Source organism: Tepidiphilus thermophilus (assembly GCF_001418245.1).
Lineage (GTDB): Bacteria > Pseudomonadota > Gammaproteobacteria > Burkholderiales > Rhodocyclaceae > Tepidiphilus > Tepidiphilus succinatimandens.
Genome location: NZ_LIPU01000002.1, coordinates 113,220 through 169,353, shown reverse-complemented (window position 1 = coordinate 169,353; position 56,134 = coordinate 113,220). Strand labels below are relative to the sequence as shown.

The 56,134-nt window shown below is 67.5% G+C and carries 51 protein-coding genes (2 of these 51 only partly in view); 31 read left to right on the top strand and 20 right to left on the bottom strand.

The annotated features are described in order from the left end of the window. Positions 1-788 carry the 5' portion of a type IV pilus twitching motility protein PilT gene (locus tag ASC37_RS02510; protein WP_055422869.1) on the bottom strand. The gene continues 274 nt to the left of window position 1, outside the view, so the window shows 788 of its 1,062 coding nt (coding positions 1-788); its start codon is at positions 786-788; its stop codon lies beyond the left edge, outside the window. Positions 789-860: 72 nt separating this feature from the next. Here ASC37_RS02510 and ASC37_RS02505 point away from each other — a divergent pair, with 72 nt between their 5' ends. From ASC37_RS02505 to ASC37_RS02490, 4 genes are read left to right on the top strand one after another with little or no spacing between them, the layout of a single operon-like run. After that, on the top strand, positions 861-1,580 hold the full coding sequence (locus ASC37_RS02505; protein WP_055422868.1) for a YggS family pyridoxal phosphate-dependent enzyme: 720 nt from the start codon (positions 861-863) through the stop codon (positions 1,578-1,580). After that, positions 1,577-2,395 (top strand): pyrroline-5-carboxylate reductase, encoded by an 819-nt coding sequence (gene proC, locus ASC37_RS02500; RefSeq protein ID WP_055422867.1) that lies wholly within the window; start codon positions 1,577-1,579, stop codon positions 2,393-2,395. Before ASC37_RS02505 ends, proC begins: the two co-directional genes overlap by 4 nt. Beyond that, the gene (locus tag ASC37_RS02495; RefSeq protein WP_082438344.1) at positions 2,395-2,988 is read left to right on the top strand and encodes a YggT family protein; all 594 of its coding nucleotides are present in this window, start codon (positions 2,395-2,397) and stop codon (positions 2,986-2,988) included. The genes proC and ASC37_RS02495 overlap by 1 nt, the downstream gene beginning before the upstream one ends. Continuing rightward, entirely contained in the window at positions 2,985-3,287 is a 303-nt protein-coding gene (locus ASC37_RS02490) for a DUF167 domain-containing protein (protein ID WP_055422865.1), read from the top strand. Before ASC37_RS02495 ends, ASC37_RS02490 begins: the two co-directional genes overlap by 4 nt. Here the strand turns inward: ASC37_RS02490 and ASC37_RS02485 are convergent. Genes ASC37_RS02485 through ASC37_RS02460 form a run of 6 tightly spaced genes read right to left on the bottom strand, consistent with a single transcriptional unit; the run spans position 3,284 to position 9,456 of the window. Beyond that, complete coding sequence (locus ASC37_RS02485) at positions 3,284-4,558, bottom strand: dihydroorotase (RefSeq protein ID WP_055422864.1); 1,275 nt, start codon at positions 4,556-4,558, stop codon at positions 3,284-3,286. The two genes, ASC37_RS02490 and ASC37_RS02485, sit on opposite strands and share 4 nt — an antisense overlap. Then, positions 4,555-5,526 carry an aspartate carbamoyltransferase catalytic subunit gene (locus tag ASC37_RS02480; protein ID WP_055422863.1) on the bottom strand — a complete coding sequence of 324 codons (972 nt, stop codon included), beginning with the start codon at positions 5,524-5,526 and terminating at the stop codon, positions 4,555-4,557. Before ASC37_RS02480 ends, ASC37_RS02485 begins: the two co-directional genes overlap by 4 nt. Beyond that, positions 5,504-6,028, bottom strand: a complete 525-nt coding sequence (gene pyrR, locus ASC37_RS02475) for a bifunctional pyr operon transcriptional regulator/uracil phosphoribosyltransferase PyrR (protein ID WP_055422862.1) — start codon at positions 6,026-6,028, stop codon at positions 5,504-5,506. The genes ASC37_RS02480 and pyrR overlap by 23 nt, the downstream gene beginning before the upstream one ends. Then, positions 6,025-6,501, bottom strand: coding sequence for a Holliday junction resolvase RuvX (ruvX, locus tag ASC37_RS02470; protein WP_055422861.1), 477 nt, complete (start codon positions 6,499-6,501; stop codon positions 6,025-6,027). The genes pyrR and ruvX overlap by 4 nt, the downstream gene beginning before the upstream one ends. Continuing rightward, the gene (locus ASC37_RS02465) at positions 6,485-7,051 is read right to left on the bottom strand and encodes a YqgE/AlgH family protein (RefSeq protein ID WP_055422860.1); all 567 of its coding nucleotides are present in this window, start codon (positions 7,049-7,051) and stop codon (positions 6,485-6,487) included. Before ASC37_RS02465 ends, ruvX begins: the two co-directional genes overlap by 17 nt. A 14-nt stretch (positions 7,052-7,065) precedes the next feature. Next, on the bottom strand, positions 7,066-9,456 hold the full coding sequence (locus tag ASC37_RS02460; RefSeq protein WP_055422859.1) for a penicillin-binding protein 1A: 2,391 nt from the start codon (positions 9,454-9,456) through the stop codon (positions 7,066-7,068). Positions 9,457-9,576: 120 nt separating this feature from the next. Here ASC37_RS02460 and pilM point away from each other — a divergent pair, with 120 nt between their 5' ends. The 19 genes from pilM (at position 9,577) to rpoS (ending at position 31,236) form a co-directional block, all read left to right on the top strand. Beyond that, positions 9,577-10,647 (top strand): type IV pilus assembly protein PilM, encoded by a 1,071-nt coding sequence (pilM, locus tag ASC37_RS02455; RefSeq protein WP_028874316.1) that lies wholly within the window; start codon positions 9,577-9,579, stop codon positions 10,645-10,647. Then, the gene (locus ASC37_RS02450) at positions 10,644-11,234 is read left to right on the top strand and encodes a PilN domain-containing protein (protein WP_055422858.1); all 591 of its coding nucleotides are present in this window, start codon (positions 10,644-10,646) and stop codon (positions 11,232-11,234) included. The genes pilM and ASC37_RS02450 overlap by 4 nt, the downstream gene beginning before the upstream one ends. Continuing rightward, positions 11,231-11,899 (top strand): type IV pilus inner membrane component PilO, encoded by a 669-nt coding sequence (locus tag ASC37_RS02445; RefSeq protein ID WP_055422857.1) that lies wholly within the window; start codon positions 11,231-11,233, stop codon positions 11,897-11,899. Before ASC37_RS02450 ends, ASC37_RS02445 begins: the two co-directional genes overlap by 4 nt. Continuing rightward, positions 11,896-12,438, top strand: coding sequence for a pilus assembly protein PilP (locus ASC37_RS02440; RefSeq protein WP_055422856.1), 543 nt, complete (start codon positions 11,896-11,898; stop codon positions 12,436-12,438). The genes ASC37_RS02445 and ASC37_RS02440 overlap by 4 nt, the downstream gene beginning before the upstream one ends. Then, positions 12,435-14,597: a type IV pilus secretin family protein gene (pilQ, locus tag ASC37_RS02435; protein ID WP_055422855.1), complete on the top strand. Its 2,163-nt coding sequence runs from the start codon at positions 12,435-12,437 to the stop codon at positions 14,595-14,597. Before ASC37_RS02440 ends, pilQ begins: the two co-directional genes overlap by 4 nt. Before the next feature lie 118 nt (positions 14,598-14,715). After that, positions 14,716-15,276 carry a shikimate kinase gene (locus tag ASC37_RS02430; RefSeq protein WP_088178253.1) on the top strand — a complete coding sequence of 187 codons (561 nt, stop codon included), beginning with the start codon at positions 14,716-14,718 and terminating at the stop codon, positions 15,274-15,276. Then, positions 15,269-16,348 (top strand): 3-dehydroquinate synthase, encoded by a 1,080-nt coding sequence (gene aroB / locus ASC37_RS02425; RefSeq protein ID WP_055422854.1) that lies wholly within the window; start codon positions 15,269-15,271, stop codon positions 16,346-16,348. Before ASC37_RS02430 ends, aroB begins: the two co-directional genes overlap by 8 nt. Before the next feature lies 1 nt (position 16,349). Then, the gene (locus tag ASC37_RS02420; RefSeq protein WP_055422853.1) at positions 16,350-17,468 is read left to right on the top strand and encodes a deoxyguanosinetriphosphate triphosphohydrolase; all 1,119 of its coding nucleotides are present in this window, start codon (positions 16,350-16,352) and stop codon (positions 17,466-17,468) included. A gap of 219 nt (positions 17,469-17,687) precedes the next feature. Next, positions 17,688-22,367, top strand: coding sequence for a glutamate synthase-related protein (locus ASC37_RS02415; RefSeq protein WP_055422852.1), 4,680 nt, complete (start codon positions 17,688-17,690; stop codon positions 22,365-22,367). 23 nt (positions 22,368-22,390) lie between these two features. Then, positions 22,391-23,857 carry a glutamate synthase subunit beta gene (locus ASC37_RS02410; protein ID WP_055422851.1) on the top strand — a complete coding sequence of 489 codons (1,467 nt, stop codon included), beginning with the start codon at positions 22,391-22,393 and terminating at the stop codon, positions 23,855-23,857. Between the two features lie 75 nt (positions 23,858-23,932). After that, positions 23,933-25,132, top strand: a complete 1,200-nt coding sequence (locus tag ASC37_RS02405) for an MFS transporter (protein WP_055422850.1) — start codon at positions 23,933-23,935, stop codon at positions 25,130-25,132. 13 nt (positions 25,133-25,145) lie between these two features. Next, positions 25,146-25,622, top strand: a complete 477-nt coding sequence (gene ssb / locus ASC37_RS02400; RefSeq protein WP_055422849.1) for a single-stranded DNA-binding protein — start codon at positions 25,146-25,148, stop codon at positions 25,620-25,622. Positions 25,623-25,811: 189 nt separating this feature from the next. Continuing rightward, positions 25,812-26,771, top strand: a complete 960-nt coding sequence (locus ASC37_RS02395; RefSeq protein WP_055422848.1) for an MBL fold metallo-hydrolase — start codon at positions 25,812-25,814, stop codon at positions 26,769-26,771. Then, positions 26,768-27,520, top strand: a complete 753-nt coding sequence (locus ASC37_RS02390) for a tRNA threonylcarbamoyladenosine dehydratase (protein ID WP_055422847.1) — start codon at positions 26,768-26,770, stop codon at positions 27,518-27,520. The genes ASC37_RS02395 and ASC37_RS02390 overlap by 4 nt, the downstream gene beginning before the upstream one ends. Further along, positions 27,517-27,900: a sirohydrochlorin chelatase gene (locus tag ASC37_RS02385; protein ID WP_055422846.1), complete on the top strand. Its 384-nt coding sequence runs from the start codon at positions 27,517-27,519 to the stop codon at positions 27,898-27,900. Before ASC37_RS02390 ends, ASC37_RS02385 begins: the two co-directional genes overlap by 4 nt. 57 nt (positions 27,901-27,957) lie before the next feature. After that, the gene (gene surE, locus ASC37_RS02380) at positions 27,958-28,716 is read left to right on the top strand and encodes a 5'/3'-nucleotidase SurE (RefSeq protein ID WP_055422845.1); all 759 of its coding nucleotides are present in this window, start codon (positions 27,958-27,960) and stop codon (positions 28,714-28,716) included. Beyond that, on the top strand, positions 28,713-29,369 hold the full coding sequence (locus ASC37_RS02375) for a protein-L-isoaspartate(D-aspartate) O-methyltransferase (RefSeq protein WP_055422844.1): 657 nt from the start codon (positions 28,713-28,715) through the stop codon (positions 29,367-29,369). Before surE ends, ASC37_RS02375 begins: the two co-directional genes overlap by 4 nt. Positions 29,370-29,392: 23 nt before the next feature. After that, positions 29,393-30,253, top strand: a complete 861-nt coding sequence (locus ASC37_RS02370) for a M23 family metallopeptidase (protein ID WP_055422843.1) — start codon at positions 29,393-29,395, stop codon at positions 30,251-30,253. A 14-nt stretch (positions 30,254-30,267) separates the two neighbouring features. Further along, positions 30,268-31,236: an RNA polymerase sigma factor RpoS gene (gene rpoS, locus ASC37_RS02365; protein ID WP_082438343.1), complete on the top strand. Its 969-nt coding sequence runs from the start codon at positions 30,268-30,270 to the stop codon at positions 31,234-31,236. On the opposite strand, the gene ASC37_RS02360 is transcribed toward rpoS, so the two are convergent. From ASC37_RS02360 to ASC37_RS02350, 3 genes are read right to left on the bottom strand one after another with little or no spacing between them, the layout of a single operon-like run. After that, complete coding sequence (locus ASC37_RS02360; RefSeq protein WP_055422842.1) at positions 31,218-33,245, bottom strand: transglutaminase TgpA family protein; 2,028 nt, start codon at positions 33,243-33,245, stop codon at positions 31,218-31,220. The two genes, rpoS and ASC37_RS02360, sit on opposite strands and share 19 nt — an antisense overlap. Further along, positions 33,242-34,225: a DUF58 domain-containing protein gene (locus ASC37_RS02355; protein ID WP_055422841.1), complete on the bottom strand. Its 984-nt coding sequence runs from the start codon at positions 34,223-34,225 to the stop codon at positions 33,242-33,244. Before ASC37_RS02355 ends, ASC37_RS02360 begins: the two co-directional genes overlap by 4 nt. Then, on the bottom strand, positions 34,222-35,148 hold the full coding sequence (locus ASC37_RS02350; RefSeq protein WP_055422840.1) for an AAA family ATPase: 927 nt from the start codon (positions 35,146-35,148) through the stop codon (positions 34,222-34,224). Before ASC37_RS02350 ends, ASC37_RS02355 begins: the two co-directional genes overlap by 4 nt. Before the next feature lie 109 nt (positions 35,149-35,257). Here ASC37_RS02350 and ASC37_RS02345 point away from each other — a divergent pair, with 109 nt between their 5' ends. The 6 genes from ASC37_RS02345 to ASC37_RS02320 are packed head-to-tail and all read left to right on the top strand — an operon-like array spanning position 35,258 to position 40,869. Continuing rightward, a complete protein-coding gene (locus ASC37_RS02345) occupies positions 35,258-36,184 on the top strand; it encodes a histone deacetylase family protein (protein WP_055422839.1) in 927 nt (308 codons plus the stop codon). Positions 36,185-36,235: 51 nt separating this feature from the next. Then, the gene (dapA, locus tag ASC37_RS02340; RefSeq protein WP_055422838.1) at positions 36,236-37,126 is read left to right on the top strand and encodes a 4-hydroxy-tetrahydrodipicolinate synthase; all 891 of its coding nucleotides are present in this window, start codon (positions 36,236-36,238) and stop codon (positions 37,124-37,126) included. A gap of 18 nt (positions 37,127-37,144) precedes the next feature. Beyond that, positions 37,145-38,290, top strand: a complete 1,146-nt coding sequence (gene bamC, locus ASC37_RS02335) for an outer membrane protein assembly factor BamC (protein WP_055422837.1) — start codon at positions 37,145-37,147, stop codon at positions 38,288-38,290. A 4-nt stretch (positions 38,291-38,294) separates the two neighbouring features. Next, complete coding sequence (rlmD, locus tag ASC37_RS02330; protein ID WP_055422836.1) at positions 38,295-39,602, top strand: 23S rRNA (uracil(1939)-C(5))-methyltransferase RlmD; 1,308 nt, start codon at positions 38,295-38,297, stop codon at positions 39,600-39,602. A 9-nt stretch (positions 39,603-39,611) separates the two neighbouring features. Continuing rightward, the gene (locus ASC37_RS02325) at positions 39,612-40,001 is read left to right on the top strand and encodes a diacylglycerol kinase (protein ID WP_055422835.1); all 390 of its coding nucleotides are present in this window, start codon (positions 39,612-39,614) and stop codon (positions 39,999-40,001) included. Positions 40,002-40,032: 31 nt separating this feature from the next. Beyond that, the gene (locus tag ASC37_RS02320) at positions 40,033-40,869 is read left to right on the top strand and encodes an undecaprenyl-diphosphate phosphatase (protein WP_055422834.1); all 837 of its coding nucleotides are present in this window, start codon (positions 40,033-40,035) and stop codon (positions 40,867-40,869) included. Here ASC37_RS02320 and ASC37_RS02315 read toward each other — a convergent pair. The 5 genes from ASC37_RS02315 to ASC37_RS02295 all read right to left on the bottom strand — a co-directional run bounded on the left by ASC37_RS02315 (position 40,854) and on the right by ASC37_RS02295 (position 48,173). After that, positions 40,854-43,448 carry a [protein-PII] uridylyltransferase gene (locus ASC37_RS02315; protein ID WP_072247892.1) on the bottom strand — a complete coding sequence of 865 codons (2,595 nt, stop codon included), beginning with the start codon at positions 43,446-43,448 and terminating at the stop codon, positions 40,854-40,856. The genes ASC37_RS02320 and ASC37_RS02315 overlap by 16 nt on opposite strands. Further along, on the bottom strand, positions 43,432-44,259 hold the full coding sequence (gene map / locus ASC37_RS02310; RefSeq protein WP_055422833.1) for a type I methionyl aminopeptidase: 828 nt from the start codon (positions 44,257-44,259) through the stop codon (positions 43,432-43,434). Before map ends, ASC37_RS02315 begins: the two co-directional genes overlap by 17 nt. Before the next feature lie 17 nt (positions 44,260-44,276). After that, positions 44,277-45,381, bottom strand: a protein-coding gene (prfB, locus tag ASC37_RS02305; protein WP_141056223.1) for a peptide chain release factor 2 whose coding sequence is annotated in 2 segments (ribosomal slippage) — positions 44,277-45,299 and positions 45,301-45,381 — 1,104 coding nt in all. Because the reading frame shifts where the segments join, the coding sequence is not laid out codon by codon here. 39 nt (positions 45,382-45,420) lie between these two features. Further along, complete coding sequence (gene recJ, locus ASC37_RS02300) at positions 45,421-47,139, bottom strand: single-stranded-DNA-specific exonuclease RecJ (RefSeq protein WP_055422832.1); 1,719 nt, start codon at positions 47,137-47,139, stop codon at positions 45,421-45,423. Continuing rightward, positions 47,136-48,173 (bottom strand): hypothetical protein, encoded by a 1,038-nt coding sequence (locus tag ASC37_RS02295; RefSeq protein WP_055422831.1) that lies wholly within the window; start codon positions 48,171-48,173, stop codon positions 47,136-47,138. The genes recJ and ASC37_RS02295 overlap by 4 nt, the downstream gene beginning before the upstream one ends. A 51-nt stretch (positions 48,174-48,224) precedes the next feature. On the opposite strand from ASC37_RS02295, the gene ASC37_RS02290 reads away from it, so the two are divergent. Both ASC37_RS02290 and ASC37_RS02285 read left to right on the top strand, forming a co-directional pair. Beyond that, positions 48,225-49,475, top strand: a complete 1,251-nt coding sequence (locus tag ASC37_RS02290; protein ID WP_055422830.1) for a lipoprotein-releasing ABC transporter permease subunit — start codon at positions 48,225-48,227, stop codon at positions 49,473-49,475. Next, on the top strand, positions 49,468-50,172 hold the full coding sequence (locus ASC37_RS02285) for an ABC transporter ATP-binding protein (RefSeq protein ID WP_055422829.1): 705 nt from the start codon (positions 49,468-49,470) through the stop codon (positions 50,170-50,172). Before ASC37_RS02290 ends, ASC37_RS02285 begins: the two co-directional genes overlap by 8 nt. Positions 50,173-50,196: 24 nt before the next feature. Here ASC37_RS02285 and ASC37_RS02280 read toward each other — a convergent pair whose 3' ends face one another. The 5 genes in view from ASC37_RS02280 to ppsR are tightly spaced (at most 23 nt apart) and all read right to left on the bottom strand, a layout consistent with a single transcriptional unit that may run on beyond the window. Further along, entirely contained in the window at positions 50,197-50,766 is a 570-nt protein-coding gene (locus ASC37_RS02280) for a DUF2062 domain-containing protein (protein ID WP_055422828.1), read from the bottom strand. 7 nt (positions 50,767-50,773) lie between these two features. Continuing rightward, a complete protein-coding gene (locus tag ASC37_RS02275) occupies positions 50,774-51,742 on the bottom strand; it encodes an alpha/beta fold hydrolase (protein WP_055422827.1) in 969 nt (322 codons plus the stop codon). Continuing rightward, the gene (locus ASC37_RS02270) at positions 51,739-54,174 is read right to left on the bottom strand and encodes a DNA internalization-related competence protein ComEC/Rec2 (RefSeq protein WP_055422826.1); all 2,436 of its coding nucleotides are present in this window, start codon (positions 54,172-54,174) and stop codon (positions 51,739-51,741) included. Before ASC37_RS02270 ends, ASC37_RS02275 begins: the two co-directional genes overlap by 4 nt. A gap of 18 nt (positions 54,175-54,192) precedes the next feature. Further along, a complete protein-coding gene (locus ASC37_RS02265) occupies positions 54,193-55,392 on the bottom strand; it encodes a DUF2863 family protein (RefSeq protein ID WP_055422825.1) in 1,200 nt (399 codons plus the stop codon). Positions 55,393-55,415: 23 nt separating this feature from the next. Continuing rightward, positions 55,416-56,134, bottom strand: partial view of a posphoenolpyruvate synthetase regulatory kinase/phosphorylase PpsR gene (gene ppsR / locus ASC37_RS02260; protein WP_055422824.1) — the 3' portion only. The gene runs 121 nt beyond the window's last position; only the last 719 of its 840 coding nucleotides appear in the window; its start codon lies beyond the right edge, outside the window — the gene reads right to left on this strand; the stop codon is at positions 55,416-55,418.

The window sequence follows — 56,134 nt, the reverse complement described above, 5'->3', positions numbered from 1 at the left end:
ACGGCGCGCAGGGATTCGGAGAGCATGGAGCGCACCATTTCTTTCTCGGCGGCGGGAAAGACGTCGACGATGCGGTCGATCGTCTTGGCGGCCGAGGAAGTGTGCAGGGTGGCGAAGACGAGGTGGCCGGTCTCGGCCGCGGTGAGTGCGAGCCGGATGGTCTCGATGTCGCGCATCTCGCCCACCAGGATCACGTCCGGGTCTTCGCGCAGCGCCGAGCGTAGCGCATTCTCGAAGGAATGGGTGTCGCGGTGCACCTCGCGCTGGTTGATGAGCGCTTTCTTCGGCTCGTGGACGAACTCGATCGGGTCCTCGATGGTGAGGATATGGACCGGCTGATGCGTGTTGATGTGATCGAGCATCGCTGCCAGCGTGGTCGATTTCCCCGAACCGGTGGGGCCGGTGACGAGCACGATGCCGCGGGGCTGATCGCAGATGGTCTTGAACACGGGCGGCGCGGCGAGCTCTTCGAGCGTGAGCACCTTGCTCGGGATGGTACGGAAAGCCGCCCCCATGCCCCGGTCCTGCAGGAAGGCGTTGACCCGGAAGCGGGCGATGCCGGGTACTTCGAAGGAGAAGTCCGCCTCCAGATGTTCCTCGAAGTTCTTGCGCTGCGCATCGTTCATGATGTCATAGACGAGCGCCTTGACGTCGGCATCGGTGAGCACAGGCAGGTTGATGCGCCGGATGTCGCCGTTGATGCGCAGCATCGGTGGCAGGCCGGCCGACAGGTGCAGGTCGGAAGCCTTGTTCTTGACGGAGAAGGCGAGCAGTTCGGTGATGTCCATACGATCTCCTGGGAGGCGGACGGCGGCGATGCTATACTCGGTTCAATCTTAGACTTCGAGTATGGCTTCGGAATGACGATTGTAGCGGATTCGTCGCGCCGCGAGGAACTTTTGTGCCGCCGGCTCGAGGCGCTGCGCGCGCGCGTGGCCGAGACCGAGGTTCGTGCCGGGCGTCCTCCCGGTTCGGTGACGATCGTGGCGGTGTCGAAAACCCAGCCGCCGGAATCCGTGCGTACGGCCTTTGCCTGCGGGCAGCGGGTCTTCGGCGAGAACTACGTACAGGAAGGCGTGGCCAAGGTCGAGGCGCTCTCGGACCTGCCGCTCGAGTGGCATTTCATCGGTCCCATCCAGAGCAACAAGACGCGGGCCATCGCTGAACACTTCGCCTGGGTGCATTCCGTCGATCGCCTGAAAGTGGCCGAGCGGCTGGCGACGCAGCGCCCGGCCGCCTTGGGGCCGCTGCAGGTGCTGCTGCAGGTCAATGTGAGCGGCGAAGCGAGCAAGTCCGGCGTGGCGCCGGCCGAGGTGCCGGCGCTCGCGCAGGCGGTGGCGGCATTGCCTGGTCTGCGCCTGCGCGGTCTGATGTGCATTCCGGAGCCGACTTCCGACGAGGCTGTGCTGTGTGCGCGTTTCCGTATGCTGCGCCGTTGCCTGGAAGAGCTGCGCGCACAGGGGCTCGAGCTCGACGTGCTCTCGATGGGCATGTCGGGCGATTTCACCCTCGCCATCGAGGAGGGAGCGACGCACGTGCGCCTGGGGACGGCGATTTTCGGGGAGAGGAAGAAACCATGAGAATCAGTTTTCTTGGCGGCGGCCGCATGGCCGAGGCCCTGATCGGCGGTTTGTTGGCGCGCCAGGTGGCGAGTGCGCGCGCAGTCCAGGTGATGGATCCCGACGCGGTGCGCTGCCGGGCGCTGGAAGCGCGCTTCGGCGTGGCGGCGCAGACGGTGCTCGACGATGCCTGGTTCGAGACCGACGTGATCGTGCTGGCAGTCAAGCCCCAGCATTTGCGTGAGGCGGTGACTCCGCTCGCCGGCCGTCTGGGGCGGATCCTGGTGCTGAGCATCGCCGCGGGCTTGCCGCTTGGCGTGATCGGGCGCTGGCTCGGCGGGCACCGGCGGCTCGTGCGTGCCATGCCCAATACGCCTGCCCTGGTGGGGGCGGGGGTCACGGGGCTCTACGCCGACCCGAGCGTCGATGCGCTGGGGCGCGAGGAGGCCGAGCGCATCATGGCGGCGGTGGGCGAGGTGCTCTGGGTCGAGGAGGAAGGAAAAATCGACGCGATCACCGCCCTTTCCGGCAGCGGCCCGGCCTATGTCTTCGCCTTTCTCGAAGCCTTGCAGGCGGCAGGCGAAGCGCTGGGGTTCGACGCTGCCACTGCCCGCCGTTTGGCGCAGGCCACCGCCGCGGGCGCGGTGCGACTCGCCCAGGAGAGCGAGGAGCCGCTGTCGCGCCTGCGCGAGAACGTGACCTCCAAGGGAGGAACGACGGAGGCGGCGCTCGCGCGCCTCACCGAGCGGGGCTTTGCCGAGACTGTGCGCGAGGCGGTGTTCGCCGCCCATGCGCGCAGCCAGGAACTCGCGCGGCAGCTGGGCGAGGCGCCGTGATGATGGGCCAGCAGCTCTTCGATCTGGTGCTCGGCACCTTGGCGCAGGCCTTCACCGCCGTGCTCTGGCTGCGGGTGCTGATGCAGGCGCAGCGCATTTCCTTCTACACACCGCTGGGGCGTTTCGTGCTCGCGCTCACCGATTGGGCGGTGTTGCCGCTGCGCCGCATCTTGAAGCCACGCATGCGCTGGGACGCAGTGAGCCTGGGATTGGTCTGGGCGACGCAGTCGCTCTTCGTGCTGCTGAAGATGGCGCTCTTCGGCCAGCTCGCGCTCTTGCCGCTCGGCGGGCTCATCGGTCTGGTGGTACTGGGCGGGCTACTCGAGAGCTTCTACGTGCTGGGATATCTGCTCTTTTTCGCGGTGCTCTTCGCGGCGGTCCTGAGCTGGGTCAATCCGCGCGCTCCAGCCGCGGCGATCGCCGCGGCGATCGTGGCCCCCTGGCTCGAACCGATCCGGCGCGTCGTGCCCGTGATCGCTGGCATCGACCTGAGTCCTCTCGTCTTTCTGCTGCTGTTGCAGGTGCTGGCGATCGCCGGCGGGCAGTTGCGCTTTCTCTTGGTACGGCTGCTGCTGGGCGGCGGGCTGGGATGAATGAAGCGTCGCCCATCCGCCTCGAGCCCGAGGCGGTGGTGGTGAGGCTGCACGTGCAGCCGGGCGCCAAACGCAGCCAGTGGGCGGGACGCCATGGCGAGGCGATGAAACTGCGCGTGGCCGCTCCCGCCGTGGACGGGAAGGCGAACGAGGCGCTCGTGCGCTTTCTGGCCGAATTCTGCGGCGTGCCGCGTGCGGCCATCGCGATCGTACAGGGAGAGACGGGCCGTGCCAAGCGCGTGCGCATCGCCACCTCCGATCCGCAGGCGGTGGCGGCGCGGCTTGAGACCCTGCTTTAGCGGCTGAAGACCGGGCGGCCGGCCACCAGGGTGGCGACCACGCGCCCCTGCACCGTTTGCCCCAAGAGCGGCGTGTTCTTCCCCAGGCTTGCAAGCGACTCGGGTGTGACCTGCCAGCGGGCCTCGGGGTCGAAGAGGCAGAGGTCGGCCACCGCGCCTTCTCCCAGATGGCCAGCGTCTTCCTGGCCGAGGAGCCGGGCGGGGCGCTCGGTGATGGGAGCGAGCGCCGCGGCGAGGTCGAGCCCGCGCTCGCGCCCCCAGGCTAGCGTGAGCGGCAGGAGCAGCTCCAGCCCAGTCGCACCGGGTTCGCTCTCGGCAAAGGGGACGGCCTTGGCGTCGTCGTCGACCGGGGTGTGGTTCGAATCGATCACGTCGATCAGTCCTTCGGCCACGGCCTGGGCGAGCGCCGCGCGGTCGGCCTGGCTGCGCAACGGGGGGATCACGTGTGTGTGGGTGTCGAAGTGCCCGAGGTCGTGTTCGCTGCAGGCAAGGTGCAGCGCCGAGACGCTGGCGCTCACGGGCAGCCCCGAGGCTTTCGCCTGGGCGAGCAGCGGCAGCGAAGCGGCGCTCGAGAGATGCTGCACGTGCAGCCGCACGCCGGTAGCGCGGGCGAGTTCCAGAAGCCGCGCCAAGGCGATCGTCTCGGCGCAGGCGGGAATGCCCGGCAGGCCCAGGCGGGCAGCCACTTCCCCGTCGTGCGCGCAGCCGGCTGCCGCGAGCCAAGGGTCGGAGGCGGTGAGCCACACGGGGAGATCGAAGGTCGCGGCGTACTGGAAGGCACGAAAGAGCGACAGGCTGTCGGCGATGGGCACGTCGGCCTGACCCAGGGCGATGCAGCCGACTTCGGCAAGGAGCGCCATCTCCGAGAGGCGCTCGCCCTTGAGTCCCAATGTGAGAGCGCCTACCGGGTGCACGTGGGCGAGCCCCAGCGCTTCGGAGCGGAAACGCAGCATCTCGACGAGGCCGGCTTCGTCGAGCGGGGGGTCGGTGTCGGGCGGGGTGACGACGCGCGTGATGCCGCCGCGCACGGCGGCCTTGAGCTCGGAGGCGAGCGTGGCGCGATATTCGAAACCGGGTTCGCGCAGCCGGGCGAAGGTATCGATGAGGCCGGGGCAGACGACCAACCCTTCGGCCTCGATGGTGTGATCGGCGTGGAAATCCGGCGCCGGGCCGCGGCCGACGATGCGCCCGTCGGCGATCAGCAGGTCGGCGAGCTCTTCTTGGCGACGACGGGGATCGACGAGGCGGGCGCTGCGGATGCGCACTCTCATGCTTGGGCTCCTTGTCCGGCGAGCAGGCTCATCACCGCCATGCGCACGGCGATACCGAAGGTGACTTGCGGCAGGATCACCGACCGGGGGCCGTCGGCCACCGCCGAGTCGATCTCGATGCCGCGGTTGAGCGGCCCCGGGTGCATGACGATGGCGTCGGGCTTGGCGAGCGCGAGTTTCTCGGGCGTGAGCCCGAAGCGTTGGTGGTACTCTTCCTTCGAGGGCAGCAAGGCCCCTTTCATGCGCTCGTTCTGGAGCCGCAGCATCATGACGACGTCGACGTCGCGCAAGCCCTGGCGCAGGTCGTGGAAGACGCGGGCGCCGAACTGTTCGAGCCCTACGGGCAGCAGCGTCTTGGGGCCGATCACACGCAGCTCGCCCACGCCCAGAGTGGTGAGCGCGGCGATCTCGGAGCGGGCCACGCGCGAGTGGAGCACGTCGCCGACGATGGCCACCGTCAGCCGGGAGAAATCTTTCTTGTAGTGCCGGATGGTGTACATGTCGAGCAGCCCCTGCGTGGGGTGGGCGTAGCGTCCGTCGCCGGCATTGACCACGTGGATGTGCTCGAGGCCGCGCTCTCGCAGGTGACGGGCGATGAGGAAGGGCGCGCCGCTGCTCGCGTGGCGGACGACGAACATGTCGGCGTTCATCGCGCAGAGGTTGTCGATGGTGTCGAGCAGCGACTCACCCTTGGTGGTGGAGCTCGTGCTGACGTTGAGGTTGATGACGTCGGCCGATAGCCGCTTGGCGGCGATCTCGAAAGTGGTGCGCGTGCGGGTGGAATTCTCGAAGAAGAGGTTGAAGACGCTCTTGCCGCGCAGCAGTGGCACTTTCTTCACTTCGCGTTCGGTGACTTCGAGGAAAGGCTCGGCCATGTCGAGGATCTGCAGCAGCACCTCGCGCGGCAGCCCGTCGAGGCTCAGGAGATGCTGCAAGCGGCCATGTTCATCGAGTTGTGGGTGGCTCATCGCGCAGGGTCCGGAGGGTGAAGAGGCCCGCTTCATTGCGGGCGAGTTCGAGCCGCTCGCCGGCAGGCAGCGGCTGGGGCAGGGTATGGGCCACGTAACGCGCGCAAATCGGAAGTTCCCGTTCGCCGCGATCGACGAGTACGGCAAGCTCCACGCGCGCGGGGCGGCCGTAGTCGAAGAGCTCGTTGATCGCCGCGCGTACGGTGCGGCCGGTGTAGAGCACGTCATCGACGAGCAGGATCCGCGCATCCTGTACAGGGAAAGGGATGTGCGAGGCGCGCACGCGCGAGCGGCCCAGGCCGCGCTGCGCGAGGTCGTCGCGGTAAAATGAAATATCGATGCTGCCGAGCGCCTTGGCAGGGGCGAGCTCGCGCTGCAGCCGCTCGGCGAGCCAGGCGCCGCCGGAGTGGATGCCCACCAAGGCGTCGAAGCGGTCGATGTCGGGGATGAGCTGCTCGCGCAGCCGCGCATAGAGCGCTTCCGCATCAGGGAATGAGTTCATACGGGTTCCTTGGGAGCGACGGCGTCGCGCCAGGGCGCGCCGTCGAAGTAACTTTGCAGGATGGCGCATGCCGCGAGCGCATCTCGTACCGGCTTGCGATGCCGCCAGTCGCGGTGGCCGACTTCCACGAGTTGTCGTTCGGCCACACAGGAAGAGAAGGCTTCATCGACCAGCACCACGGGCAGCCGGTGGCGGCCGTGCAGGCGGCGGGCGAAGCGCTCGCAGCGCCGCCCATGCTCGTGGTCTTGTGCTTCGCCGGGGCGGCCGACGACGAGCAGCACCGGCCGCCACTCTTCGACGAGCGCGGCGATGGCGGCGAAGAAAGCGGGCTCGTCGCGCGAGGGAAGCGTGGTGAGCGGCACCGCCAGGCGCAATTCGAGATCCCCCTGGGCGAGACCGGTGCGGGTAAGGCCATAATCGAAGGCGAGCACCGTTCCGCGCCGCGGCAGGGCGGCTTCAACCGTGTCCGGCATGGATGACGAGGTGATGAAGCGCTACGCCCAGGAGCGCGAGCGCCGCTTCATAGCGTTGCTCCGGCGCCACGCCGAAGATGAGTTCGGGGTCGGCCGGGACGGTGAGCCAGGCGTTTTGCGCGAGTTCCTGTTCGAGCTGACCCGGGGCCCAGCCGGCGTGCCCCAGGACGACGAGGAAGTCGTGCGGATCCTTGCCTTCGCCGATCGCCTGCAGCACGTCGCGGGAACTGGTGAGCGCGAGACCATGCGGCAGCACCGTGGTGCCGTGCCAGCTTCCGCCCGGGCGGTGCAGCACGAACCCGCGCTCGGTAGCCACTGGGCCGCCGAAGAAGACCGGCCGGGCGGCAATTGCGGGAACGGGGGGCGACAAGTCAATGCGCTCGTAGAGGGTGCCGAGCGTGATCTCGGTGGGACGATTGATGATCACGCCCATCGCCCCTTCTTCGGAGTGCTCGGCGAGATACACCACCGTCTGGGCGAAATTGGGATCGGCCATGTCGGGCATGGCGATCAGGAAATGATGCTTGAGGCTTACGCGGGATCGGCTCATGGGCGAATTCTAGCTCAATTCAGAAAGGGACGATCGAGCACGGGGGCACGAGGAGCGGCGTCGGGCGTACCTTGCCGCCGCTGCTGGATCAAATCATAGAAAGGGTCTTCCGTCATGTCGTTTGGCGGAGGAGCTTCTTCGACGGGTTCAGATGAGGGTGGATACGGCGAGGGAGGCGGGTATTCGCTGTAATGATACTCGGTCTTGTCGTCGAGCTGCACCGTGGAGATCCCTTCTGGCATGGGGCGTTTGACCTCGGGTTGGCCTTGCAGTGCCGTCTCCATGTACTCGATCCAGATGGGCAACGCGGCGCGCCCCCCCGTCTCGGCCCGTCCGAGCGAGCGCGGCTGGCTGAAACCGAGCCAGCTCACGGCGACGATCTTGGGCTGATAGCCGGCAAACCAGGTGTCGACCTGGTTGTTGGTGGTGCCGGTCTTGCCGGCCAGGTCTGAGCGCTTGAGCCGGGCGCGCGCCGCCGCGGCCGTGCCGCGCTCGACCACGGTGCGCAGCAGCGAGTCCATCATCCAGGCGTTGCGCTCGGAGAGTACGCGGGGCGCGTCTTGCCCTGCGACCTTTGGCTGCACGCGCAGGAGCAGATTGCCTTGGGCGTCGCGGATCTCCTGGATGAAATAAGGCTCGACGAGGTAGCCGCCGTTGGCGAACACGGCATAGGCCCGCGCCATTTCCCAGGGGTTGGCGCTGCCGGCCCCAAGGGCCATCGTCAGGTAGGCGGGGTGTTTCGCCGGATCGAGCCCGAAACGGGTGATCCATTGTTGGGCGTAGGCCGGCGTGATGTCGTTGAGCACGCGGATCGCGACCACGTTCTTGGACTTGGCCACGGCGTCGCGCAGGCGCATCCAGCCTTCGTAGCGATCGTCGTAGTTTTTCGGCTCCCAGTCCTTGCTGCCGGTGAGCTCGGCGGAAAAGAAAAGGGGCGCATCTTCCACCCAACTGCCCGGACCCCAGCCTTTTTCCAGAGCAGCGGAATAGATGAAGGGTTTGAAGGAGGAGCCGGGCTGGCGCTGCCCTTGGGTGGCGTGGTTGAATTTCGTCAGGCCGAAATCGTAGCCGCCCACGAGGGCGCGCACCGCCCCGGTGTCGGCATCGAGCGAGACGAGCGCCGCCTGCGCTTCGGGTAGCTGGGTGAGTTCCCAGCGCTCATTGGGCAGAGGACGCAGACGCACGACGGCGCCGGGCCGCAGACGCTGTTCTTCGGGGGCCTTGGCGCCGAGGCTGCGGCGCACGAAGTCGAGCGCCTTGTCGGTGAATTCCACGGTCTTGCCATGGCGCCAGACGACGAGCCTGCGATCGCTCGCTTCCAGCACGACGGCGGCGAGCGCCTCGGGGAAATCGGGGTAGGACGACAGCTGGGCATCCAAGGTATCCCAATCGCGCTCGGCCACCGCTTTGGCGTCGAGCATGCCTTCGGGGCCGCGGTAGCCATGGCGCCGGTCGTAGGCCAGAAGCCCGTGGCGCACGGCGGCCTCGGCGGCGCGCTGGTCGGCCAGGCGGATCGTCGTGAAGATCTGGATGCCGGCGGTGTAGGCAGCGTCCCCGAAACGCTCCAGCGCGAAGAGGCGCGCCATCTCGGCCACGTACTGGCCGACGCCGTTGCCGTTGATCGCGGTCGGATCGTTGCGATAGCGGTCCTGGGCGAGCACGATCGGTTCGGCCGCCGCCGCGGCGTATTGCTCTTGCGTGATGAAACCTGCTTCCAGCATGCGCGAGAGCACGTACTCGCGGCGTTTCTTCGCCGCCTCGGGGTTGCGGATGGGATTGAGCTGCGAGGGCGCCTTGGGCAGCCCCGCGAGCAGCGCCGCCTCGGCCAGCGTGAGCGCCTGCACCGGCTTGCCGAAATAGGTCTGCGCTGCGGCGGCGAAGCCATAGGCGCGTTGCCCGAGGTAGATCTGGTTGAGGTAGAGCTCGAGGATCTGATCCTTGCTCAGTTCGCGCTCGATCTTGAGGGCGAGCAGGATCTCGTAGAACTTGCGGTTGAAGGTTTTTTCGCGCGAGAGGTAGAAATTGCGCGCCACCTGCATGGTGATGGTCGAGGCGCCCTGAGCCTTGCCGCCACGCACGAAATTGACGAAGGCGGCGCGAACGATGCCTTGCACGTCGATGCCGGGGTGCTCGTAGAAGCGCTCGTCCTCGGCGGCGAGGATGGCCTGCTTGAGGTGATCTGGTATGACATTGACGTTTAAGACGACACGCTTCTCTTCGCCGAACTCCGCCAGGGGTTCGCCTTCGGCGGAGTAGACGCGCAAGGGGATCTTCGGCTGATAGTCGATGAGCTGATCGAGCGTGGGCAGCTGCTGCCAGGCGAGGACGATGGTCGTTGCAAGAATGCCACAGGCGGCGATTCCCAAGGCGAATAGGGCGAGTATCGAGGTTTTGACCCGAGACATGAGGGTGTCCGTAGAAAGTTTTTTGATTATACCGAGTGAAAGGGCGTTGTCCTTGGATGGATATGCCGATTATAATTGCCGCGCGACCGTGAGGCATGATGCCGGACAGGGGGCCATCGGATGATCTGGGACAAGTTGCTGGGGTGGGGGAGCGGTAGCGGAAGTGGGCTGATCGGGGTCGACCTTTCGGCTTCCGCGGTCAAAACATTGGAATTGTCTGGCAGCATCGAAGTTCCGCTCATCGAACAAAGCGTCATCGTGCCACTTGCCGAAGGGGCAATGGTCGACAACGCGCTGGTCAACTTCGATGGGGTGGCGCAGGCCTTGCGCGCCGCGATTTCCCAGCACCACGGGGGGGCGAAGCGGCTCGCCTTCGCCTTGCCAGATGCCGTCGTGATGATGAAGACGGTGACGCTGGCCGCCCTGGAGAGCGAACGCGAATTCGAAGAGCTCGTCCTGATGGAGGCGGCGCGTTTCGTCCCCTTCCCGCTCGAAGAGGTCGCGCTCGACTGGGAGATCACGGGGCCGGGCCATCTCGAAGAAACCGTCGAGGTCTTCATCGTCGCGGCCCGGCGCGACCGCGTCGATGAGCTCGTGGCGCTCGCCGATGCGGTCGGTGTGGAACCCGCGGTGGTCGATGTCGCCTCGCTCGCGTGGCAACGGGCCCTGGTTCGGGGTAGCGAGGAAGAAAGGTCGAAACGCATCGAGGCGCATTGTAATCTCGGGGCGAACCTCTTGGAAGTGTTCGTCTTCCATCGCGGCAGGCGCGTTTTCGATCGCACCCAGCCCGTGGGAGGGCAGCAGCTCGCCCGCGAATTGATGCGCCGCAGCGGCAAAACGGCTCAGGAAGTAGAGCAGATGACCGAAGAACATCGCTGGCCGGTCGATCTCCTCGGCCAGGTGGTGGTTCCTTTTTGTGACACGCTCGCCCAGGAAATCGCCCGGGCGCTGCAATATTTTTTTGCAACCCAGTCTTCGGATCACGTCGATCGGGTCGTCCTGGGCGGGGGCCTGGCGGCTTTGCCGATGCTCCCCGACGCCGTCCGGCAACGGGTGGCGGCTCCCGTCGAAGTGGCCGACCCCTGGAAGGGTTTTCAGGTCCATCCGCGCCTGCGTGACCGCCTTCGCCCTAGTCTCGCGCCGCGCATGGTCATCGCCACCGGTCTCGCCCTGCGGAGGTTCGATCAGTGACCCGTATCAATCTCTTGCCCTGGCGCGAAGCGCTGCGAGAACGGCGCCGGCGCCTGTTCTACAGCGGGCTCGTCGCCGCTGCCTTGGCCGGGGTGCTCGTTGGCATCATCGGCTCTCTCTACCTCAATGGGCTCATCGAGCGACAGCAGGAGCGTAACCGCTTCCTCACCGAGCAGATCGGCCAGCTCGACAAGCAGCTTGCCGAGCTCAAAGAACTGCGTACCCTCATCGATGGCATCGTCGCCCGCAAGAACGTCATCGAGTCCCTGCGCGCACGTCGCGTCGAGCCGGTGCTGCTCTTCGACGAGCTGCCCCGGCGCCTTCCCGAAGCCACTTTTCTCGAGTCCTTGGAGCGGCGCGACGCCCTCGTGACCTTGCGCGGCGTTTCCCAGTCGAACGCGCGCGTCTCCGAGACCATGCGCTCCCTCGATGCCTCGCCTTATCTCACCGACGTGCGGCTCATCGAGACCTTGGGCCTCGATAGAAACGGGCAAAGGGTGGTTCGGTTCGCCTTGCAGTTGCGCATGGACCGTCCCGTGATCGAGGCGATGGGAGCGGAAAAACCGGCGGCGGAGGGCAAACCATGAAAGTCGATGTGCGCTTCGATCTGCGGCGCGATCCGTTGCGTTGGATCAGGCAGTTCCGCGATCTGGATCCTCAAGATCCCGGCAGATGGCCGCCGGCTCCGCAAATCACGGTCATGGTGCTGCTGTTTGCCCTCATCGTCGCCGGTGCCTGGTGGTTTTTCTGGACCTCACAGGCCGAGGAGCTCGAACGTGTCAAGGGGCAGGAGAAAGAGTTGCGCGACCAGTGGCTGGTGAAGAAACGGCAAGCGGTCAATCTGCCGGAATACCGGGCCCAGCTGCGTACGGCCGAAGCCCAGTTCGGCGCCTTGCTGAAGCAGCTCCCGAGCAAATCCGAGATGGATGCCCTGTTGCAGGACGTGCATCAATTCGGGCTGAAGCGGGGGTTGCGTTTCGAGTTGTTCCGGCCGGGAGACGAGGCGCGGCGAGACTTCTACGTCGAGATGCCCGTGGCGATCGCACTCGAAGGGGGATTCCACGAGATCGCCGGGTTTCTCAGCGACGTCTCTTCCATGCCGCGGGTGGTGACGTTCGGCGACATCAAGCTCGCGCCGCAGAAGGACGTGGGCCTGAAGTTCGAGGCGACGCTGCACACCTACCGTTATCTGGACGAGGAAGAGCTCAACGCGGCCGCACCCAAGCCGGCGGCAAAAGGAGGGAAAAAATGAGCTTCCCTTCACTGCCTGCGTTTGCGTCGGTTTTGGCCGCATTCCTGCTGACCGGGTGCGTCGAGGCCCCTCCTTCGGACGTGACCGACATCCAGCAATGGATGGAGGAATCTGCCCGGGGGCTGAAAGGGCGGGTCCCGCCGCTTCCCGAAGTCAAGCCGTTTCCTCCAGTGGCTTACAAGGCTCAGGATTTGACCGACCCCTTCGATCCCGGCCGCTTGGCCCCGCCGGCGCTCAAGTCGGCCAAGGGAGGGGGCTTGCCCGCGCCAGACATGAATCGGCCGCGCGAGCCGCTCGAGCGTTTCTCGCTCGAAGAGCTCAAGCTCAGAGGGGTATTGCGCCGGGGCAAAGAGATCCGGGCGCTGATCGAGGCCCCGGACGGCGTCTATCCCGTCTCGGTGGGCTCCTATCTCGGACAGAATTTCGGTCGGGTCGTGGCGATCGAGGATACCAAGCTCAAGATCGAAGAAATGGTGCAGGATGCCGAACAGCGTTGGGTCAAGCGGCCGGTGGAATTGAACTTGGAGGGAAAACAATGATTCGCGAAGCTGGAGAAGTCCTGGGTTTCGAGCCCAAGAGGAGTGTCGCCGCACGCTGGCTGGGAATCCTCGTCTTGGGAATGTGCCTCACGCTGCTTTTGGTCGGCGGGCGTTCGGCCATGGCCGAGGAGAAGACCGCCCTCCTCAAAGACGTCTCCCTCGTCGAATCGGGACAGGGAGGGATGCGGGTCGATTTCGTCTTCGAGGGGAGCGTCGCCAATCCCTCGCATTTCGCGCTCACCAGCCCTTCGCGCATCGTCATCGATTTTCCCAATGCGAAGAGCCAGTTGGGAGCACCCTCGCGGGAGATCAAGCGCAACGGCATTGAGCGAATCTACGCGGTCGAGGCGGCCGGGCGCTTGAGGGTCGTCCTTGCCCTGTCGCAGCCGATGACCTACCGCCTCGCCCAGATCGGCTCGGGCTGGGGTCTCGAGCTCGAAGCCGGTACCGCCGCTCAAATGGCCAGCAAGGCGCAGGAAGCCCTCGTTCCCTACCAGACGCAGGCGGTGGGGCAAGCCGCCTCGTCGGGGGGTGGGGCCGTCGTTCCTTCGATCCTCTCGGTCGACTTCCGGCGGGGAACGAACGGTGAGGGCAAGGTGATGGTGCATCTCTCCACCCCTGAGATCGCGCCCGACCTGCGCCGTGCCGGCGAGCGCATCGAGGTCGTCTTCCCCGAGACGGCGCTGCCGCAGGAGCTCTACCGCCGCAGCGACGTGACCGATTTCGCCACGCCGGTGCAGAGTTTCCGCTTCGAGCGGCGCGGGCGTGATACCGTGCTCGTGATCGAGCCCAAGGGCAACTGGCAGCACACCGCCTATCAGGCCGACGCGCTCTTCGTCGTCGACATCCAGCCGGTTCAGGAAGACCCCAACAAGGTGCTCGTGGGCAAGCCCCAGTACAAGGGCGAGCGACTCACGCTCAACTTCCAGAACATCGACGTGCGCGCCGTGCTGCAGGTGCTGGCCGACTTCAGCGGCTTCAACATCGTCGTCTCCGACACCGTGCAGGGCACCATCACCCTGCGCCTGGTCGACGTGCCCTGGGATCAGGCCCTCGACATCATCCTGCAGAACAAGAAACTCGACAAGCGTCAGCAGGGCAACGTCATCTGGGTGGCGCCGGCGCAGGAGATCGCCGAGCAGGAGAAGGTGCGTCTGGATGCGCTCAACCAGAGCATCGAGAAGGGGGTGCTGGTCACCGAGAGTTTTCAGGTCAATTACCACTCGGCGGCCGAGATCTACGCCATGATCTCGAATGACAATACCGGCGGCGGAGGAGGGGGCAGCAACACGAAAAAAATGCTCTCCGACCGCGGCATGGCCACCTTCGACATGCGCACCAACAAGCTCTTCATCACCGATGTCGAAGAGCGTCTACAGGCGGTGCGCGAGCTCCTGAAGCAGATCGACGTGCCGCCGCGCCAGGTGGTGATCGAGGCGCGCATCCTCGAAGTGTCGTCGAACTTCAACAAGGAGATCGGGGCCAAGCTCAATACGAACAATAGGCCAATCATTTCGGCCGATTATTTCAACATTGGACCGATCAACCGTCCCTTCTTCCAGCAGAATACCAACGTCGATGCCGGGCAATTCTCGACGTTCGCGCTGTCGATCTTCAACCGCTCGGCGACGCGCTTCCTCAACCTCGAGCTCAACCTGGCCGAGGTCACGGGCAAGAGCCGCATCGTCTCCAACCCGAAGATCATGACGGCGAACAACATCGAGGCGCGTATCGCCGTGGGACAGGAGATCCCCTACGTGACGACGGTGACGGCCAACAACATGACCACACCGAACGTGCAATTCAAGGAGGCGGTGCTCGAACTTCGGGTCACGCCGGTGCTTACGCCCGATGGCCGGATCCGCATGAAGGTGGTGGTGCATGACGACCAGCCGGATTATTCAAGAAGCATTCAGGGTAATCCGCCGATCCGCAAGCGTGAAGTGGTGAGCGACGTCCTGGTCGACAACGGGGGGACCGTCGTCCTCGGCGGCCTCTTCCAGGAGTCCGAGACCAACGGTGTCGATCAGGTGCCCTGGCTGGGCGATGTGCCGGTCTTCGGGAATCTCTTCCGCAACAAGTCGAATTCCGCGACGCGCACCGAGCTGATGGTGTTCCTCACGCCGCGCATCGTTGCCGAGGATCTGCGCCTGCGTTGAGTCTGCCGCGCCTCGTGCATGAAAGACCCGCCTGCTGCAGGGGCGGGTTTTTTTACGCCGTATGGCAGAGCTTTTTTTACGGTACACTAGCCTCGATCAACGAATGTGAGCGTATCGGGTGGAGCCCATCGTGTTCATCGGGATGATGGGGGCCGGCAAGACGACCTTGGGCCGCAGTTATGCGGCGCGGCACGGGCTGGCTTTCATCGACAGCGACCAGGAGTTGGAGGCGCGAACCGGCGTCTCCATCCCTACGATCTTCGCCGTCGAGGGCGAGGAGGGATTTCGCGAGCGTGAGGCGCGGATGCTTGCCGAGCTGCTCGGCCGCGAGGACCTCGTGCTCGCCACCGGCGGCGGGGTGGTATTGCGGCCGGAAAACCGGGCGCAGCTGCGCCGTCGCGGCATCGTGGTCTATCTGCACGTGCCACCGGAGGTGCTGTGGGAGCGACTGCGGCACGATCGCCATCGGCCGCTGCTGCAGGTGCCGCAGCCGAGGCAGCGCATTTTCGAACTCTACGCCCAGCGCGACCCGCTCTACCGCGAGGTGGCCGACGTCGTGGTCGATGGCGGTCGGCTGAAGCCTGCGGCCATGCTCGCGCGGGTGGAGGAGGCGGTGCGCGACTACCGGTCGGGCAAAGGGGAAGGGGCGGTGGTGGCGGAAGGAGAGCGGGATGCGTGAGCTGGCCGTCGATCTGGGTGAGCGGTCCTATCCTATTTTCATCGGTTCCGGCGTGCTTACGGCCCATGAGTTGCTGCTGCCGCACCTGGAGCAGCCGCGCGCGGTGCTCGTCACGAATGAGACGGTGGCGCCGCTCTATCTCGAGCGCGTAACGACTATGCTGGAGCGTCACGCCGTGCGCGTCGACTCGGTGGTGCTGCCCGACGGGGAGCAGTACAAGAACTGGCAGACCCTGGAGAAAATCTACGATACCTTGGTGGATACCCGTGCCGAGCGCACCACTCCCCTCATCGCCCTGGGAGGGGGAGTGATCGGCGACATGACCGGTTTCGCCGCCGCCACCTGGCAGCGCGGGGCTCCTTTCGTCCAGATGCCCACCACGCTCCTGGCGCAGGTCGATTCTTCCGTGGGCGGCAAGACGGCGATCAACCATCCGCGCGGCAAGAACATGATCGGAGCTTTCCATCAGCCTCGTGCCGTGCTCATCGACACCGATACGCTCGCGACCCTGCCGCTGCGCGAGCTGCGCGCGGGGCTCGCCGAAGTGATCAAGTACGGGCTCATCCGGGATGCTGCTTTCTTCGAGTGGCTCGAGGGGCACATGGAGGCGTTGCTCGCGCTGGAGCCGGGGGCCGTGGCCTTCGCCATCGAGCGTTCCTGTCGCAACAAGGCCGAGGTGGTGGCGGCCGACGAGACCGAGCGCGGCGAACGGGCGCTGCTGAACCTGGGACACACCTTCGGCCACGCGATCGAGACGGGGACAGGCTACGTCGGCTGGCTGCACGGTGAGGCGGTGGCCGTGGGGATGCTGATGGCGGCCGAGGTGTCGCTGCGCCTGGGCTGGCTCGACGAGAACGAGCTCGCCCGCATCGAGGGGCTCTTGATCCGCGCCGGCCTGCCGGTGCAGGGGCCGGGCTTGCCGGTGGATGAGATGCTGCACTGGATGGCCGGAGACAAGAAGGTGAGCGGCGGGCGCCTGCGGCTCGTGCTGCTGCAGGGCATCGGCCGCGCGGTGGTGACGGCAGAGGTTCCGCCGTCCGTGTTGCGCGCCGCGATCGAAGCGAGGAGCTGAGATGCTCGCGCCCTACGCCGTCCATGAAGCGGCGAGCCGCGGGCGACGGCACCCCGAGCCGAGCGCGGCGCCGCGCAGCGAGTTCCAGCGCGACCGTGACCGGATCGTCCATTCGAGCGCCTTTCGCCGGCTGGAATACAAGACCCAGGTCTTCGTCAATCACGTCGGGGATCACTTTCGCACGCGGCTCACCCATTCGCTGGAAGTAGCGCAGATCGGCCGCTCGATCGCCCAGATGCTCGAGGTGAACGACGTGCTGGTCGAGGCGATCACGCTGGCGCACGACCTGGGGCACACCCCTTTCGGGCACGCAGGACAGGAGGCGCTCGACGAGTGCATGAAAGAGGAGGGCGGGTTCGAGCACAACCTGCAGTCGCTGCGCATCGTCGACGAGCTCGAGGAGAAGTATGCCGAATTCGACGGGCTCAACCTCATGTTCGAGACGCGCGAGGGCATCCTGAAGCACTGCCGGCCGGAGCACTGGGCCCGGCTGGGGGACGTGGCCGAGCGGTTTCGCCGCGACTTGCGGCCCTCGCTGGAAGCGCAGATCGCCAATCTCGCCGACGAACTCGCCTATAACAACCACGACATCGACGACGGTCTGCGCTCCGGTCTCCTCACCTTGGATTCCCTCGAGTCGGTGCCGATTTTTGCGCGCACGCGCGCCGAGGTTCAGGCGCGCTACCCGGGGCTGGAGCGCAAGCGCCTCATCCACGAGACGATCCGCCGCATGATCTCGCTCATGGTGCTCGATCTCGTCGAGGAGAGCCGCAGGCGCATCGCCGAGGCCGATCCCGCCTGCGTCGAGGACGTGCGCCGCGCCCCGTCGCTCGTGCAGCATTCGAGCACGATGCGCGAGGAAGTGGCGCTGCTCAAGCGCTTTCTCTTCCTTCAGCTCTACCGTCATCCGCGGGTGGTCGACATGAACCGCCGGGCGCAGCGCATCATCCGCGAGCTCTTCGCCGCCTATGCCGCCGATCCTTCCTTGTTGCCCGAGGCGCACCGGCGCCGTTTCGCCGAAAAAGGCCGGCGCGCACTGGCCGATTACATCGCCGGAATGACTGACCGCTACGCCGTTCGCGAGCACCGTCGACTCTTCGGTCTGGAAGAGGCGTTCTGAGCCTGCCCGCCGCCTTTGACCATGCAAAGATCAGGGACAAATTTCTCGCTTGCCGATCTTGATCGGCGGGCACTTCGACGGTATAGTGTTTCGCCCGCTTTTTTCGGCGCCAAGCCTCGCCGTCCGTGCTCCATCCTCCGCGAGGCGCGGTTTTGCTGCGCCGGATCAGCGCACCCTTCTTTTCACACCCATTGGATCCGAGTCGAGGAAAGCCTGACCATGTCCGAATCGTCGCCATCTGCCGGTCTCTACCGTCCCGAGTTCGAACACGACGCCTGCGGCGTCGGTTTCGTCGCCCATCTGAAGGGCGTCAAGCGCCACGACATCGTCACCCAGGGGCTGGAGATCCTGAAGAATCTCGATCACCGCGGTGCAGTGGGGGCCGATCCCCTGCAAGGCGATGGGGCCGGTATCCTCATCCAGATTCCGGACCGGCTCTACCGCGAAGAGATGGCCAAGCAGGGGGTGACGCTGCCGCCGGCCGGCGACTACGGCGTGGGAATGGTCTTTCTGCCGCAGGAGACCGCCTCGCGCCTGGCCTGCGAAGAGGAGATCGAGCGGGCAGTGCGCGCCGAGGGACAGGTGGTGCTCGGCTGGCGCGACGTGCCCGTCGATCGCACCATGCCCATGTCCCCGGCGGTGAAGGCCAACGAACCGGTGATCCGGCAGATCTTCATCGGCCGCGGTCCTGAAGTCATGGTCACCGACGCGCTCGAGCGCAAGCTCTACGTGATCCGGCGCCGCTCGGCCAATGCCATCCGCGCCTTGAACCTCGAGCACGCCAAGGAATTCTACGTCCCCTCCATGTCGGCGCGCACCGTGGTCTATAAGGGGCTGCTGCTCGCCGACCAGGTCGGCCGCTACTACCAGGATCTCGCCGATCCGCGCACCGAATCCGCGCTCGCGCTGGTGCATCAGCGCTTCTCGACCAATACCTTTCCCAAGTGGAACCTCGCCCATCCGTTCCGCATGATCGCGCACAACGGCGAGATCAACACCCTGCGCGGCAACTACAACTGGATGCGGGCGCGCGAACGGGGCGTCTCCTCCACCCTGCTCGGCAAGGATCTGGAAAAACTCTGGCCCATCATCTATCCGGGACAGTCGGATTCGGCCTCCTTCGACAACGCGCTCGAGCTCCTGGTGATGAGCGGCTATACGCTCGCCCACGCCATGATGATGCTCATCCCCGAGGCCTGGGAAGCGCATACCCTCATGGACGAGCGCCGTCGCGCCTTCTACGAGTATCACGCGGCGATGATGGAGCCTTGGGATGGTCCGGCGGCGGTGGCCTTCACCGACGGGCGCCAGATCGGGGCGACGCTCGATCGCAACGGCTTGCGGCCGGCGCGCTACCTCGTCACCGACGATGATCTCGTCGTCATGGCGTCTGAAGCCGGCGTGCTGCCCATTCCCGAAGAGAAGATCGTGCGCAAGTGGCGCCTGCAGCCGGGCAAGATGTTTCTCATCGACATGGAGCAGGGCCGCATCATCGACGACAAGGAGCTCAAGGAGACGCTCGCCAACGCCAAGCCCTACCGCGAGTGGATCCAGCGCATCAACATCAAGATCGATTCCCTGCCCGCGCCCGGCAGCGCCGCCGTGTATGCGGCGCAATCGCACGTGCCCATCCTCGATCTGCAGCAGGCTTTCGGCTACACGCAGGAAGACCTCAAGTTCATCCTCGACCCCATGGCCGAGAGCGGCGAAGAGGCGGTGGGGTCGATGGGCAACGACGCGCCGCTCGAAGTGCTCTCGGCGCGGCCCAAGCCCATCTACCATTACTTCCGTCAGCTCTTCGCGCAGGTGACCAACCCGCCGATCGACTCGATCCGCGAGCAGATGGTGATGTCGCTCGTCTCCTTCATCGGCCCGAAGCCGAACCTGCTGGAGCTCAACGAGATCAACCCGCCCTATCGGCTCGAAGTGCCGCAGCCGGTGCTCGACTTCGAGGCGATGGCCAAGCTGCGCGACATCGCCCGCTTCACCAAAGACCGTTTCCGCAGCCACGAGATCGACATCTGCTATCCCGTGTCCTGGGGCAAGGAGGCGGTGGAGGCGCGGCTCGCTTCCTTGTGCGCCCAGGCCGAGGATGCGGTGCTCAATGGCTACAACCTGCTCATCGTCTCCGACCGCAAGGTCGATGCCGAGCACGTCGCCATTCCGGCGCTGCTCGCCACTTCCGCCATTCACCAGCACCTGGTCGATAAGGGGCTGCGCACCCGCACGGGCCTGGTGGTCGAGACCGGCTCGGCGCGCGAGGTGCACCATTTCGCCGTGCTCGCGGGCTACGGAGCGGAGGCCGTGCACCCCTATCTGGCGCTCATGACGCTGCGCGAGCTCGCCAACGGCGACGAGAAGCAGGAGCAGGAGTACGTCAAGCACTTCATCAAGGCCATCGGCAAGGGCTTGATGAAGACGATGTCCAAGATGGGCATCTCGACCTACATGTCCTACACCGGTGCGCAGATCTTCGAGGCCGTGGGCATCAAGCAGTCGGTGTGCGACAAGTACTTCACCGGCACGGTGAGCCAGGTGGAGGGCTTGGACGTCTTCGATCTGATGGACGAGGCGATCCGCCTGCACCGGGCGGCCTTCGGCGAGAACCTCTTTCTCGAGAACCGGCTCGACGTCGGCGGCGAGTATGCCTACCGGCGCTTCGGCGAGGAGCACATGTGGACGCCGGATGCCATCGCCAAGCTGCAGCACGCCACGCGCTCGGGGCGCTTCGAGACCTACGAGGAGTACGCCCGCATCATCAACGACCAGAGCCGACGCCTCATGACCCTGCGCGGCCTCTTCCGCTTCCGCAAGGCGGCGCAGCCGATCCCGCTCGAGGAGGTCGAACCGGCCGCCGAGATCGTCAAGCGCTTCGCCACGGGGGCGATGTCGCTCGGTTCCATCTCCACCGAGGCGCACACCACGCTCGCCGTGGCGATGAACCGCATCGGCGGCAAATCCAACACGGGTGAAGGCGGCGAGGATCCGGCGCGCTTCAAGCCGATCGCCAAACCGACCCGGCTCTCGGAGGTGATCGGGCCGCATCGCATCGCCCGCGATCTCGAGCTCAAGCCCGGTGACAGCCTGCGCTCGGCGATCAAGCAGGTGGCTTCCGGCCGCTTCGGGGTGACGGCCGAATATCTCGTCAACGCCGACCAGATCCAGATCAAGATGGCGCAAGGCGCCAAACCCGGCGAGGGTGGGCAGCTGCCGGGGCACAAGGTCACCGAGTACATCGGCTTCCTGCGCCACTCGGTGCCGGGCGTCGGGCTCATTTCGCCGCCGCCGCACCACGACATCTATTCGATCGAGGATCTGGCCCAGCTCATCCACGACCTGAAGAACGCCAACCCGAAAGCCTCGATCTCGGTGAAACTGGTGGCCGAGGTGGGGGTGGGTACCGTCGCCGCGGGCGTGGCCAAGGCCAAGGCGGATCACATCGTGATCGCCGGTCACGACGGAGGCACGGGGGCTTCCCCCATCTCCTCGATCAAGCACGCCGGTTCGGCCTGGGAGCTGGGCCTGGCGGAGACGCAGCAGACGCTGGTGATGAACCGTCTGCGTGGCCGGGTACGGGTGCAGGTCGACGGTCAGATCAAGACGGGGCGCGACGTGGTGATCGGGGCGCTGCTCGGTGCCGACGAGTTCGGCTTCGCCACGGCACCGCTGGTGGTCACCGGCTGCATCATGATGCGCAAATGTCACCTCAACACCTGCCCGGTGGGTGTGGCGACGCAGGATCCCGAGCTGCGCCGGCGTTTCTCCGGGCAGCCCGAGCACGTGATCAACTACTTCTTCTTCGTGGCCGAGGAAGTGCGTCGCCTCATGGCCGAGCTCGGCGTGCGCAAGTTCGACGAGCTCATCGGTCGGGTGGATCTGCTCGACGTGCGCGAGGCCGTCGATCACTGGAAGGCCAAGGGACTGGACTTCGGCAAGGTGCTCGCGCGCATCGAAGCGCCGGAAGGGGTGGCCACGCGTCACTGCGAGACGCAGGATCACGGGCTCGACAAGGCGCTCGATCTGCGCTTGCTCGAACTCGCCAGGCCGGCGCTGGAATCGCGCAAGGTGGTGCACGCCGAGGTGCCGATCCGCAACGTCAACCGTACGGTGGGCGCGATGCTCTCCGGCCGCATCGCCGAGCGCTACGGCCATGAGGGACTGCCCAACGATACGGTGCGCTTCACCTTCCGCGGCACGGCCGGGCAGAGCTTCGCCGCCTTTCTCGTGCGCGGCGTGACGTTCGACCTGATCGGCCAGGCCAACGACTACGTCGGCAAGGGGCTTTCGGGCGGGCGCGTCATCGTGCGCCCAGATCCGGCCTTCCGCGGCGAGGCGCCGGAGAACATCATCGTCGGCAACACCGTGCTCTACGGGGCGATCGAGGGCGAAGCCTACTTCAGCGGTGTGGCCGGCGAGCGCTTTGCCGTGCGCAATTCGGGTGCGGTCGCCGTCGTCGAAGGCGTGGGAGACCACGGCTGCGAATACATGACGGGCGGCACGGTGGTGGTGCTCGGGCGCACGGGGCGCAACTTCGCCGCGGGCATGTCGGGCGGCATCGCCTACGTGCTCGACCTCGACGGGGACTTCGCGCAGAAGTGCAACCAGGTACAGGTGACGCTCGAGCCCCTGCCCGAGGAGCTGGAAGCGCGGGCGCAGTCCGACTTCGGCCCCGAACTCGAGACGCACGGCTTTGTGCGCATCGACCACCTGACGATGGGCGACGAGCTCATCCTCAAGGGGCTCATCGAGCGCCATGCGCGCCTCACCGGCAGTCGCCGCGCCAAGGAGATCCTGGCGCACTGGAGCCTGTGGCGCGCCAAGTTCGTCAAGGTAATGCCTCATGAATATCGCCGGGCGCTGCGCGAACTCGCTGCCGCGCGTGCGGCCAGCATGGCCTGATTCTCTCTGGAGATTGCAAAGAAATGGGCAAACCCACAGGTTTTCTCGAATACCGCCGCGTCGCGGAAGCCTACGATCCGGTTCCCGAGCGGATCCGGCATTACAAGGAGTTCGTGCATCGCCTCTCGGAGGGTGAGGCGACGGTCCAGGGCGCGCGCTGCATGGACTGCGGCATCCCGTTCTGCCACAACGGCTGTCCGGTGAATAACCTCATCCCGGACTGGAACGATCTCGTCTATCGCAAGCGCTGGCGCGAAGGCTGGAACGCGCTCGATGCGACCAACAATTTCCCCGAATTCACCGGTCGTGTATGTCCGGCACCGTGCGAGGCAGCCTGCACGCTCAACATCAACGACGATGCAGTCGGCATCAAGTCGATCGAGCGCTTCCTCATCGATCTCGCCTGGGAGCGCGGCTGGGTGCTGCCGCATCCGCCCAAGCGCAAGACCGGCAAGAAAGTCGCGGTGGTCGGCTCCGGCCCGGCGGGGATGGCCGCGGCGCAGCAGCTGGCGCGCGCCGGGCACGAGGTGACGCTCTTCGAGAAGAACGACCGCATCGGCGGTCTGCTGCGCTACGGCATTCCCGACTTCAAGCTGGAGAAATGGCTCATCGACCGGCGCCTGGCGCAGATGGAGGCCGAAGGCGTGCGGTTTCGTACCGGCGTGCTCGTCGGGGCCTCGGATACCCCCCCTGCGATCCAGAATGCGGCCAAGAGTTTCGTCTCCGCCGAAGAGCTGCGCCGCGAGTTCGACGCGGTGGTGCTCGCCGCGGGTTCGGAAGTGCCGCGCGACCTGCCGGTGCCGGGGCGCGAGCTCGAAGGCGTCTACTTCGCGCTGCAGTTCCTCATCCCGCAGAACCGTGAGGTGGCGGGCGATGCGCCCAATCCGATCTCGGCCAAGGACAAGCACGTGGTGGTGATCGGCGGCGGCGACACGGGCGCCGACTGCGTGGGGACGGCGATTCGCCATGGCGCCAAGTCGGTGACCCAGCTCGAGCTCATGCCGCGTCCGCCCGAGCAGGAGGACAAAGCGCTCACCTGGCCGTACTGGCCGAACAAGCTGCGCACCTCGACCTCGCACCTCGAAGGCGAGGTGAAGCGCGAGTTCGCCGTGCTCACGAAGGCGTTTATCGGTGACGGTGGCCGCGTGCGCGCGCTGCGGCTGGCGCGGCTCGACTGGAGTGGCGGACAGATGAAAGAGATCCCGGGCTCGGAATTCGAGATCCCCGCCGATCTCGTCTTGCTCGCCATGGGCTTCACCCATCCGCTCGGGGCACTGCTCGAAGCCTTCGGGGTGGAAAAAGATGCGCGCGGCAATGCCGCTGCGCCTACCGAAGGACCAGGGGCCTACGCGACCAGCGTGCCGGGGGTGTTCGCCGCCGGCGACGTGCGCCGGGGGCAATCGCTGATCGTCTGGGCGATCCGTGAAGGGCGCCAGGCGGCTCGCGCGGTCGATCTCTACCTGATGGGCGAGAGCGTCCTGCCGGCCTGAGGCGGCGGTATTTGTTCCGAATCCCGAGGAAGCCGGCCGCCTGCGTGGCCGGCTTCGTTTTTTGCCGGAGTGAGTATGAACGATCGACTCTCGCGCAGCGAACGCGCAGCGGTGGTGCGGCTCGCGGCGGTGTTCGCGCTGCGCATGCTGGGGCTTTTCCTCATCCTGCCGGTGTTTGCCGAGTACGCCCGGCATTTGCCGGGCGGTGAGGACCGGGCAGCGATCGGCCTGGCGATCGGCATCTACGGTCTCACCCAGGCGGTGCTGCTGATCCCTTTCGGCGCAGCCTCCGACCGCTTCGGGCGCAAGCCGGTGATCGTCGCCGGACTCGGGCTCTTCGTGCTGGGCAGCCTCGTGGCTGCCTTTGCACCCGACCTGCACTGGCTCACCTGGGGGCGGGCCTTGCAGGGCGCGGGGGCGATTTCGGCGGCTGTCACCGCCCTGGTGGCCGATCTCACGCCCGAGACGCATCGCACGCGGGCCATGGCCCTGATCGGTTCGAGCATCGGGCTCACCTTCGCCCTCTCCCTGGTGTTGGGGCCGGCGCTCTACGGCCTGGTGGGCATGCGCGGCATCTTCCTCCTCACGGGGCTGCTTGCTGCCGGCGCGGCGGTGATGGTCTGGCGCGGCGTGCCCACTCCGGTGCGCTCCGCCGTTGCTGCAGCAGCTCCGAGCACCTCGCTGTGGGCGGCGCTCAAGGACGCGCGCCTGCTGCGGCTCGATGCCGGCGTATTTTTGCTGCATTTCATTCAAATGGCGATGTGGGTGGTGGTGCCCAGTGCGCTGGTTTCGCGAGGAGGATTGCCGCTCGAGCACCACTGGAGCGTCTATCTGGCGGCGGTGCTCGTTTCTTTCGCGGTGATGGTGCCGGCCATCGTCTTCGCCGAACGCCGCGGCCACCTGAAGCCGGTCTATCTGGCCGCCATTGCGCTGCTCGCCGTGGTGCAGCTCGGATTTGCCTTGTGGGCGAACGACGTGTGGACGATCGGGCTGTGGCTCACGGGGTTTTTCGTCGCGTTCAACATCCTGGAGGCGACCCAGCCTTCCTGGGTGTCGCGCATCGCGCCGCCGGAACGAAAAGGGGCGGTGCTCGGCGTCTATAATACTTTGCAATCTCTGGGACTTTTTTGCGGCGGCTGGGCAGGGGGGCTGATCGCCCAGCACCTCGCACCGGGGGCGATCCACTGGGTGGCGGCGGTGCTCGCCCTCGCATGGTATGCTTTGAGCCTCGGGTTGCAGCCGCCGGAGAACCCGCGGGATTCCCATCATTCATGAAGAGGACGAAACGATGGCATCGGTCAACAAAGTAATTCTGATCGGCAATCTCGGCCGAGACCCCGAAACGCGCTACATGCCTAGCGGCGAGGCCGTGTGCACCTTCTCCGTGGCCACCTCCGAGACCTGGAAGGACAAGGCCACGGGCGAGCGCAAGGAAGCCACCGAGTGGCACCGGGTGGTGTTCTTCGGCCGTCAGGCGGAGATCGCCGCGCAATACCTGCGCAAGGGTTCCTCCGTCTACATCGAGGGCAGCCTGCGCACGCGCAAATGGACCGATCAGAGCGGCCAGGAGCGTTATACCACCGAGATTCGCGGCGACGTGATGCGCATGCTCGGCTCGCGCGCCGGCGCCGGCGCCGGAGCCGATGCGCCGATGGATGAGGGCGCCCCTTCGCCTGCTGCTGCGCCACGGCAGAGCGCCCAGCCTGCATCGGCCGCCAAAAAAGGCTTCGACAACGGTTTCGAGGAAGACGACATCCCCTTCTAGGAAGAGGGGGCTGCTTCTGGTCCCGATCGTCCCGGTGAAGCAAAAACCCGCACCGGGATTTGCGTTTGACGAATCGTACGAATCGCGGAATCGATGCGCTGGATCGGCGAGCTCGGCGACGGTGGCGGCCATGGTCTTTTGCTACCATGAGGCTGCAGGGCTGAACCTGCCTGGCGAGAGGGGGCAACGGTGGACTATGTGATCGCACACGAGGACGGGGTGCTCACCGTCGATACGGGCTATCTTCGCCCGGGTTTGGCGGCGGTGCACTTGATCGTGCAGGACGGGCGGGCAGCGGTGGTCGATACGGGGGTGAATGCCTCGGTGCCGCGGGTGCTGGAGGCGCTGGCGGCAAGCCACGTTCCTCCCCAGGCGGTGGACTACGTCCTGCTCACGCACGTGCATCTGGATCATGCCGGCGGAACGGGGCATCTCATGGCGGCCTTGCCCAACGCCCGACTGGTGGTGCATCCGCGCGGGGCACGCCACATGATCGATCCGTCGCGCTTGTGGCAGGCGGCCGCCGCCGTCTATGGCGAAGCCGAAACGTACGCGATGTACGGGCATCTCGTGCCGGTGCCGCCCGAACGGGTGATCGCCGTGGAGGACGGGCAAACCTTCCATCTCGGCACTCGTCCCCTGACGATCTGGCACTCGCCGGGACATGCGCGCCACCACGTCGTGATCCATGATCCGGCGGCGGGGGCGGTGTTCACGGGGGATACTTTTGGCATTTCGTACCGTGAGCTCGACGTGGCGGGGCGGGCTTCGGTGATCCCGACGACCACCCCCAGCGAGTTCGAGCCGGAAGCACTGCACGCTTCGATCGAGCGCATTCTCGCCGCTGGGCCGACGGCGGCGTATTTGACGCACTTCGGCCGGGTGCGCGAACTGGAGCGCTTGGCTGCGGATCTGCATCGCTTGATCGACGCCTACGTGGAGGTGGCCCGGGCGGCGCGCGGTGAGGGGGTGACGCGGCATCTGGAAATCCTCGGCGGGCTCGATGCCTTGATGCAGGAGGAAGCGGAGCGGCAAGGTTGGCCGTTGCGCGGAGAGGCGCTCACCGAGTTCCTGCGCATGGACATGGAGCTCAACGCCCAAGGCTTGGGGGTGTGGCTCGACCGGCAGAAACGGGCAAACGCCGGATGAGCGGGGCCGTCGATCTCGAGCGGCGTTTCGGCGGCATCGAGCGTCTCTATGGCCAGGGGGTGCTCGCCCGACTGCAGCGCTGCAAGGTGGCGGTGGTCGGGGTGGGCGGAGTCGGCTCCTGGGCGGCCGAAGCGCTCGCGCGCAGTGGCGTGGGGGGCTTGCGCCTCATCGACCTCGACGTGGTGGCGGAATCGAACTGCAACCGGCAGGTGCATGCGCTCTCTTCGACGCTGGGGCGCGCCAAGGTGGAAGTGATGACGGAGCGCTTGGCCGACATCAATCCCCTGCTGTCGTGCGAGCCGATCGACGATTTTCTCACGCCGGAGAATTGCGCCGCGCTCATCGCCGGCATGGACGCGGTGATCGACGCCGTGGATGGGGTGCGCGCCAAGGCGGCGCTGGCCGCGCAGTGCCGGGCGCAGGGAATTTTCCTCGTGATGACGGGCGCGGCCGGCGGCAAGCGCGATCCGGCGCGGATCGAGGTGGCCGATCTCACGCAGACGCTGCAAGATCCGCTGCTGGCGAAGACGCGGGCCCTGTTGCGCCGGGAGTACGGCTTTCCCCGCGGCCGGGAGCGCTTCGGCGTGCCGGCGGTATTCTCTTCCGAGCCGATGCGCCGCGATGCCCAATGCGATGCCCGCGCCGGGCTTGCCTGCGCCGGCTACGGCTCGAGCATGATGATGACCGCCGCCATGGGCCTGATCGCCGCCGAGCGGGTGGTCGCGCACTTGGTGCAGGAGGGGAGATGAATACGGCCCCGGCGGTGATCCTCTTCGCGCATGGGGCGCGCGATCCCCGGTGGGCGGAACCGGTGCTTGCCTTGGCACAACGGCTGCGGCAGGCCCTGCCCGAGGCGTACGTGCAGCCGGCGTTCCTCGAGTTCCTTTCTCCGAGCCTGCCGGAGGCGGTGGAGGCGGCGCTTGCGCGCGGCCATCGGCGCGTGGCGCTGGTGCCGGTGTTCATCGCCGTCGGCGGTCATCTGCGCGAGGACCTGCCGCAGCTGCTTGCCTGCGTGCGCTCGGCGCACCCGGACGTCTCGATCGAGGTCCTTCCTGCGCTGGGGGAAGCGGAAGCGGTACGCCGGGCGATGGCCGATACCGTTTTGGAATGGATCGCGGAGGGTGCATGAAACGTGTGGTGCCGCTGTGGTAATATCGACACACGAACGATAGCCCGCGAACGATCCATGCGTTTCCTGCTCAGCAACGACGACGGTTATTTCTCTCCCGGCCTCGAGGCGCTCGCGCATGCCCTGCGCACCCTGGGCGAGGTGACGGTGGTGGCGCCCGAGCGCGACCGCAGCGGGGCGAGCAATTCCCTCACGCTCGATCGTCCGCTCATCGTGCGGCGCGCGCCCAACGGGTTTTATTTCGTCAATGGCACGCCGAGCGACTGCGTGCACCTCGCGGTGACCGGCATGCTCGACCTGCAGCCGGACATGGTCATCTCGGGCATCAACATCGGCGCCAACATGGGCGACGACACCGTCTATTCCGGTACGGTGGCGGCGGCGACCGAAGGCTATCTGCTGGGGGTGCCGTCGCTGGCGGTGTCGCTGGTGAGCAAGTCGCCGCAGGATTTCTCCACCGCGGCCTATGTCACACGCCGCTTGGTCGAACGGCTCATGTCCCGACCGCTGTCGCAGCGGGCGGTGCTGCTCAATGTCAATATCCCCGATCTGCCGCTGCCGCAACTGAAGGGGTACCGGGTGACGCGGCTGGGGCGGCGGCACAAGGCCGAGGCGGTGATTCCGGCGCAGAACCCGCGCGGCGAGACGGTCTACTGGATCGGTCCGGCGGGCAGAGCTGCCGAGGCCGGCGAGGGGACGGATTTCCACGCCGTGGCCGAAGGCTACGTCTCGATCACTCCCCTGCAGATGGATTTGACGCACTACGAGCTGCTGCCGGAGGTCGAGCGCTGGCTGCAGGAGACGGGGGCGCCATGAGCACGGCGCCGGCACGCCTCGATGCGATCTCGGCGCGCGCGCTCGAGCGCCTGCTCGAGAAGCTGCGCCATGAAGGCATCCGCGACGAGCGGGTGCTGGAGGCGATGCGCCGCGTGCCGCGTCACCATTTCGTCGAGGAGGGCCTGCAGCTGCGCGCCTACGACGACATCGCCCTGCCGATCGGCTTTCAGCAGACGATTTCCCAGCCCTATGTGGTGGCGCGCATGCTCGAGCTGCTGCTCGCCGGGCGCGAGGCGGGGCGCACGCTGGAAGTGGGCGTGGGCTGCGGGTATCAGACGGCGCTGCTCGCGCAGCTCGCACCGGAAGTCTATGGCATCGAGCGCATCCGCGCGCTCTTCGAACTCGCGCGGAAAAACCTTCGCCCGTTTCGCTTGGCGCACGTGCGCCTGAAACACGGCGACGGTATGCTGGGCCTGCCGGAAGTGGCGCCGTTCGACTCGATCATCGTCGCCGCGGCCGCGCCCGTCGTTCCTGCGGCGCTCATCGAGCAGCTCGCCGAGGGCGGGCGGTTGGTGATGCCGGTGGGCGATGCGGCGCAAACGCTGCGGGTAGTCGATCGAACCTCTGCCGGACTCGTGATCGTCGAGCACGACCCGGTGCGTTTCGTGCCCTTGCTGGGTGGAGTGGGTTGAATGAATGCCGAAGGAGCCGTGAGATGACGAAAGCGTGGAACCGCCGCGTGGCGTTCCTCTTGGGATGGACGGTGGCTCTGGCCGGCTGTTCGAGCGCGGTCAAGGCCCCAGTGGCCGATCGCTCCACGGCAAGCCCGTCGAGTGCGTCGGCTCCGGCCGCGAAGGCGCCGGAGGCGGCCACCGAGACGGTCTATCACGTCGTTCAACCAGGCGAGACTTTGCGTGGCATCGCCCGGCAATACGGCGTGACGACGGCGGAGCTGATCTCCCTCAACCAGCTCTCCGATCCGAACCGCATCGTCGTCGGTCAGCGTCTGAAGATCCGCGAGGGAACCTCGGCGGCGGCGAGCCCGGGGACGGGGGTGCAGGTGGTGCCGGTGCCGGTCGAAGGCGGGCCCGAAACGGTGAGCGCGGCGCCCGTGGTCACCTCGCCCAAAGGGGGGCGCACGGGGGCGGAGGCGGTTCCCGCACCCGTCGCCCCGAAAGCGGAGGAACAAGCGCCGGGCGCTGCGAGCGAGGGCTGGCAGTGGCCGGCCGATGGACCGATCCTCACCCGCTTCAATGGCACCACCGTCAAAGGAATCGACATCGGCGGCAAGGTGGGCGATCCGGTGCGCGCGGCCCTCGATGGCACGGTCTCCTATACCGGCGAAGGGATCGAGGGCTACGGGCTCATCGTCATCATCCAGCATCCCAACGATTACGTCTCGGTGTATGCCCACAACAGCAAGGTCCTCGTCAAGGAAGGCCAGCAGGTCAAGCGCGGCGAGGTGATCGCGGCCGTGGGCCAGACCGGCAAGGACATAAAACAACCCAAACTGCATTTCCAGATCCGCAAGGCCGGCCAGGCCATCGATCCGCTCAAACTCTTACCCCCACGCTGAGGAGGCGATGCGCCATGGAGGAGAAAGACTTCACCGCGATCGAAGCGATTTCTGCCGACGGGGAAGCGACGTGGTGGGACAGCGAGGACGAGGCCGAGGAGGTACCGCCGGAGATCGCCGCGTTCGACGAAGAATCAGCCGTCGACGACGAGCTCTTCTCGGACGTCACGCAGCGCTACCTCAATGAAATCGGCAGGTTTCCTTTGCTCTCGGCCGAGGAGGAGCGGCGGCTGGCGCAACTGGCCAAGGAAGGGGACGAGCAGGCGCGCCGCACCATGATCGAGCGCAACTTGCGCCTGGTGGTGAGCATCGCCAAGCACTACCAGCACCGCGGGCTGCCTTTTCTCGATCTGATCGAGGAGGGCAATCTGGGGCTGATCCACGCGCTCGAGAAGTTCGATCCTTCCCGCGGTTTCCGTTTTTCTACCTACGCCACCTGGTGGATCCGGCAGAACATCGAGCGGGCGATCATGAACCAGGGTCGCACGATCCGCCTGCCGATCCACGTGATGAAGCGCATCAACCGGCTCTATCACGCGCGCCGGGCGGAGGCCACGGAAAACGGCGGCGAGACGCCCCAGTCGCTTGCCGAGCGCCTCGGACGTCCCGTCGAGGAAGTGCACGAACTGCTCGCGTTGCTGGAACCCACGGCTTCGCTCGATGCGCAGATCGACCGCGATACGGCGCGCTCGCTCGTCGAGCTGGTGGCCGACGAATCCAGCCTCAGCCCGGAAGATCAGATCTACAACGCCGAGCTCGAAGCGCTGGTGCAGCGCTGGCTCGATGCCTTGCCGCCGAAACATCGTTTCGTCGTCGTGCATCGCTACGGCTTGCGCGGCATCCTGCCGCAGACGCTAGAAGATCTCTCCGACGAGATGGGGCTCACCCGCGAGCGGGTGCGCCAGATCCAGGTCGAATCGCTGCGCCGGCTGCGCCACATGGCGCGCGAATCGGGGCTCGACGGTCAGGCGCTTTTTTCCTGACGCAGGCGGCGGCGCAGCTGGCGTAGGGCGCGCCGCATCGCCGCGGCGGCTTCCTCCGTTGCCAGACCGCCGCCGTAGCGCGCTTGGAGATAGGGGCGAAGCAGGGCCTCGATTTCTCCGCTCGCCTGGGGAAAGTGCCGCATCAGCCGCCTGCCGTAATCGAGCGGTCCCTCGGCCGGGGCGCGCGCCAGGCCGCGGCGCGCCATCAGGCGACAGAAGCGGTGCCACTGCCGCTCCAGGGGGTCGCGCGATGTCGGTGGCCGTTGCAGCCACCAGGCGAGCAGGGCCGCGAGCGCGAGCGCCATTCCCGTGGCGGCGAGCGCCCAGCCGAGGGCGCGGTCCGGCCTCCAGCCCAGACTGCGCCACAGGCGATGCTGGCGCTCGGCATCGAACCCCGCCACCCACACGTTCCAGCCGTATTCCCAGGCTTCGAGCTGGGCACGCAGGCGCCAGGCCCAGCGCCATTCGGGGCGCAAGAGTAGCGGCAACCCCTCGCGTTCGAGCAGCACTTCCCCCAGGCCCCGCTCGGCGCGCTCGGGTTGGGCGAAGGTGGTCGGATCGACGCGCACCCAGCCGTGAGGCGCGAGCCAGACTTCCACCCAGGAGTGCGCATCCGCCTGGCGGATGATCCAGGTGCCGTTGGCCGGATTGCGCTCGCCGCCGAGGTAGCCGAGCACGATGCGGGCAGGAAGCCCCGCGGCGCGGGCCATCACGGCGAAGGCATCGGCGAAGTGCTCGCAGAAGCCTGCGTGGGTGTCGAAGAGGACGGCATCGGCGCTGTCGCGCGCCACCGGCGGTGGCGTCAGGGTATAGCGCAGCTGCCGTTTGCGGAAGAAGTCGGCGATGGCTTCCAGCCGGGCTTCGGGTTGGAGGTATTCCCGGGCGATGGCTTCGCCCGCTTCGCGGGTGCGGGGATTCGCCTGCGGCGGCAGGAAGGTCAAGGCGCGGATCGCGGTCGACGTCAAGGCCTCGGGCAGCGGCTCGCCGAAGCGCGCCTCGCCCGTGAAGCGCGTGCGCTGCAGCAGCGGCCGGCGGGCGCGCCAGGATCCGGTCGAAGTGCGCTCTACTTCCACCGCGCCGCTCAGGGCGTGGGTACGCTCCAGGGTAAATATCCATGGCAGGTCGGACGGCTCCTGCAGGCTGCGGTAGCGTACCTGGGCCGGCCCCTGCGTGGCTTCGAGCGCAGGGTTCGGCGCGCGCCAGGGGGAAGGCTTCCAGCTGCGGCCGTCGTAGACTTCGAGCACCGGGCCGCGCCAGTAGCGTGCGGCAGGTAGTTCCCCTTCCTGGACTTCGACGACGAAGGCGATCTCGTCGGAGCGGGCGAGTTGGGCGATGCTGCCTGCTTCCAGCGTCTCCGACAAGCCCGTTTTGCCGGCGCGGGCATCGGCGGGCAGCCCCCACAGCGGCCCGGGGACGCGCGGCACCAGCACGAAGAGGAGCAGCGCGAGCGGAATCGCCCAGGCCATCGTTCGAGCGGCGTCGCGCGCCGGCTGGTCGGTCGGCAGCCTCTGGAAGGAGGAGAGCGTGAGCCGAGCGCAGGCAAGCAGCACGAGTCCGGCCCCAGCGAACACCGCCAGCGCGTGCAGCGGCGTCTGTCCGCGCAAAAAGACTGCCGTGAGGAGGAAGAGGGCGAGCGCGGCGACCATGCGCTCATCCCGTTCGCTACGCGTTTCGAGCCATTTCAGCCACACCAGCAGGGCGACGAGGGCAACGCCCGGTTCCTGACCGAACCAGTAGCCGTACTGCCAGCGTACGCCGAGTGCGCAGGCAAGACCTGCCAGCCACAGACGCCAGCCGGTGAGCGGTCCGGTCTCTTGGCGGCGGCGCAGGAACCAGACGACGGCGAGGACGGCGATACCGGCCTGGATGCCGAGGGGAAATTCGTTGAACTGGCTTCCCAGGGCCAGCATGAGTGCGAGGGCGAGCGGCGCGGCGGCCGTGCCGGCAAGGGGCCCTGTCAGCAGCTTCAGTCCGCGCAGCAGCGGTGCGATCGGCGCCGTCGCGTTCATGCCGCCTCCGGGGGGAAGAGGGCGAGGCGGCGCAGCACGGCGTGCAGATGGGATTCGCCCCGATCCGGAGGCATGAGGCCGTCGGGCAATTCCACGCCAAAGGCCAGACCCTGGCGATGGGCACCGAGTACCCAGGCGCACAGGCGCGAGAGGCGCGCTTCCACGTTGCCCGCGCCCGCGGTGTCGTTCCAGCGCAGGAGCACGGTGCCGGCGGCTGGCCCTTCACGCCGGGGCAGCATGCGCGGCCCACCGCGGGCGACGATCTTCCAGAGCACGCGCCGCAGCGGTTCGCCGGCCCGCCAGGGGCGAAGATCGGCGAAGTCCTCCTCTCCCGGCCGGACCCCCGCGGACATCGCGCCCGCCTCCTCGGCCAAGGATGCGGTTGCGGGCCAGGGGGGAGCGTCGGGCTCGGGCCGGGGATAGACCCATGCGCTCGTCGTGGGCCAGAGCACCGTCCAGGCGCGAAACCAGCCGAAGGGGTGGCGTGTGGCGACGACGAGGCGCCCGAGACGTACGAGGCCGCGCCGTTCGGTGTCCTGCTCGAGGAAGACGCGAACGGACCCCTCGGTGGGGGTGAGCCAGGCGAAGGCGTGCGCTTCCGGCGCCGTGAGCTCTAGCGGGCGGAAACGCGCCACCTCGGAGCGCAGCATCACCGGCCAGCGCAGGCGCTCTCCGGCGAAGACCGCTTCGGGCTCACCGACGTCGATCGCCACGCCGCGCAGGCTGGCGGCCGTGGCCGGGATCGCCATGACCGCCACGGCGGCGAGCCAGAAGACGAGGGCGTGGCCGAGAGAGAGCGAGTAGTTGATGGCCAGCAGCCAGAGCACGAGCAGAGTGAGGGCGTAACCGGCCCCGGCGGCGGTGGGAAGAATGTAGAGGGTACGGTTCGTGACGGTGAACGTGCCCCCGGGCGTGGCGGCGCGGCGGCGCTGCCAGCGTTCGAGTCGCTTTCTCCAGCTCGGGACGGCGCGTCCGGTCACGGCACCGGCACCGTGGAGAGGATGCGGGCCGCCGTCTCCTTGGCATCCTCGCGCGCTCCGCCGCGGTGTAGCACCAGGCGGTGCGCGGTGGCGGCGACGAACACGGCCTGCACGTCTTCCGGCAGCACGAACTCCCGGCCGGCGAGGAAGGCGTGGGCGCGAGCCGCAGCGAGCAGGGCAAGCCCGCCGCGCGGGCTCAGGCCGAGCCGCACGCCGGGATGCGTGCGGGTCTCCTGCACGAGCGCGAGCACGTAGTCGAGGAGCGCCTCGCGCACGGCCAGGGAACGCACCTCGGCTTGCCAGACGCGCAGCTCCTTGGGGTCTGCCAACGGGCGCAGGGCCGACAGTGCGGCAGTACCTCCTTCGCCGGCGAGCAGCCGTTTCTCCACCTGGGGCGGCGGATAGCCGATCTCCAGGCGCAGCAGGAAACGATCGAGTTCGCTCTCCGGCAGGGGGTAAGTGCCCACCTGTTCGAGGGGGTTCTGCGTGGCGATCACGCAGAACGGCTCGGGCAGGGGGTGCGAGATGCCGTCGACGGTGACCTGGCGCTCGGCCATGGCCTCGAGCAGGGCGCTCTGCGTCTTGGGGGAGGCGCGGTTGAGCTCGTCGGCGAGCAGCACCTGGTGGAAGATAGGCCCGGGCACGAAACGCAGTTCGCGCCGCGCTTCGTCGTAGACCGACAATCCCAGTAGGTCGGAAGGCAGGAGGTCGTTCGTGCCCTGGACGCGCCCGAAATCGAGTCCGAAGACCCGGGCGAGGGCCTGCGCCAAGGTCGTCTTGCCGACGCCGGGCAGGTCTTCGAGGAGCAGGTGTCCGCCGGCGAGTAGCCCGGCGAGCGCCAGGCGCACCGTCGTCCCTTTCCCCAGTAGTACGTTTTCCAATGCTTGGCGTATCGCGCCCAGGCGCTCGAATGAAGGGCTCATCGCTGGAGATTGTCAGCCAGGAAGAAAGACCCGATAATAGCCGATACGGACGGGCGCGACGGAGGAGACGGCCCAAGGAGCCCGCCCGCCCAAGGAGGGGATCCCCGACATGACGATGACCGCCCTGATCACCCATCGCGAGTGCGCCTTGCACGAGATGGGCTCTTATCACCCCGAATGTCCCGAGCGGCTGGCGGCGATCCAGGATCGATTGATCGCCACCGGCCTCGACCAGTATCTCGTCTACTACGATGCTCCCCTGGCCGAGCGCGAGCATCTGCTGCGCGCGCACACCGCCGAATATCTCGATGCGCTCTTTGCCAGCGCCCCGGAAAAAGGCTTGGTGCACCTCGACCCGGACACGGCCATGAATCCGCACACCCTGCGCGCGGCGCTGCGCGCGGCCGGGGCCGGCGTGTTCGCGGTCGATCTGGTGATGAAGGGCGAGGTGGAGAACGCCTTCTGCCTCGTGCGTCCGCCCGGCCATCATGCCGAACGCAGCAAGGCCATGGGCTTTTGCTTCTTCAACAACGTGGCCGTGGCCGCCCTGCACGCGCTGGAGACGCATGGGCTCGAGCGGGTGGCCATCGTCGATTTCGACGTGCATCACGGCAACGGCACCGAGGACATCTTCCGCGACGACCCCCGGGCGATGATGGTGAGCATCTTCCAGCATCCGTTCTACCCTTATTGCGGCACCGACGATCCGCCCCGGCACATGGTCAATATTCCGGTGCCGGCGGGAACCCGGGGAGATGCCTTCCGTCAAATCGTGTGGGACATCTGGCTCCCCGCCTTGCGCGAGCACCAGCCGCAGATGCTTTTCATCTCCGCCGGCTTCGATTCGCACTACGAGGACGACATGGGCGGGCTCGGCCTGGTGGAGAACGATTACTTCTGGGTGACGCAGCAGCTCATGGATCTGGCGAAGGAATGTGGCCATCGGCGCATCGTCTCCACGCTCGAGGGCGGCTACAATCTCTCTTCGCTCGCGCGCTCTGCGGTGGCCCACATCAAGGCCCTCGCCGAAAGCTGAAACCCGGACGTACAATACACGCTTTGTGCCACCTTTTCAGGAATCGCACGCATGAACCGCATCACTGGCTCCCTGGTCGCCATCGTCACCCCCATGCATGAAGACGGCAGTCTCGACTGGGAGCGCTTCAAGGCCCTGATCGATTGGCACGTGGCTGAAGGAACCGACGGCATCGTGGTGGTCGGCACCACCGGCGAATCGCCCACCGTCTCGTTCGAAGAGCACGTCGAGCTCATCCGCGTGGCGGTGGCGCATGCCGCCGGGCGCATTTCCATCATCGCCGGCACGGGGGCCAACGCGACGCGCGAGGCGATCTACCTCGCCCAGGCGGCGAAGGAGGCCGGGGCCACGGCGCACCTCTCGGTCGTGCCCTATTACAACCGCCCGACGCAAGAAGGGCTCTACCGGCATTTCCGCGCCATCGCCGAGGCGGTGGACCTGCCGATGATCCTCTACAACGTGCCGGGGCGCACGGTGGCCGACCTGGCCAACGACACCACGCTGCGCCTGGCGCAGATTCCCAACATCGTCGGCATCAAGGATGCCACCGGCAATCTCGACCGGGCCTGCGATCTCATCGACCGCGCCCCCGAAGGGTTCCTGCTCTACTCCGGCGACGACATGACGGCGATGGCCTTCATGCTGCTTGGCGGCCACGGCACGATTTCGGTCACCGCCAACGTCGCGCCGCGGCTGATGCACGAGATGTGTGCCGCGGCGGTGGCAGGCGACGCTCTTCGCGCGCGCGAGCTCAACCGGCGGCTGGTCGGCCTGCACCGCGACCTTTTCTGCGAGGCCAACCCCATTGCCGTGAAATGGGCGTTGGCACGCATGGGCCGCATCGCCGACGGCATCCGCCTGCCGCTCACGCCCCTGTCTTCCGTCTACCACGACCGTGTTCGCGCCGCCCTGGCGCGTGCCGGTATCACGCTCCCGCTTTGATCTCCTGGAAACGACTGCATGAAGTATTTCTTCCCACGCGAACTGGCCGGCTCGCTCGCGGCGCTGGCGGCCGTCGGCGTGCTCTCTGGTTGCAGCAGCAGCAGCGAGCTGCTCGAAGGCAAGAAGATCGATTACCGCAGTGAGCAGAAGGTGGCACCGCTCGAGGTGCCGCCCGATCTCATCTCTCCGGCCAAGGAAGACCGCTTCGTCGTGCCGACCACCTCCGGCAAGGGCGGGGCCACGTTCTCGGCCTACGTCGCCGAGCGCAACGCGCCCAAGGAGGCCTCGCAGCGCGAGGTGCTGGTCGAGCCGAAAGCGGGTATGCGCATCGAGCGCGCCGGCACGCAGCGCTGGCTCGTGGTCGAGGGCACGCCCGATGCGATCTGGCCCAAGCTGCGCGATTTCTGGCTCACCATGGGCTTTTCGCTGGCGGTCGATCGGCCCGACATCGGCGTGCTCGAGACCGACTGGGCGGAGAACCGGGCGAAGATCCCGCAGGACTTCATCCGCAACACGCTCGGCAAGCTCGTCGACAGCCTCTACTCCACGCCCGAGCGCGACAAGTTCCGCATGCGCATCGAACCGGGCAAGCGCCCCGGCGAGATCGAGGTCTACATTTCGCACCGCGGCATGCAGGAAATCTATCCCACCGAGGCCAAGGATCGCACGATCTGGCAGCCGCGACCGCCCGATCCCGATCTGGAGGCCGAGATGCTGCGCCGCCTCATGGTCTATCTCGGCGTGAAGGAGGAGCAGGCGCAGCAGATGCTGGTGCAGGCCCAGCCCAATCAGCGCGCGCGGCTCGAAACCGACGGCAACCTCGCCCGTTTGGTGGTCGAGGACAACTTCGACCGGGCGTGGCGGCGCACGGGTCTTGCGCTCGACCGCATCGGCTTCACGGTCGAAGACCGCGATCCGGCCGACGGCATCTACGTCGTGCGCTACCTCGATCCGGATGCCGACACCGGCGAGAGCCAGGGGTGGTTCTCGCGCCTCGCGTTCTGGAAGGGCAGCGACAAGCCGCAGCAGAATTCGCAGTACCGCGTGCGGGTGCGGGGGCAAGGGGATACGGCGGTGGTGCAGGTGCTCACGCCCGACAGCCAGCCGGATACCTCGAAGACAGCCAAGCAGATCCTCGAACTGCTCTACGAAGAGCTGAAGTAAGACCGTGGATCGGGTCCGCATCGAATCGCTCGATCTCGAGGGCCGCGGCGTGGCGCACGTCGAGGGCAAGGCCGTCTTCATCGAAGGGGCGCTGCCCGGCGAGCTGGTCGAGTTCGCCGTGCTGCGGCGCCGCCCGAGCTACGAGCTGGGGCGGCTCGTGCGGGTGATCCGCCCCTCCAGCCAGCGCGCGGCGCCGCGCTGCCCGCACTTCGGGGTGTGCGGGGGCTGCGCCCTGCAGCACTTCGAGCCGGCGGCGCAGGTGGCGGCCAAGCAGCGGGTGCTGGAAGACGCGCTGTGGCACATCGGCCGGCTGCGCGCCGAGCGTCTGCTCGCGCTCATCCACGGGCCTTACTGGGGCTACCGCAGCCGCGCGCGCATCGGGGTGCGCCTGGTGCCGAAGAAAGGCGGCGTGCTCGTAGGGTTTCGCGAGCGCAAGAGCAGCTACATCGCCGACATGACGCGCTGCGAGATCCTGCCGCCGCACGTCTCGGCCCTGCTGCCGGTGCTGCGCGCGCTCATCGGCGAGCTTTCCTGCCCCGACCGCATTCCCCAGATCGAGGTGGCGGTGGGCGACGACGGGACCACCGTGCTCGTCTTCCGCCATCTGGTGCCGTTGCTGCCGACCGACCGCGAAGCACTCGCCGCCTTTGGCGAGCGTCACGGAGTGCAGGTGTGGCTGCAGCCCGGCGGGCCGGATTCGATCGTTCCGCTCTTCATCGGCGAGGGACGGCCGCTCGCCTACCGGCTGCCGGAGTTCGGCCTGACGCTCTTCTTCGCACCGACCGATTTCACCCAGGTGAACGTCGCCGTCAACCGCTTGCTGGTGCGCCGCGCGATCGACCTGCTCGAGCCACGCCCCGGGGAGCGCATCGCCGATTTCTTCTGTGGGCTGGGCAACTTCAGCCTGTCGATCGCCCGCCGCGGCGCGCAGGTGCTGGGCATCGAGGGGTCGGAAGCTCTGGTGGCGCGGGCCCTCGAGAATGCGCAAAAAAACGGCCTGGCCGAACGTTGCCGCTTCGATGCCGCCAACCTCTTCACCGTCACGCCCGACAGCCTCGCCGCGCTCGGGGGGTTCGACAAGTGGCTGGTCGATCCGCCGCGCGACGGGGCGATCGAGCTCGTCAAGGCGATCGATCCGGTTCATGGGCCGCGCCGTATCGTCTATGTCTCGTGCAACCCGGCCACGCTCGCGCGCGACGCGGCGGTGCTGGTGCATGAGAAGGGCTATCGGCTGGAATCGGCCGGGGTGGCGAACATGTTTCCGCACACGGCGCACGTCGAGTCGATCGCGCGCTTCGAGCGGGCCGGCTGAGGGCGGGCGGTGCAGCAGGAGGCGGCGCGGCGCAAGAACGAGGGGGGATGGCGGCATGCCTTCGTCGCCTTCGTCTATTCTTGGCGCGGCTTGCGCGCCGCCTGGCGCCACGAGGTGGCGTTCCGTCAGGAGGTGATCGTCTTTTTGCTCGCTGTGCCGGCAGCTTGGCTTTTGGGTCGCAGCCCGGCCGAGCGGGCGCTGCTGGTTGCCGTGACCTTGGCGGTGCTGGTGGTCGAATTGCTCAATTCGGCGATCGAGGCAGTGTGCGATCTGGTGCATCCCGACGCCCATCCCCTCGTGGGGCGGGCCAAGGATCTGGGCAGCGCGGCGGTCTTGCTGTCGATCGCGTGCGCTGCGCTCGTGTGGGGCGGGGTGCTGTGGATGAGGGTGTTCGATTGAGGCGCGCCGGCGGCTTGGGGAGCCTTACCGCATGCCGGAGCGCGGCCATTCATGGGGGATCTTACCGGTGTCAGGGATATCTTGGTGGGAAGCAGCCGTCTTGGGGATGGTGGAAGGGGCGACCGAATTTTTGCCGATCTCTTCGACGGGACATCTCATCATCGTGCAGGATCTGCTGGGGCATACGGACGAGGCGAGCAAGGTCTTCAACGTGGCCATTCAGCTGGGGGCGATCCTGGCCGTGTGCTGGTATTACCGCGATCGGCTCTGGCGGGTGACCCAGGGCCTGGGGCACGATCCGGCGGCGCGGCGTTTCGTCCTCAATCTGTTCGTCGCCTTTTTGCCGGCGGCGCTCATCGGCCTCGTCGCGCACAAGGCGATCAAGACCTACCTCTTCTCGCCGCTGACGGTGGCGCTCGCCTTGGCGCTGGGGGCGGTGCTCATCTTCGTGGTGGAGCGCTGGCGCCCGGCGCTGCGCATCCAGTCCGTCGACGACATGCGGCCCGCCGATGCCTTGAAGGTGGGATTCGCGCAGAGTCTGGCGCTCATTCCCGGAACCTCACGTTCCGGAGCGACGATCATCGGCGGGATGGCGTTCGGCCTATCGCGCCAGGCGGCCACCGAATTCTCTTTCTTCCTGGCGATTCCGACCATGTTCGCGGCGGTGCTCTACGATCTGGCCAAGAGCTGGTCGGCCTTGAGCCGTGACGATCTGACGGCGATCGCGCTGGGTTTCGCCGTGGCCTTCGTTTCGGCCTTGGCGGCGGTGCGCTTTCTGCTCGGTTTCGTCGCGCGGCACTCGTTCGTCGGCTTCGCGTGGTACCGGCTGGCGCTCGCGCTCGTCGTCTGGGCTTATTTCGCCGTTTGAGGCAGGGCGATCGCGCGGGCGAGCTCGGCCGCCAGGGCGTTGCGCCGCTCGGGCGCTTCGAGCATCTCGCCGCGGATGAGGAAGGTGTCTTCGGCCCGCTCGCCCAGGGTGTCGATGCGCGCCATGTCGATGGCGATGCCGTGGCGCGCGAGCGTGCGCACGATCTTGTAGAGCAGTCCCGGCTGGTCGACGGCGGTCACGCTCAGCACGTAGTGCTGACCGCGCTCGTCCGGACGCAGATGGATCTGCGGCGGAAAAGGAAAGTGGCGCACGAGGCGCGGCAGGCGCCGTCCGCCGAGATCGGGTTCAGGCGGGGGGCCTTCCTGCATCAGCCGGCGCGGCAGTTCGTACTCGAGCAGGGGCAGTAGTTCGCGCGCCGGCAGATCGTCCGGGGCACGCAACACGAAGCTGTCGAGCGCATAGCCGGCGTGCGTGGTGTGGATCTTCGCCTCCCACACGTCCAGCCCCAACTGGGCGAGACCGGCGATGAGCCGCAAGAGCAGCTCGGGAGCGTCGCGCGTATAGACCATGAGCTGGATGCCGCTGCCCTCGCCGTCGGGCAGCAGCCGCGCGCGCACCACGGGTTCTTCCTGTTGGAAACGGCCGTAGAGGATGCGGATGTGCCAGGCGATCTCTTCGGCGGAATGGCGCAGGAAGTAGGCGGTATCCAGCGTGCGCCAGAAAGGGGTTTCGGCCTCGGGGCGCAGACCATGGAAGCGCAGCAGCCGGCGGGCATCTTCGAGCCGGGCGGTGAGCGGATCGTGCGCGAGGCCCTGGCGGCGCTGGCGCAGATGGCGGCGCGTGGCTTCGAACAGATCCTGCAGCAGGCGCTCTTTCCACGGCGTCCACACTTTGGGGCTGGTGCCGCGGATATCGGCGTGGGTGAGGAGGTAGAGGGCAATGAGGCGGCGTTCATCCCCCACCAGGGCGGCGAAGCGCGCCACGACCTCCGGATCGCTGATGTCTTCTTTCTGCGCGGTGCGCGACATTTCCAGGTGATGGCGCACCAGCCAGACGGCGAGCTCGGCGTCCGGCTCGGCGAGCCGGTGTTCGCGGCAGAATCGTTCGGCCTCTTCCGCGCCGATCACGCAATGATCTCCACCCCGCCCCTTGCCGATGTCGTGGAAGAGCGCCGCGAGGTAGAGCAGCCAAGGCTGCCCGAACTCGAACATGAGCGCATTCATCGCGGGGTATTCGTGCGCGTGTTCTCCCATGGTGAAGCAGCGCAGGTTGCGCACGACCATCAGCGTGTGGGTATCCACGGTATAGGCGTGGTAGAGGTCGTACTGCATCTGGCAGATGATGCGCCGCCAGGGGGGGATATAGCGGGAGAGGATACCGAATTGGTTCATCCGCCGCAGGCCGTGCACGATGCCGCGGCGCTGGCGCAGCAGGTCGAGAAAGAGCGCCTGGTGGCGCGGTTCGAGGTGATAGGCGTCGTCGATGAGCTCGCGGTGCGCCCACAGCAGCCGCAGGGTGCGGGCGGTGAAGTCGGTGAGCTCGCTTCGTTGCGCGAGCAGCAGGAAGACTTCGAGGAGGGCTTCCGGGTGGCGCACGAAGACCTCCTCGCTCACCACGTCGAGCCGGTCGCCGCGCTGCTGGAAGCGCTCGTTGATGGGGAAAGGCAGGCGCTGACGTTCGGGAAAGAGCGCTTCGGCGAAGGTGGCCATGAGGATGGCGTTGACCTGCAGCACCTGCTTGGCGGTGAGGTAGTAGCGGCGCATGAAGACTTCGGCGGGGCGCCGCCCGTCGCGCCCGGCGATGCCCAGGCGCTGGGCGAGCTGCTCTTGGTGGTCGAAGAGCAGCCGGTCTTCGGCGCGGCGCGAGAGTAGATGCAGATGGATGCGCACGCGGGCGAGGAAGCTCTGGCAGCGCGACAACGCCTGCGCTTCGGTGGGAGTGAGCAGACCTTTGGCGGCGAGCGCCGACCAGCCGCCGCGGTAGCCGAGCGCCCGGGCGATCCACACGAGCAGCTGCAGGTCGCGCAGCCCGCCGGGGTGTTCCTTGCAGTTGGGCTCCAGCGCGAAAGGGGAGCCGAGCATGCGGGCGTGGCGCTGCTCTTGTTCCTGGCGCTTGGCTTCATAGAAGGCGCGCGGGTCGAGCCAGGTACGATAGCGTTCGCGGAACGTGCGATAGAGCACGCGCGATCCGGCCACCAGACGCGATTCGAGCAGGTTCGTGGCTACCGTGATGTCCTCGTCGGCGAGCGCGAGCGACTGTTCGAGGGTGCGCACGCTCGCGCCCACCTGCAGCCCCACGTCCCACAGCGCGGCGACGAGGGCGTGCACCCGGGCCTCGTCTTCGGCATCCGCCGCTTGGGCCAGCAGGATCAGGACGTCGATGTCGGAGTGGGGATAGAGCTCGCCGCGGCCGTAGCCGCCCACGGCCAGGAGCGCCGCGCCGCGCGGCAAGGGATGGGTTTCGAGCAGGCGGCGCAGGGTTTCGTCGACCAGGTGCGCGTGGCGCGCGAGATAGCGCGCCGGCGAGAGGGAGCCTTCGAGGAAGGCGCGCGCGAACGCTTCGCGCCCCGTGGCGAGTTCGTCCTTGAGCGGGGCGAGGTGTTCAGCCGATGAAGCCATGGCCGAAGCGCTCGCGCACGATCTCGGGCGGCGGCGGGCAGCCGGGCGAGACGGTGAGTACTTCCACGCCGGTGTGGGTGACCAGCACCGCGTGTTCCCATTGCGCCGAGAGGCTGCGATCCTTGGTGATGACGGTCCAGCCGTCGGGCAGCACCGAGGTGGCCGCGCGGCCGGCGTTGATCATCGGTTCGATGGTGAAGATCATGCCGGGCTTGAGCTCGATGCCGGTGCCGGCTTTGCCGTAGTGCAGCACCTGCGGGTCTTCGTGGAACTTGCGCCCCACGCCGTGGCCGCAGTATTCGCGCACCACGGAGAAGCCGTGGCGTTCGGCATGGTGCTGGATGGCGGCGCCGATGTCGCCCAGGCGCGCCCCGGGCCGCACTTGGGCGATACCCAGCCACATGCATTCGAACGTCACCTCCACCAGGCGCTTGGCGAGGATGCTCGTCTCGCCGCCCACGACGAACATGCGGCTGGTGTCGCCGTGCCAGCCGTCCTTGATGACGGTGATGTCGATGTTGAGGATGTCGCCTTTCTTCAGTTTCTTCGGCGCGGGGATGCCGTGGCAGACGACGTGGTTGACCGAGGTGCAGATCGACTTGGGGTAGGGCCGGCTGCCGCCGCCGGTGTAGTTGAGCGGCGCGGGGATGGTGCCCTGGACGTTGACCATGTAGTCGTGACAGAGCCGGTCGAGCTCCTCGGTGGTCACGCCCGGCTGCACGTAGGGGGCGATGTAGTCGAGCACTTCGGCGGCCAGCCGCGAAGCGACGCGCATTTTTTCCAGGTCTTCGGGATTGGTATAGATCGCCATCGTTCGTTCGCTTCCGGTCAGACGCCCTGTTTGAGCGAGGCTTCGATGAAGCCGTCGAGATCGCCGTCGAGCACGGCCTGGGTGTTGCCCACCTCATAGCCGGTGCGCAGGTCCTTGATGCGCGACTGGTCGAGCACGTAGGAGCGGATCTGGTGCCCCCAGCCGATGTCGCTCTTGCTCTCTTCGAGCTTTTGCTGTTCCTCGCGGCGCTTGCGCAGCTCGTGTTCGTAGAGCCGGGCACGCAGCATGGACATGGCCGCGGCCTTGTTCTTGTGCTGCGAGCGGTCGTTCTGGCACTGCACGACGATGCCCGTGGGCAGGTGCGTGATGCGCACGGCCGAATCGGTGCGGTTGACGTGCTGCCCGCCGGCGCCCGAGGCGCGGTAGGTGTCGATGCGCAGATCCGCCGGGTTGATCTCGATCTCGATGGAGTCGTCGACTTCGGGGTAGACGAAGACCGAGGCGAAGCTGGTGTGACGCCGGGCGTTGGAGTCGAACGGGCTCTTGCGTACCAGCCGGTGGATGCCGGTCTCGGTGCGCAGGTGCCCGTAGGCATAGGGGCCGGAGACCTTGATGGTCGCTCCCTTGATGCCGGCCACTTCCCCCTCGGATTCTTCGAGCAGCTCGGTCTGGAAGCCCTTGCGCTCGCAGTAGCGCAGGTACATGCGTTCGAGCATCGCCGCCCAGTCCTGCGCTTCGGTACCGCCGGCTCCGGCCTGGATCTCGATGAAGCAGTTGCCCGGATCCATGGGGTCGGAGAACATCCGGCGCAGCTCGAGTTCGTGCAGCCTGGCTTCGACCGCTTCGACTTCGGGGATGAGCTGCTCGAGCGAGGTTTCGTCGCCCTCTTCCTTGGCGAGCTCGAAGAGCTCGGCGAGCGCCTGGGCCGAGTCGGCCACCTCTTCGAGCGTCAGGACGACGTCTTCGAGCGCGCGCTTTTCCTTGCCGAGTTTCTGCGCCTGCTCGGGGTCGTTCCACACCGCCGGGTCTTCGAGGGCGCGGTTGACTTCTTCGAGCCGGCTTTTCTTCTCGGCGTAGTCAAAGATACCTCCGTAAGTCGGCACCGCGCTCGGCCAGGCCGTGGATGCGGGCTTCGAGTTCGTTGATCGCTTGGGCGTCCATCGTTGCTCCTGAAAAATGGTTGAAAATTTTGCTCGGGAATTATACGCTGTCCGGTTCGACCTCGGCCGGGCGGGCGAGTTCGATCTGCAACCGCAAGCGCTCGACGCCGTTCCAGGCGTCGCGTACCGGCCGGTAGGCGAGTTCGACCTGGGCCGGCAGCGGTTCGGCATGACCGAAGAAAATCGCCTCGCACGGCTGGCGGTCACGGTGCAGCTTGAGCTGCAGGTGCGCTTCCTTGAGGAGGCGCTGCTCGAGCACGGTGAAGGTGTCGAGAAAGAGGGGGGCGGGAAAGCCCTGTCCCCAGACTTCGCCCTCGAGCCGGCCGACGGTGGTGAGCGTGAGCGCTTCGAGGGGGAGCGAGCCGTCGGTGGGCAGCTCCGCCACGCCCAGCGCCTCGGTGCCGATCGTCTGCGCCGCCTCTTCGAAAGCCTGCTCGAAGCGGGCGAGGTCGGCGGCGCGCAGCGTCACGCCAGCGGCCATGGCGTGCCCGCCGAAGCGCAGCAAGAGCCCCGGGTGTTTCTTGCTGATCCAGTCGAGCGCATCGCGCAGGTGCAGCCCGGGCACGGAACGGCCGGAGCCCTTGAGCAGATCTTCATCGCCCGGGGCAAAGGCGAATACGGGGCGATGGTGGCGCTCCTTGATGCGTCCGGCGACGATGCCGATCACGCCCTGGTGCCATTCGGGATGAAAGAGCGTGAGCGTGGCGCGCCCCTCGAGCGTGAGGGCATCGAGCGCGAGTTCGGCCTGCTCGCGCATCTGCGCTTCGATCCCGCGCCGTTCGCGGTTGATGTCCTCGAGCCGCTGCGCGAGTTCCAATGCGCGGCTTGGGTCGTCTTCGATGAGGCAGGCGATGCCCAGGCTCATGTCTTCCAGCCGCCCGGCGGCGTTGAGGCGGGGGCCGAGGAAGAATCCCAGGTCCTGGGCGGTGGCGCGGGCGGGATCGCGCCTGGCCACCTGGAAGAGGGCGCGTATGCCCGGCTGCATCCGGCCGGCGCGGATGCGCGCCAGCCCCTGGGCCACCAGAATGCGGTTGTTGTGATCGAGCCGTACGACGTCGGCGACCGTCCCCAGAGCGGCGAGATCGAGCAGTTGAGCGAGATTGGGTTCGGGGCGGGTGGAGAAGGTGCCGCGGCGGCGCAGCTCGGCGCGCAGCGCCAGCATCACGTAGAAGACGACGCCCACGCCGGCGATCGCCTTGCTGGGGAAGTCGCAGCCGGGCTGATTCGGGTTGACGATGGCATCGGCCTCGGGGAGGACGTCGCCGGGAAGATGGTGATCGGTGATGACGAGGCTCATGCCGAGCGCGCGGGCGGCCGCGGCCCCTTCGACGCTGGCGATGCCATTATCGACGGTGATGAGCACGTCCGGCGCGAAGCGTTCGGCCGCGAGCGCCACGATCTCGGGCGAGAGCCCGTAGCCATAGGTGAAGCGGTTGGGCACGAGAAAATCGACGTGCGCCCCCATGGCGCGCAGGGCACGCACCGCCACGGCGGTGGCAGTGGCGCCGTCGCAGTCGTAGTCGCCGATGACTACGATGCGCGCCTGCGCGTCGATCGCCTCGGCCAAGAGCTCTGCCGCCTCGCGCGTGCCTTTCATCGCCTCGGGGGGCAAGAGGCGCGCGAGCGCCGTGTCGGTCTCGGCGGGGTGCTCGATGCCGCGGGCGGCGTAGAGGCGCGCGAGCAAGGGGTCGATGCCGGCTGCGAGCAGCCGCTCCAGGGCGCGGCGAGGCGTGGAGCGGACGATGGGGCGAGGGGTCATGGGGCGGTTTCCTCCAGCAGCCGCGCGAGTGTGCGCGGGCGGCGAACAAGGCGGCTCAGGGGTGCGAGACGGCGGCGCCATGGGGTGATCTCCAGGCGCAGGCTCGCCTTGTCGCCCGGCAGCAAGAGCGAAAGGCGTGGCAGGCGGGCATCGAGCGCGGCGAGCCAGTCGCGCTCGAGGGCGGCGAGGACCGTGCGCCAGCCGGTGAGATCGAGCCGGCGGCAGGGGTTCTCGGCGGCATCGAGGAGCGCCACGTCGAATTCCTGGCCCGCATCGCGCTCGGCGAGTACGAGGTCGTGGCCAGCGGCGCCCGCCCAGCCGCGCGCAAGCGGATCGAGCGTGCGTGCTCCCAGCACGCGGCGGGGAGGGACGGCGTTCGCCGCCGGCCGTTCGTTGCCCCAGAGCCACAGCGAATCGACGGTGGGCCATCCCCGGCGGCGGCGCTCGGCATTGATGGGGTGGGCGTGCAGCCAGATTTGCAGCTCGTTCATCAGCCGCCGCCAGCGCCGGGCGTCTTCCCCTTGGGGCAAGAGGGCGTCGAGCGAGCGGCCGGAGGCTTCGTCGAGCGGGGCGAAGCGCACGCCCTCGACGGGAGCGGCGAGCCGCAGGTAGCCGCGCTGCGGCGCAACGAAATCGAACCCGAGGATCCAGTCCGGAGCGATCTGCGTGAGCCAGGCGGAGAGGGCCGGAGCGAGGGCAGCGGCTTCTTCGGGGCTCAGCCCGGCTTCGCCCGGTTCGGTGACGACGATGCGGTCGCGTGCGAGCGTCAGCATCACTGGGTCGGCGCACAGCAGGGACCCTCCGGCGGCAGGCGGCGCTTTCTCTTCTTCACCGCGGCGGCGCAGTTCGGCCAGCGGCGCCGGCGCCGGTCCCAGCACGGCGGCGAGCGTTTCGCGGTATGATCGCGGCGATTCGCGACGGCAGGCGCCCACGGCGAGCCATCGTTCGAGCGTGGGCTGCGGGAGGCCGTCGAGCAGGCCGTGCGCGCCGGCGTTGGGCCAGAGCAGGCCGGGGAGGACGACGGTCGGACTCATGCGGCGATTGTACCGTCGACGGCGCACGCCACGGAAAACGGAAAAGGGACGATGTACGAATGGTTCATCGGCTGGCGCTATACCCGCCGGCAACGCGGCACGCGCGGGCGCAACGCCTTTGTGTCGTTCATCTCGCTGGTCTCCATGCTGGGCCTGATGCTGGGCGTGGCCGTCCTCATCGTGGTGTTGTCGGTGATGAACGGCTTTCAGGACGAACTGCGCCATCGCATCCTGGGGGTGGCCTCGCACATCGAGGTCACGGCCCAGAGTGGCATGCTCGAAGAATGGCCGGCGGTGCTCGACCGGGTGCGACGGCATCCGGAGGTACTCGGCGCCGCGCCCTTCATCCAGGAACAGGCGATGGTGAGCGGCAACGGCCGCGTGCAGGGCGTGGGGGTGCGGGGCATCGAGCCCTCGCTCGAGCGCGGCGTCGCACAGTTCGCCGACTATTTGCGCGCCGGCAGCCTGGAGGCCTTGCAGCCGCATTCCTACGGGATCGTGCTGGGCACGGATCTGGCGCGGCGCCTGGCCGTGGGTCTGGGGGACGAAGTAACGCTGATCGCACCCACGGCCACGGCCACGCTGGCCGGTGTCATGCCACGGGTGCGCGCCTTCCGCGTGGTCGGACTCTTCGAATCGGGGATGTATGAATACGATTCGGGTCTGGTGCTGGTGCATCTGCGCGATGCCCAGGCGCTCTATCGCTACGGAGAGGCGGTCTCGGGGGTGCGCCTGAAAGTGCGCGACCTCTTCGCCGCCCCGGCTGTGGTGCGCCAACTCGCCCCGACGCTGCCCGCCGGCCTGTGGCTGCGCGACTGGACGCAGACGCATGCCAATTTCTTCCGCGCCGTGCAGCTGGAGAAGACCATGATGACGCTCATCCTCTTTCTCATCGTGGCGGTGGCCGCGTTCAACATCGTCTCCACGCTGGTGATGGCAGTGCAGGACAAGACCGCCGACATCGCCATTCTGCGCACCCTGGGCGCGAGCCCGGCTTCCATCATGGGGATCTTCGTCGTGCAGGGCACCACCATCGGCGTGCTGGGGCTGGCGGCGGGGCTCGCGCTGGGGCTGACGATCGCCCATCACCTCGACGTGGTGGTGCCGGCGCTGGAGCATCTCACCGGGGCGACCCTGTGGAACAAGGAGATCTATTTCCTGAGCGAGCTACCCTCGAAGGTGCTCGCTGCCGACGTGCTGCGCGTGCTCACCGGCTCGTTCGTGCTCACGCTGCTCGCCACCCTCTATCCCAGCTGGCGCGCTTCGCGCCTGCAGCCAGCCGAGGCGCTGCGCCATGAGTGAGACGACGGCCAGGGGGGCCGAAACGCCGGTACTGGAGGCGCGGGCGCTGAGCAAGGTATACCTCGACGCGGGCGCGCCGCTCACCATCCTCGACGGCGTGGATCTGACGGTGATGGCCGGCGAGCGTGTGGCCATCGTCGGGGCTTCCGGTTCGGGCAAGAGCACCTTGCTGCACCTGCTGGGCGGGCTCGACCGGCCCAGTAGCGGCGAAGTGGGCTGGTCGGGGCAGGCGGTGTTCGCGCTCGACGAAGCCGCCCGCGGCCGGCTGCGCAACGCCATGCTCGGCTTCGTCTATCAGTTCCACCATCTGCTGCCAGAATTCACTGCGCTCGAGAACGTGGCGCTGCCGTGGATGATCCGGCGCCGGCCCAGGGCCGAGGCGCTGGAGCGAGCGCGGGCGCTGCTGACCGAGGTGGGGCTGGAAGCGCGGCTGGCGCACTTCCCGTCCCAGCTCTCGGGCGGGGAGCGCCAGCGCGTGGCGATCGCCCGGGCGCTCGTCACCGAGCCGCCCTGCCTGCTCGCCGACGAACCCACCGGCAACCTCGACCGGGCGAACGCCGAGCGCGTCTTCGAATTGCTGCTCTCGCTCACCCGCACGCGCGGCATGGCGCTCGTGGTCGTCACCCACGACGAGCGGCTCGCCTCCCGGCTCGACCGGCGGCTCGTGCTGGAAGCGGGGCGGCTGGTAGCAGTATGATGTAGTGATGTCAGCTCATCCCTGCTACTTTTTAGGTGCAAGGGAAGTCGTCGCCATGCGACGTCGGCTCCGACGCCGGCGCCACTGGTGCACGAGATGCCATCGCCACCATGCGCGCACGAGGAAATAGCCCGCCACGGCGAGCGTGCTCGCCAGCACGAAGAGGCCGAGAAAGAGCGGCGTCCCCAAGGAGGCCACCCAGGCGAACGCCTGATCCATCCATTCTCTCAGGCTTTGCTCGCCCCATTCGGGCGCGGGCTGGAAGCCGCCGTTTTCCCGGCCGAGCAGAAAACTGCCGATCTGGTAGGCGACGAAATAGATGACCGGGATGGTGAGGGGGTTCGTATAGAGGGTGGTGAATACGGCAACCGGTAGATTGGCGCGAAAGAGCACGCACAGGAGCGCGGCGGTGAGCATCTGGAACGGCCCAGGAATGAGGCCGCACCACAGGCCGATGGCGACGCCCGCCGACACCGAACGGCGGTTGATGTGCCACAGTCGCGGGTGGAGCAGGGTGTTGCGAAACGGTCTCAGCCAGCGGTTGTCGCGTACGACTTCGTGATTGGGCAGAATGCGTTTGAACCAGCGGCGCATGGGAGCCTCAGGGTGAGGAGCGATCGAGCAGGAAATCGCGCACGACGGCGATCTGCTGCGGGTCCATCAGCGCCGGGGCATGGCCGACGCCGGGGATCTCGACCAGCTTGGCGCACGGGCCGCGGCGGGTCATTTCCTCGGCGGTCTCGCGCGTGAGCAGATCCGATTCGGCGCCGCGCAGCACCAGGGTGGGACAGCGGATGGCGTCCCAGAGTGCCCAGAGGTCGACGTCGAGCGCCGGTTGCGTCTGGAAGGGGACGGCGATGCCGGGGTCGTAGCGCAGCACCCAGCGCCCGTCCACGTCCTGGCGCACCGAATGCAGGGTGAGGTGCCGCCATTGCGCGTCGGTGAGCGGTCCGAAGGGGGCGTGGATGCGCCGCAGGTAGGCTTCGGCCTCTTCCTGCGTGGCGAAGTGCGGTGTTTCGGCCACGTAGCGCCCGATGCGCTCGAGCGAGGCGGCCGAGAGCACGGGACCGACGTCGTTGAGCACCAGTTTGTCGATCGGGCTCATGGGCTGGGCGGCGAGCGTCATGCCGATCAATCCCCCCATGGAGGTGCCGAGCCAATGCAGGGTCTTGGGGCGGATCTTGCCGAGCAAGGTGAAGAGGTCCGAGACGTAGAGCGGAATCGTGTAGTCGGTCTTGACCGTGAGCCAGTCGGAGAGCCCGCGTCCGACCACGTCGGGGCAGATCACGCGGTAGTGGGGTGCGAGCGCGCGGGCGAGCTCGTCGAAGTCGCGCCCGGTGCGCGTGAGGCCATGCACGCACAGCAGCACCTTGGGGTTGGTCGGATCGCCCCATTCGTAGTAGACCATGCGATGGATGCCGTGTGGACCGACGCACATGATGTGGTCGGTGCGCATCTCGGTGGGATGGCCGTCGTGGCGCGGCGCAGATTCGCCGGCGGAAGTGCGTGGCGTGGGGCGCGCGCCGGTAAGCCAGCGCTTGGCGCGTTCGATCCAATGAGCAAGATTCATGGGGATGGCTCCTCTTCTTCGCAGGAAGGGTCTTGCCATACAGAATACCAGTAGCGCCGCGTTTCTGCCCGGTGAGTTCGCACGCTCAAGCCCTCGGTCGCGAAGAAGGCCGTGACCGCGCCGTCGCGGTCGCTGCGCCACGCCTGCGCCCCGGCCCGCCGCCAGGCCGAGGCCACGCCGCAGTCCGGATGGTGAAAACGGTTGCGGTAACCAGCGGCGTAGACGACGTGGCGCGCGCCGGTGGCGGCGATCCACTTCGGCGAGGAGCTCGTTTTGCTGCCGTGGTGCCCGGCCACGACGAGCTCGGCGCGCAGCGCCTGCGCCGGCAGGGTGGCGAGCAGATGGCGTTCGCCGCGCTGCCCCAGGTCGCCCGGTACGATCGCCGCCCCGCCGGCCGCCTCCACGCGCAGCACGCAGGAGGCGTCGTTGTCCCCGCGCCCTTTCCAGGGGTCGGCAAGGTCGGGATGGAGGATGGCAAAGCGTACGCCGTCCCATTCCCAGCGATCGTCGCGGCTGCAGGGTAGTGCCAGCGGAGGCAGCGCCGCCAGGCGGGCTTCGTCCATGCCGCCGGCGCGCACGGAGGCTGCGGGCAGCGCCCGCGCGAGCGCGGGCCAACCGCCAATGTGGTCCTCGTCCGGATGCGAGAGGATCACGCGGTCGAGCCGGCGCACGCCCTGGGCACGCAGGTAGGGCAGAAGCACGCGGCTGCCGGCGTCGAACCCGCCTTGCCGGGGGCCGGTGTCGAAGACGAGGTCGTGCGCGGCGGTCTGCACGTGTACCGCGAGTCCCTGTCCGACGTCGAGCACCGTGAGGCGCGCCTCCCCCGGTCCCGGCCGCGGCGGCTGCCAGAAAAGGATCGAAGCGATTCCGACGAGACCGATCGATCGGGCCGGCGTGCCGCGCGGCAGCAGCATCCAGGCAATCGCAGCCGTGGCGGCGGGCACCAGCGGCCAGGGCGGATGCGGCAGGATCAACGTCGCGCCAGGCAGCGATGCGCACAAGCGCAGTACCGCCTCGAGCGCGGCCACGCTCGCATCGAACGCCACCACGAACAATCCGGCCGGGAAGGCGAGCACGAGCAGCGCGAGCGGCGTGACCACCCAGCTCACCCAAGGGATGGCCACCAGGTTGGCGAGGGTACCGAGCGCGGCGACGCTGCCGAACCAGCCGAGCACCACCGGCGCGAGCAGCAGCGTCAGGCGCCATTGCACTGTGACGAGTTTCCGACCGAAGGACAGCAGCGGACGGTACCACGGCAGGGTTTCTTCGGCGGCGTTTGCTTCGGCCGCGGTGTCTTGCGTCGCCGGCGCACCATAGACGATGAGCGCCCCCATGGCGAGGAAGGAAAGCCAAAACCCGGGCGCGCCCACCGCCCAGGGATCGAAGACGAGCACCGCCCACAGGCTCAGCATCAGCACCGTCCAGCCGGAGACGAAACGGCCGCTGAAGAGCGCGCCGGCTGCCGCCAGCAGCATCACCACGGCGCGTTGCGTCGGCACTTCCATGCCCGAGAGAAGCGCATAGGCGAGCGCCGCGAGCACGCCAGCGGCCAGCCCCGCCGGCCGTGCCGGCAAGATCAGCAGCCGGGCGGGATTGCGCCGCCACAGTGCCGCCGCCATGCCCCCGGCGAGCACCGCCACCAGCGTCACGTGCAAGCCGGAGATGCTCACCAGGTGGGCCGTGCCGGTGGCTGCGATCGTTTGCCAGGCTTCTTCGTCGAACCCCCGCATGTCGCCGATCGCCAGCGCCGCGAGCCATTCGCCATGGTGCGAACCCGTGCGTTCGAGCCGCTGCCGCGCCGCCTCGCGCCAGCGCTCGAGCGCCACCCGCGGCGTCCACACGGTGCCGGGCAGGGCCGTCGGCGCTGCCGTCACCCGTCCAGTGGCGCCGATGCCGCGGGAAAACCAGAAGAATTCGCGATCGAAGACGCCCGGATCGGCCAGACCGTGCGGCGGGCGCAGCTCGACCTGCAGCCGCCAGCGCGAACCGGGCTGCCACAAGGCGTCGGGCAAGGTGACGTCCTTGCGCGTCGTCGGCGCAAGCAGCCATAGGACGGAAGGCACTCCCGCCGGTGCGCGCTCGACGGCAAAGGCGAAAGAACGGCCGAAGCTCTGTTCCACCCCCAGGGCGCGCACGTAGCCCTCGACCACGAGCTCACGCTCGGCGAGCGCCTCCGGCAGGCGATCGGCCAGGCGCAGCGCGCTGCGCCAGCCACTCGAAGAAAAGGCGAGCAGCACGGCGGCAAGAAAGACGAGCCCATGCGTGGGAAGATCCGGCGCCTCGGGTGCCTTACGCCAGCGCCGCCATCCCGGGACGAAGGCGAGCGCTCCGCCAAGGAACAGGGCCGCGAACGCCCCTCGGCCCGGCAGCGCCGGCAGCAGGTGCAGCGCAATGCAGCCGAGCAGCCAGCCGGGCGCGAGCGTGACGATCACGGCTGGGCATCCCGCCGCTCAATGCAGGTAGCGCGGCCCCGACGGCGTGTGGCCGGTCGTGTCGCCCTCGTCTTCCTCTTGGGCGGGCAGCTCGGCGTGCACCAGCTCCCCCTCGGCATTGGGAAAGAGCGGAGCGCCACAGTCCTCGCAGAATTCGAGCGGCAGGGTACGGCGCAGCGTCACGACGTCCTGGATGCCCACCGCCTTGAGGGTTTCCTGGATCTGCCGCTGCGCCTCGGCCTCCGTCTCGTCGGCGCCGAGCAAGGGCCACGGCACACCGTGCACCACCTGGCCGCCGTGCTTGAGGGCGAGTCCGATGCGGTATTCGAATTCGCCCTGGCTCTCGCATGGCGCAATCACGGCGCGCAGATGGCTCGCGGCGATGTCGGCCTCGGCGGCGAGAAAGGCGATCGCGGCATGGATCGCAAAGGGGCGGGCATCGCGGTTCGCCTTGCGCGAGGCGGTGAAGTAGGCATCGGGCAATTCCGTTTCGGTGCCGCAGCCGGGCATGATCTGCGCGAGCACCGGCCCGGCCTGCTTGCGCCATTGGTCGAAGGCGAACTCGCGATCGCCCTCCGCTTCCTGCCAGGTGAAGATGGGACCCTCCTTGGGCGCGGCGGCGGCCACCAGCACGTAGCGGATGTCGGAGAGGAAGACGGCCGACTCGGGCAGCGCGTCGCGATCGACGGCATGGTCGCGCCCGGCGAGGGCATCCTTGCCCGCGGCCTGCAGCCAGCGCCGCGTGGCGACGAAGCCTTCGGGCAGCTGGTCCGGGCTGAAGAGGTAGTCGAAGAGGGCGAACTTCACCCCGGCGGCGAAGATGTGCGCGCCCAGATGCACGCGCAGGTTCTCGCGCACCGCCTGGGGAATGGGGCGGGCCGGGATCTGGAACCGCGACCAGGCGAGCACGGGCGCAGCCACGAGCACCAGGTCATGGCTCTTGTCGAAATCGGCCAGTGTCTCGGCCTCCGAGTCGAGCACGTCGCTCAGCTCCTCATAGGCCTGCAGCTCGCTCTGGTAGAGATGATCGAGCGCGCGCTCGATCGCGGCTTCGTCTCCGGCTTCGAGCAGGGCGCGGACCGTCTCGCTGAGAAGACGTTCCCAATAGCGATCCTCGATGCGGCTGCCCGACTGGGCCAGCCCCTTGGCGAGCCAGCACAGGCGCTCGGCATCGCGCGGCAGGCCGCTCGGGCGGGAAATGCGGGTTTTCTTCTTCATGGCGTTGCTCCAAAAAACCCGTCTCACAGATCGGCGTATTTTTGCATCTTTTGCAGGTGCTGCATGATCACGGCGGCGATCTCCTCGATCGATTTGGTCGTCGAATCGATCCAGGGGATCCCTTCGCGGCGCATCAGCGCCAAGGCTTCTTCCACTTCCTTGCGGCAGTTCTCCAGTGACGCATAGACGCTGTTGGGGCGGCGCTCCTGGCGGATCTGGGCCAGGCGCTCGGGGGCGATCGTCAGCCCGAAGAGCTTGGCGCGATGGAGCTTGAGCGGCGCCGGCAGCGCCTTGCGCTCGAAATCCTCGGGAATGAGCGGGTAGTTGGCCGCCTTCACCGCGTATTGCATGGCCAGGTACAGACTCGTCGGCGTCTTTCCGGAGCGCGACACCCCGATGAGGATGATATTGGCGTCGTCGAGCGTGCCGTCCTGAATGATTCCGTCGTCGTGCGAGAGCGCGAAGTTGATCGCTTCGATCCGGCGCTGGTAGCTGCGGTTGTCGAGGATGCCGTGGAACCGCCCCACCGCGTGCGTGCTCGGCATGCCCAGCTCGCGCTCGAGCGGCCCGAGAAAGGTGCCGAAGAGATCGACGATGTGGGCTTCGGCCCGATGCAGCACCGCCACCACGGCGGGCTGTACCAGCGTGCTGAAGACGATGGGGCGCAGCCCCGTGCGTCGCTTCACCCGTTCAATGCGCTCGACGAGGTCGCTCGCTTTTTCCGGCGCATCGATGAAGGGCG

Excerpts from the sequence above, each read along its gene's own strand:
- ASC37_RS02505 (WP_055422868.1), top strand. The coding sequence starts at position 861 with ATGACGATTGTAGCGGATTCGTCGCGCCGCGAGGAACTTTTGTGCCGC.
- proC (WP_055422867.1), top strand. The coding sequence starts at position 1,577 with ATGAGAATCAGTTTTCTTGGCGGCGGCCGCATGGCCGAGGCCCTGATC.
- ASC37_RS02495 (WP_082438344.1), top strand. The coding sequence starts at position 2,395 with ATGATGGGCCAGCAGCTCTTCGATCTGGTGCTCGGCACCTTGGCGCAG.
- ASC37_RS02490 (WP_055422865.1), top strand. The coding sequence starts at position 2,985 with ATGAATGAAGCGTCGCCCATCCGCCTCGAGCCCGAGGCGGTGGTGGTG.
- ASC37_RS02485 (WP_055422864.1), bottom strand. The coding sequence starts at position 4,558 with ATGAGAGTGCGCATCCGCAGCGCCCGCCTCGTCGATCCCCGTCGTCGC.
- ASC37_RS02480 (WP_055422863.1), bottom strand. The coding sequence starts at position 5,526 with ATGAGCCACCCACAACTCGATGAACATGGCCGCTTGCAGCATCTCCTG.
- pyrR (WP_055422862.1), bottom strand. The coding sequence starts at position 6,028 with ATGAACTCATTCCCTGATGCGGAAGCGCTCTATGCGCGGCTGCGCGAG.
- ruvX (WP_055422861.1), bottom strand. The coding sequence starts at position 6,501 with ATGCCGGACACGGTTGAAGCCGCCCTGCCGCGGCGCGGAACGGTGCTC.
- ASC37_RS02465 (WP_055422860.1), bottom strand. The coding sequence starts at position 7,051 with ATGAGCCGATCCCGCGTAAGCCTCAAGCATCATTTCCTGATCGCCATG.
- ASC37_RS02460 (WP_055422859.1), bottom strand. The coding sequence starts at position 9,456 with ATGTCTCGGGTCAAAACCTCGATACTCGCCCTATTCGCCTTGGGAATC.
- pilM (WP_028874316.1), top strand. The coding sequence starts at position 9,577 with ATGATCTGGGACAAGTTGCTGGGGTGGGGGAGCGGTAGCGGAAGTGGG.
- ASC37_RS02445 (WP_055422857.1), top strand. The coding sequence starts at position 11,231 with ATGAAAGTCGATGTGCGCTTCGATCTGCGGCGCGATCCGTTGCGTTGG.
- ASC37_RS02440 (WP_055422856.1), top strand. The coding sequence starts at position 11,896 with ATGAGCTTCCCTTCACTGCCTGCGTTTGCGTCGGTTTTGGCCGCATTC.
- pilQ (WP_055422855.1), top strand. The coding sequence starts at position 12,435 with ATGATTCGCGAAGCTGGAGAAGTCCTGGGTTTCGAGCCCAAGAGGAGT.
- aroB (WP_055422854.1), top strand. The coding sequence starts at position 15,269 with ATGCGTGAGCTGGCCGTCGATCTGGGTGAGCGGTCCTATCCTATTTTC.
- ASC37_RS02420 (WP_055422853.1), top strand. The coding sequence starts at position 16,350 with ATGCTCGCGCCCTACGCCGTCCATGAAGCGGCGAGCCGCGGGCGACGG.
- ASC37_RS02415 (WP_055422852.1), top strand. The coding sequence starts at position 17,688 with ATGTCCGAATCGTCGCCATCTGCCGGTCTCTACCGTCCCGAGTTCGAA.
- ASC37_RS02410 (WP_055422851.1), top strand. The coding sequence starts at position 22,391 with ATGGGCAAACCCACAGGTTTTCTCGAATACCGCCGCGTCGCGGAAGCC.
- ASC37_RS02405 (WP_055422850.1), top strand. The coding sequence starts at position 23,933 with ATGAACGATCGACTCTCGCGCAGCGAACGCGCAGCGGTGGTGCGGCTC.
- ssb (WP_055422849.1), top strand. The coding sequence starts at position 25,146 with ATGGCATCGGTCAACAAAGTAATTCTGATCGGCAATCTCGGCCGAGAC.
- ASC37_RS02390 (WP_055422847.1), top strand. The coding sequence starts at position 26,768 with ATGAGCGGGGCCGTCGATCTCGAGCGGCGTTTCGGCGGCATCGAGCGT.
- ASC37_RS02385 (WP_055422846.1), top strand. The coding sequence starts at position 27,517 with ATGAATACGGCCCCGGCGGTGATCCTCTTCGCGCATGGGGCGCGCGAT.
- surE (WP_055422845.1), top strand. The coding sequence starts at position 27,958 with ATGCGTTTCCTGCTCAGCAACGACGACGGTTATTTCTCTCCCGGCCTC.
- ASC37_RS02375 (WP_055422844.1), top strand. The coding sequence starts at position 28,713 with ATGAGCACGGCGCCGGCACGCCTCGATGCGATCTCGGCGCGCGCGCTC.
- ASC37_RS02370 (WP_055422843.1), top strand. The coding sequence starts at position 29,393 with ATGACGAAAGCGTGGAACCGCCGCGTGGCGTTCCTCTTGGGATGGACG.
- rpoS (WP_082438343.1), top strand. The coding sequence starts at position 30,268 with ATGGAGGAGAAAGACTTCACCGCGATCGAAGCGATTTCTGCCGACGGG.
- ASC37_RS02360 (WP_055422842.1), bottom strand. The coding sequence starts at position 33,245 with ATGAACGCGACGGCGCCGATCGCACCGCTGCTGCGCGGACTGAAGCTG.
- ASC37_RS02350 (WP_055422840.1), bottom strand. The coding sequence starts at position 35,148 with ATGAGCCCTTCATTCGAGCGCCTGGGCGCGATACGCCAAGCATTGGAA.
- ASC37_RS02345 (WP_055422839.1), top strand. The coding sequence starts at position 35,258 with ATGACGATGACCGCCCTGATCACCCATCGCGAGTGCGCCTTGCACGAG.
- dapA (WP_055422838.1), top strand. The coding sequence starts at position 36,236 with ATGAACCGCATCACTGGCTCCCTGGTCGCCATCGTCACCCCCATGCAT.
- bamC (WP_055422837.1), top strand. The coding sequence starts at position 37,145 with ATGAAGTATTTCTTCCCACGCGAACTGGCCGGCTCGCTCGCGGCGCTG.
- ASC37_RS02320 (WP_055422834.1), top strand. The coding sequence starts at position 40,033 with ATGCCGGAGCGCGGCCATTCATGGGGGATCTTACCGGTGTCAGGGATA.
- ASC37_RS02315 (WP_072247892.1), bottom strand. The coding sequence starts at position 43,448 with ATGGCTTCATCGGCTGAACACCTCGCCCCGCTCAAGGACGAACTCGCC.
- map (WP_055422833.1), bottom strand. The coding sequence starts at position 44,259 with ATGGCGATCTATACCAATCCCGAAGACCTGGAAAAAATGCGCGTCGCT.
- recJ (WP_055422832.1), bottom strand. The coding sequence starts at position 47,139 with ATGACCCCTCGCCCCATCGTCCGCTCCACGCCTCGCCGCGCCCTGGAG.
- ASC37_RS02295 (WP_055422831.1), bottom strand. The coding sequence starts at position 48,173 with ATGAGTCCGACCGTCGTCCTCCCCGGCCTGCTCTGGCCCAACGCCGGC.
- ASC37_RS02290 (WP_055422830.1), top strand. The coding sequence starts at position 48,225 with ATGTACGAATGGTTCATCGGCTGGCGCTATACCCGCCGGCAACGCGGC.
- ASC37_RS02285 (WP_055422829.1), top strand. The coding sequence starts at position 49,468 with ATGAGTGAGACGACGGCCAGGGGGGCCGAAACGCCGGTACTGGAGGCG.
- ASC37_RS02280 (WP_055422828.1), bottom strand. The coding sequence starts at position 50,766 with ATGCGCCGCTGGTTCAAACGCATTCTGCCCAATCACGAAGTCGTACGC.
- ASC37_RS02275 (WP_055422827.1), bottom strand. The coding sequence starts at position 51,742 with ATGAATCTTGCTCATTGGATCGAACGCGCCAAGCGCTGGCTTACCGGC.
- ASC37_RS02265 (WP_055422825.1), bottom strand. The coding sequence starts at position 55,392 with ATGAAGAAGAAAACCCGCATTTCCCGCCCGAGCGGCCTGCCGCGCGAT.